48 protein-coding genes and 4 tRNA genes (1 of these 52 running past the window's edge) are annotated in these 57,671 nt (G+C 35.5%); 33 read left to right on the forward strand and 19 right to left on the reverse strand.

Annotated elements, in window-relative coordinates; genetic code table 11:
* Positions 1–192 precede the first annotated feature (192 nt).
* The 7 genes from FLB_RS13575 to FLB_RS13605 all read right to left on the reverse strand — a co-directional run bounded on the left by FLB_RS13575 (position 193) and on the right by FLB_RS13605 (position 8,233).
* Positions 193–1,956, reverse strand: coding sequence for an aromatic amino acid hydroxylase (locus tag FLB_RS13575; protein ID WP_064716499.1), 1,764 nt, complete (start codon positions 1,954–1,956; stop codon positions 193–195).
* 633 nt (positions 1,957–2,589) lie between these two features.
* Positions 2,590–2,985, reverse strand: a complete 396-nt coding sequence (locus FLB_RS13580; protein WP_064716500.1) for a group III truncated hemoglobin — start codon at positions 2,983–2,985, stop codon at positions 2,590–2,592.
* A 67-nt stretch (positions 2,986–3,052) separates the two neighbouring features.
* Positions 3,053–4,297, reverse strand: a complete 1,245-nt coding sequence (gene ilvA / locus FLB_RS13585) for a threonine ammonia-lyase IlvA (RefSeq protein WP_064716586.1) — start codon at positions 4,295–4,297, stop codon at positions 3,053–3,055.
* A gap of 10 nt (positions 4,298–4,307) precedes the next feature.
* Positions 4,308–4,736, reverse strand: a complete 429-nt coding sequence (locus FLB_RS13590; RefSeq protein ID WP_064716501.1) for a hypothetical protein — start codon at positions 4,734–4,736, stop codon at positions 4,308–4,310.
* Positions 4,737–5,043: 307 nt separating this feature from the next.
* The gene (locus FLB_RS13595) at positions 5,044–5,580 is read right to left on the reverse strand and encodes a DUF4136 domain-containing protein (protein ID WP_064716502.1); all 537 of its coding nucleotides are present in this window, start codon (positions 5,578–5,580) and stop codon (positions 5,044–5,046) included.
* A 27-nt stretch (positions 5,581–5,607) separates the two neighbouring features.
* Entirely contained in the window at positions 5,608–7,593 is a 1,986-nt protein-coding gene (locus tag FLB_RS13600; RefSeq protein WP_064716503.1) for a urocanate hydratase, read from the reverse strand.
* A gap of 454 nt (positions 7,594–8,047) precedes the next feature.
* On the reverse strand, positions 8,048–8,233 hold the full coding sequence (locus FLB_RS13605) for a DUF5522 domain-containing protein (protein WP_064716504.1): 186 nt from the start codon (positions 8,231–8,233) through the stop codon (positions 8,048–8,050).
* A gap of 554 nt (positions 8,234–8,787) precedes the next feature.
* On the opposite strand from FLB_RS13605, the gene FLB_RS13615 reads away from it, so the two are divergent.
* The 3 genes from FLB_RS13615 (at position 8,788) to hemL (ending at position 11,860) form a co-directional block, all read left to right on the forward strand.
* Positions 8,788–9,678, forward strand: coding sequence for a 1-aminocyclopropane-1-carboxylate deaminase/D-cysteine desulfhydrase (locus FLB_RS13615; RefSeq protein WP_064716506.1), 891 nt, complete (start codon positions 8,788–8,790; stop codon positions 9,676–9,678).
* The gene (locus FLB_RS13620) at positions 9,675–10,484 is read left to right on the forward strand and encodes a glucosaminidase domain-containing protein (protein WP_064716507.1); all 810 of its coding nucleotides are present in this window, start codon (positions 9,675–9,677) and stop codon (positions 10,482–10,484) included. The genes FLB_RS13615 and FLB_RS13620 overlap by 4 nt, the downstream gene beginning before the upstream one ends.
* An 89-nt stretch (positions 10,485–10,573) precedes the next feature.
* Positions 10,574–11,860, forward strand: coding sequence for a glutamate-1-semialdehyde 2,1-aminomutase (gene hemL, locus FLB_RS13625; RefSeq protein ID WP_064716508.1), 1,287 nt, complete (start codon positions 10,574–10,576; stop codon positions 11,858–11,860).
* Between the two features lie 58 nt (positions 11,861–11,918).
* Here hemL and FLB_RS13630 read toward each other — a convergent pair whose 3' ends face one another.
* The 7 genes from FLB_RS13630 to FLB_RS13655 form a co-directional block, all read right to left on the reverse strand.
* Positions 11,919–12,365 (reverse strand): hypothetical protein, encoded by a 447-nt coding sequence (locus FLB_RS13630; protein WP_064716509.1) that lies wholly within the window; start codon positions 12,363–12,365, stop codon positions 11,919–11,921.
* Between the two features lie 71 nt (positions 12,366–12,436).
* A complete protein-coding gene (gene nadB, locus FLB_RS13635) occupies positions 12,437–13,972 on the reverse strand; it encodes an L-aspartate oxidase (RefSeq protein WP_064716510.1) in 1,536 nt (511 codons plus the stop codon).
* Complete coding sequence (gene nadA, locus FLB_RS13640; RefSeq protein WP_064716511.1) at positions 13,972–14,901, reverse strand: quinolinate synthase NadA; 930 nt, start codon at positions 14,899–14,901, stop codon at positions 13,972–13,974. The genes nadB and nadA overlap by 1 nt, the downstream gene beginning before the upstream one ends.
* A gap of 328 nt (positions 14,902–15,229) precedes the next feature.
* Complete coding sequence (locus tag FLB_RS13645; protein ID WP_064716512.1) at positions 15,230–15,751, reverse strand: outer membrane beta-barrel protein; 522 nt, start codon at positions 15,749–15,751, stop codon at positions 15,230–15,232.
* Positions 15,752–15,950: 199 nt separating this feature from the next.
* The gene (locus FLB_RS13650; RefSeq protein ID WP_064716587.1) at positions 15,951–16,640 is read right to left on the reverse strand and encodes an anaerobic ribonucleoside-triphosphate reductase activating protein; all 690 of its coding nucleotides are present in this window, start codon (positions 16,638–16,640) and stop codon (positions 15,951–15,953) included.
* The gene (gene nrdD, locus FLB_RS14285) at positions 16,624–16,782 is read right to left on the reverse strand and encodes an anaerobic ribonucleoside-triphosphate reductase (RefSeq protein ID WP_157490620.1); all 159 of its coding nucleotides are present in this window, start codon (positions 16,780–16,782) and stop codon (positions 16,624–16,626) included. The genes FLB_RS13650 and nrdD overlap by 17 nt, the downstream gene beginning before the upstream one ends.
* 135 nt (positions 16,783–16,917) lie before the next feature.
* The gene (locus tag FLB_RS13655) at positions 16,918–19,017 is read right to left on the reverse strand and encodes a ribonucleoside triphosphate reductase (protein ID WP_064716513.1); all 2,100 of its coding nucleotides are present in this window, start codon (positions 19,015–19,017) and stop codon (positions 16,918–16,920) included.
* A 382-nt stretch (positions 19,018–19,399) separates the two neighbouring features.
* Here FLB_RS13655 and FLB_RS13660 point away from each other — a divergent pair, with 382 nt between their 5' ends.
* Positions 19,400–20,323, forward strand: a complete 924-nt coding sequence (locus FLB_RS13660) for a glycerophosphodiester phosphodiesterase family protein (RefSeq protein ID WP_197488969.1) — start codon at positions 19,400–19,402, stop codon at positions 20,321–20,323.
* A 68-nt stretch (positions 20,324–20,391) separates the two neighbouring features.
* Here FLB_RS13660 and lysS read toward each other — a convergent pair whose 3' ends face one another.
* The 3 genes from lysS to FLB_RS13675 all read right to left on the reverse strand — a co-directional run bounded on the left by lysS (position 20,392) and on the right by FLB_RS13675 (position 24,510).
* Positions 20,392–22,095, reverse strand: a complete 1,704-nt coding sequence (lysS, locus tag FLB_RS13665) for a lysine--tRNA ligase (RefSeq protein ID WP_064716515.1) — start codon at positions 22,093–22,095, stop codon at positions 20,392–20,394.
* Between the two features lie 157 nt (positions 22,096–22,252).
* A complete protein-coding gene (locus tag FLB_RS13670; protein WP_231891086.1) occupies positions 22,253–23,260 on the reverse strand; it encodes a hypothetical protein in 1,008 nt (335 codons plus the stop codon).
* Between the two features lie 14 nt (positions 23,261–23,274).
* Positions 23,275–24,510 carry a hypothetical protein gene (locus tag FLB_RS13675; protein ID WP_064716517.1) on the reverse strand — a complete coding sequence of 412 codons (1,236 nt, stop codon included), beginning with the start codon at positions 24,508–24,510 and terminating at the stop codon, positions 23,275–23,277.
* 184 nt (positions 24,511–24,694) lie between these two features.
* Between FLB_RS13675 and FLB_RS13680 the strand changes: the two genes are divergently transcribed.
* From FLB_RS13680 to lipB, 3 genes are all read left to right on the forward strand, one after another.
* Positions 24,695–25,432 carry a hypothetical protein gene (locus FLB_RS13680; RefSeq protein ID WP_064716518.1) on the forward strand — a complete coding sequence of 246 codons (738 nt, stop codon included), beginning with the start codon at positions 24,695–24,697 and terminating at the stop codon, positions 25,430–25,432.
* A 144-nt stretch (positions 25,433–25,576) separates the two neighbouring features.
* A complete protein-coding gene (locus FLB_RS13685; protein ID WP_064716588.1) occupies positions 25,577–26,323 on the forward strand; it encodes a hypothetical protein in 747 nt (248 codons plus the stop codon).
* A 10-nt stretch (positions 26,324–26,333) separates the two neighbouring features.
* Entirely contained in the window at positions 26,334–27,041 is a 708-nt protein-coding gene (gene lipB / locus FLB_RS13690) for a lipoyl(octanoyl) transferase LipB (RefSeq protein WP_064716519.1), read from the forward strand.
* 29 nt (positions 27,042–27,070) lie between these two features.
* Here lipB and FLB_RS13695 read toward each other — a convergent pair whose 3' ends face one another.
* Positions 27,071–27,730: a ribonuclease HII gene (locus tag FLB_RS13695; RefSeq protein ID WP_064716520.1), complete on the reverse strand. Its 660-nt coding sequence runs from the start codon at positions 27,728–27,730 to the stop codon at positions 27,071–27,073.
* A 198-nt stretch (positions 27,731–27,928) separates the two neighbouring features.
* Here FLB_RS13695 and FLB_RS13700 point away from each other — a divergent pair, with 198 nt between their 5' ends.
* The 8 genes from FLB_RS13700 (at position 27,929) to FLB_RS13735 (ending at position 40,337) form a co-directional block, all read left to right on the forward strand.
* Entirely contained in the window at positions 27,929–31,039 is a 3,111-nt protein-coding gene (locus tag FLB_RS13700; protein ID WP_197488970.1) for a SusC/RagA family TonB-linked outer membrane protein, read from the forward strand.
* Positions 31,040–31,049: 10 nt separating this feature from the next.
* Entirely contained in the window at positions 31,050–32,666 is a 1,617-nt protein-coding gene (locus tag FLB_RS13705; RefSeq protein ID WP_064716521.1) for a RagB/SusD family nutrient uptake outer membrane protein, read from the forward strand.
* A gap of 69 nt (positions 32,667–32,735) precedes the next feature.
* The gene (locus tag FLB_RS13710; RefSeq protein WP_064716522.1) at positions 32,736–34,592 is read left to right on the forward strand and encodes a S8 family serine peptidase; all 1,857 of its coding nucleotides are present in this window, start codon (positions 32,736–32,738) and stop codon (positions 34,590–34,592) included.
* 161 nt (positions 34,593–34,753) lie between these two features.
* A complete protein-coding gene (locus tag FLB_RS13715) occupies positions 34,754–36,700 on the forward strand; it encodes a putative porin (RefSeq protein ID WP_064716523.1) in 1,947 nt (648 codons plus the stop codon).
* An 11-nt stretch (positions 36,701–36,711) separates the two neighbouring features.
* Positions 36,712–38,073: a pyridoxal-phosphate dependent enzyme gene (locus tag FLB_RS13720; RefSeq protein WP_064716524.1), complete on the forward strand. Its 1,362-nt coding sequence runs from the start codon at positions 36,712–36,714 to the stop codon at positions 38,071–38,073.
* A gap of 1 nt (position 38,074) precedes the next feature.
* A complete protein-coding gene (locus tag FLB_RS13725; RefSeq protein WP_064716525.1) occupies positions 38,075–38,560 on the forward strand; it encodes a 3'-5' exonuclease in 486 nt (161 codons plus the stop codon).
* 63 nt (positions 38,561–38,623) lie between these two features.
* Positions 38,624–39,892 (forward strand): DUF2851 family protein, encoded by a 1,269-nt coding sequence (locus FLB_RS13730; protein ID WP_064716526.1) that lies wholly within the window; start codon positions 38,624–38,626, stop codon positions 39,890–39,892.
* A 217-nt stretch (positions 39,893–40,109) separates the two neighbouring features.
* Positions 40,110–40,337 carry a hypothetical protein gene (locus FLB_RS13735; RefSeq protein ID WP_064716527.1) on the forward strand — a complete coding sequence of 76 codons (228 nt, stop codon included), beginning with the start codon at positions 40,110–40,112 and terminating at the stop codon, positions 40,335–40,337.
* A 54-nt stretch (positions 40,338–40,391) separates the two neighbouring features.
* Here FLB_RS13735 and FLB_RS13740 read toward each other — a convergent pair whose 3' ends face one another.
* On the reverse strand, positions 40,392–41,897 hold the full coding sequence (locus FLB_RS13740) for an APC family permease (protein ID WP_064716528.1): 1,506 nt from the start codon (positions 41,895–41,897) through the stop codon (positions 40,392–40,394).
* A 252-nt stretch (positions 41,898–42,149) separates the two neighbouring features.
* Between FLB_RS13740 and FLB_RS13745 the strand changes: the two genes are divergently transcribed.
* The 18 genes from FLB_RS13745 to rpoC all read left to right on the forward strand — a co-directional run.
* Positions 42,150–43,001 carry a ComEA family DNA-binding protein gene (locus FLB_RS13745; RefSeq protein WP_231891087.1) on the forward strand — a complete coding sequence of 284 codons (852 nt, stop codon included), beginning with the start codon at positions 42,150–42,152 and terminating at the stop codon, positions 42,999–43,001.
* 23 nt (positions 43,002–43,024) lie between these two features.
* Positions 43,025–44,194: an acyl-CoA dehydrogenase family protein gene (locus tag FLB_RS13750; protein ID WP_064716530.1), complete on the forward strand. Its 1,170-nt coding sequence runs from the start codon at positions 43,025–43,027 to the stop codon at positions 44,192–44,194.
* A 73-nt stretch (positions 44,195–44,267) separates the two neighbouring features.
* Positions 44,268–44,465, forward strand: a complete 198-nt coding sequence (rpsU, locus tag FLB_RS13755; RefSeq protein WP_064716531.1) for a 30S ribosomal protein S21 — start codon at positions 44,268–44,270, stop codon at positions 44,463–44,465.
* 74 nt (positions 44,466–44,539) lie between these two features.
* Positions 44,540–45,436, forward strand: coding sequence for a tyrosine-type recombinase/integrase (locus FLB_RS13760; protein ID WP_064716532.1), 897 nt, complete (start codon positions 44,540–44,542; stop codon positions 45,434–45,436).
* A 38-nt stretch (positions 45,437–45,474) separates the two neighbouring features.
* A complete protein-coding gene (hpf, locus tag FLB_RS13765) occupies positions 45,475–45,777 on the forward strand; it encodes a ribosome hibernation-promoting factor, HPF/YfiA family (protein WP_064716533.1) in 303 nt (100 codons plus the stop codon).
* A 91-nt stretch (positions 45,778–45,868) separates the two neighbouring features.
* Positions 45,869–45,942: transfer RNA gene (locus FLB_RS13770), tRNA-Thr, on the forward strand.
* Positions 45,943–45,993: 51 nt separating this feature from the next.
* A tRNA-Tyr gene (locus FLB_RS13775) sits at positions 45,994–46,074 on the forward strand.
* Positions 46,075–46,138: 64 nt separating this feature from the next.
* Positions 46,139–46,210 (forward strand) — tRNA-Thr (locus FLB_RS13780).
* A 54-nt stretch (positions 46,211–46,264) separates the two neighbouring features.
* Positions 46,265–47,449: an elongation factor Tu gene (tuf, locus tag FLB_RS13785; RefSeq protein ID WP_064716534.1), complete on the forward strand. Its 1,185-nt coding sequence runs from the start codon at positions 46,265–46,267 to the stop codon at positions 47,447–47,449.
* A 61-nt stretch (positions 47,450–47,510) separates the two neighbouring features.
* Positions 47,511–47,581, forward strand: a tRNA-Trp gene (locus FLB_RS13790).
* Between the two features lie 24 nt (positions 47,582–47,605).
* A complete protein-coding gene (secE, locus tag FLB_RS13795; RefSeq protein ID WP_024982058.1) occupies positions 47,606–47,803 on the forward strand; it encodes a preprotein translocase subunit SecE in 198 nt (65 codons plus the stop codon).
* 10 nt (positions 47,804–47,813) lie between these two features.
* Positions 47,814–48,365, forward strand: a complete 552-nt coding sequence (gene nusG, locus FLB_RS13800) for a transcription termination/antitermination protein NusG (protein ID WP_064716535.1) — start codon at positions 47,814–47,816, stop codon at positions 48,363–48,365.
* Positions 48,366–48,429: 64 nt separating this feature from the next.
* Positions 48,430–48,867, forward strand: a complete 438-nt coding sequence (gene rplK / locus FLB_RS13805; RefSeq protein WP_064716536.1) for a 50S ribosomal protein L11 — start codon at positions 48,430–48,432, stop codon at positions 48,865–48,867.
* A 13-nt stretch (positions 48,868–48,880) separates the two neighbouring features.
* A complete protein-coding gene (gene rplA, locus FLB_RS13810; protein ID WP_064716537.1) occupies positions 48,881–49,570 on the forward strand; it encodes a 50S ribosomal protein L1 in 690 nt (229 codons plus the stop codon).
* 22 nt (positions 49,571–49,592) lie between these two features.
* Positions 49,593–50,093 carry a 50S ribosomal protein L10 gene (gene rplJ / locus FLB_RS13815; protein WP_064716538.1) on the forward strand — a complete coding sequence of 167 codons (501 nt, stop codon included), beginning with the start codon at positions 49,593–49,595 and terminating at the stop codon, positions 50,091–50,093.
* Positions 50,094–50,180: 87 nt separating this feature from the next.
* Positions 50,181–50,552 (forward strand): 50S ribosomal protein L7/L12, encoded by a 372-nt coding sequence (rplL, locus tag FLB_RS13820; protein WP_064716539.1) that lies wholly within the window; start codon positions 50,181–50,183, stop codon positions 50,550–50,552.
* 263 nt (positions 50,553–50,815) lie between these two features.
* Positions 50,816–54,628, forward strand: coding sequence for a DNA-directed RNA polymerase subunit beta (gene rpoB, locus FLB_RS13825; protein WP_064716540.1), 3,813 nt, complete (start codon positions 50,816–50,818; stop codon positions 54,626–54,628).
* Positions 54,629–54,916: 288 nt separating this feature from the next.
* Positions 54,917–57,671, forward strand: the 5' portion of a protein-coding gene (gene rpoC, locus FLB_RS13830; protein WP_064716541.1) for a DNA-directed RNA polymerase subunit beta'. 1,556 nt of this gene lie beyond the right edge of the window; 2,755 of the gene's 4,311 nt are visible here — the first part of the coding sequence; the start codon lies at positions 54,917–54,919; its stop codon lies off the right edge, out of view.

Consider the following 57,671-nt stretch of genomic DNA (forward strand, 5'->3'; position numbering starts at 1 on the left):
TTTCATAAATAAGAAAAGTTTATTGAAACGAATTTCAATAAACTTTTGTAAACATTATATTTTATAATGCTTTGCAGCATTTTTACCAACTATTTTTGACTATTAAACCATATTAAAAATTTGCGAATTTGCGGTTATTTTTTTCTGTTAGATTGGTAAGTTGTGGATTTACGCAATCTGCTGTTGTAAATTTTAGTGAACAGTTTCCTCTTTTTCAAAAATCAATTCCAAGCCATTCGAAATTAATTGAGCAACCTCAGGACGCTGTTTTTTAAGATTTTCTAAATGAGAAAGAATTTCCGAAAGTAATTGCGTTTCGTTTCTTGCTTCTAGAATTTCTGCCAATTCTACACAAAGCAACCAATCATTAGCATGTTCTTCTTTTAATTTTTCAAAAATGGGAGCCAATGAGGTCGTCGTGTCTTTTGTCTCACGGATATTTCGAACGGTATGATACAATACTTCTAAGGCATCTCGTTCCTCTGAGGTTGAAGCTTTGATGGTTTTGCTACTTGGTACGTGAGCAATTAAATCAAAACTATTCACATCTGCAGGGCCAGAAAAAGCAGAAACTAATTTCTTGCCTACAGCCATATCATAAGTTCCCCATTCTGGTTGAAAAAGAACTGTTTCGCCGTGAGTAACCGTACAGTTTTTGAAAGAAATTAAGATGATTTCACCGTGTAGATTTCGTTTCCCAGTTATGATTTCGCCTACTACTTTGATGTTACCTTCAAACTCCAAAGTAGCGGTTTCTCCTTCGTAAATGTCGTAGGCTTTTAAGTCACGTGGACTCATATCTTCAATAGCGAGGTTGATGCCTTTGAGTTTCCCGATGGGGCTTCCAAAACCTTCTAAGTGCGCAGCAGTTCCGTGTCCTACTAATTCTTTTTCGCGATTGGCCAAAGCTGTTTTTCCAGTCGTTTGTAAGTAAATCGGTTTGCCTTCGTGTTCTATTACGTTGGTAAAAACACCCGATATTTGTAAACCAGTACTCAATTCAACTGTACCCAAAGCTTTGGAATCGATGAGTTTTTTAATACCAGATAAACCGCCCGTTCTCAAAGCCATCGTATTGGCAAATTCTTCTAGGATTAAGCTCAAATAAGCAAAATCAGGAGTTACGTAGAGTTGAGGTTGTACTTTGGTAATATCAAAACTTTGTTGTGCTGCGCTAAATGTGTACGGTATTTTTTTGACGTTATTGGTCATACACCAAGCGCTTTCTCCAATAGAGGAAAGCAAACCAGCACCGTAAATTTTTGGGTTTTCAAGTGTGCCAATTAAACCGTACTCCACGGTCCACCAATGTAAGTTTCGGATTTGAGCCATTTCGGAGAGTTCGCCCATATTGTTTTGCAAATCTTCTACTGCTTTTTCGGCAGCTTCTATTTCGCTTTGTGGCGTTCCCTCGGCTTCTTTTAAAATCGAAAGTAAACGAATGGCTTCATACATTTCGTAATCTTTGTGCGAAGAGATGGCTTTGCAACCAATTTCACCAAAACGTCGCAAGTATTCCGCATATTCTGGATTGGCAATAATAGGAGCGTGTCCCGCACCTTCGTGAATGATATCTGGAGCAGGAGTGTATTCGATATGTTCTAATTGACGGATATCTGAAGCAATTACCAGCACATTATAGGCTTGGAATTCCATAAAAGCGTTAGGTGGAATAAAACCATCTACGGCAACCGCTGCCCATCCAATTTCGGACAGTATGCGATTCATACCGTACATACTCGGAATGGAGTCGATTTCTATGCCTGTTTTCTTTAACCCTTCAAGGTAGGAACTGTGGGCGACCTTGGATAGGTAATCCACGTTTTTGCGCATCACATAGCGCCAAACGGCTTGGTTAATGGGTGTGTAGTCTTCGTAATCTTGTGGTTTGATAAACTGTTTCAAATGTTTCGGTAATCGCTCGATTAGGGGATTACTTTCTATTTTTGCATTCATATCGAAATCGGTATAGTTTTTTGTAAAAATACAATTTCGAATGATTATTTGCAGTTTTTTATTCGGGATTTTTAGTAAACCAAGTGTTTTTATAGGATTTTAACAATGGTTTAAATTTTCAAAATAGCCCCAATGAAAGTCCTTTAGCCGCGACAGGAGTGGAAATCCTTTGGTGCCGGGGTTCGGTACCAAAGATTGCAGCGGATGGCGGGAACCCATACTGGCTGATAATGCCTTTTGTTTCGCTCCTGATTGTTAGGCTAATTTTATTAGACACAGATGACACAGATTTTCACAGATTAAAAAACTGATTTTGTAACTATTTAGCTTGTTTTGCTTTCAATTGGCTCCAGCCTGATTGTAAGGCTAATTTTCTTAGACACAGATAACACAGATTAAAAACCGTGTGTCTTGTAACTATTCAGCTCGTTTTGCTTTCAATTGGCTCCAGCTTTAGCTGGAGTAATGGGGGATGGATTTGGGTTGGCTTTAGCCAAATAAATCAGCTGATTTTGGCTAAAGCCTTTAAAATATTCAAATTTCACTCCTCCAGCTAAAGCAGGAGGCAATTGAAGTCCAAAAAAACAACTGAAAAATTACCTGATTTTGTATGCTTTTGTCTAGGAAACAGTACTATTTTAATTGCTCTTTTTCGGCTTTCCTAAAATACTCAATCTTATAGTTGAACATTTCTGCCATATTTTTGGCTCTTAGTTTGGCTTCATCGGCAAGAGGGCCAGCAAACAATTCATCCACAGTGGTGGTGAAAATCGCCATCCAGCGGTCGAAATGGGATTTGTCTACGGGCAATTGTTTGTGTGGTGGAAACGGACTTCCCGAATAGGTGTGGACTTCGAGCAAAATGGTTTGCCAAAAGCGGTACATTTTCTCAAGATGTTCTGGCCAGCGTTCGCCTATTTTTTCGTTGAAAACGGGACCAATTGTCTCGTCTTGACGCACATTGCTATAAAACGTATCGACCATTTTTTTGATGTCGTTTAGGTCTTGTATGTCTTGAGTAGGAGTCATAACTGTTTAAAAATTTGGTTTCAAAGGTACTTTTTTACTGGAAAAGAAGGTTGTTTTTTAGTTTCTTTTAACCAATGAGTTGGGTGAAAAGATCTTGTCTGTTGTTGAGGTATTGGTATTCGAAACCTGTTTTTTTCATGTTATCTTTGATAGCCACAATGTCGTTTGGATTTTTTACTTCTAGCCCTACTACCACAGAGCCTACTTCTCGGCTATTTTTTTTGGCAAATTGGAAATAGGTGATGTCATCGTCAGGACCTAAAATGGTATTGACAAATTCCTTGAGCGCGCCAGGACGTTGCGGAAATTGTATCATAAAATAATGCATTAATCCTTCATAAAGTAAAGAGCGCTCCTTGATTTCGGCGGTGCGTTCGATGTCGTTGTTGCTGCCGCTTACGATACAAACTACGGTTTTTCCTTTGATTTGTTCTTTATAAAAATCCAATGCAGCAATGGTCAAAGCACCTGCAGGTTCTACGACCATAGCTTCTTCATTGTACAAACGCAAGATAGTGGTGCATACTTTTCCTTCGGGAACAAGGACGATATCGTCTAGGTTTTTTTGACAAATGGCAAAGGTTTGGTCGCCTACTTGTTTTACGGCGGCTCCATCTACAAATTTGTCTATGGTTTCTAAGGGTGTGTTGATTTGATTGGCAATCGATGTTTTCATTGAAGGAGCACCTTGTGGTTCAACGCCAATAATTTTGGTATTTGGACTCAAGTTTTTGAAAACAGTGGATAGGCCAGAAGCTAAACCTCCTCCGCCAATGGGAACAAAAATATAATCAATCGGTTGTTGGTAATAATCTAGTATTTCAAGTCCTACGGTACCTTGACCTGCAATGACTTTTTTATCATCAAAAGGGTGGATGAACGCTTTTTGGTTGTCCTTGGCGTCGGCAACTGCTTTGGCATAGGCATCGTCGAAGGTATCGCCAGTTAATACAATTTCGACCCATTTTTTGCCAAAAAGTTGTACTTGTTTGACTTTTTGATTGGGTGTGGTTTTGGGCATATAGATTTTGCCTTGTATTTGTAAAAGATGGCAAGAATATGCCACACCTTGTGCGTGATTGCCAGCGCTGGCGCACACAATGCCGTTTGTTTTTTCACTTTCGGTTAAGGATTTTATTTTGTTGTATGCGCCTCTGATTTTATAAGAGCGCACGACTTGAAGATCTTCTCTTTTAAGTAAAATAGTGGCATCAAATTCTTCCGAAAGATTGAGGTTTTCTGTTAGAGGAGTAGCGGGAACTACGTTGGCTAATTCTTGTTGCGCTTGTTGTATGGATTGAAATAAGTTCATTTTATTTTTTTTAATTGAATTGTAATGTTGATTTTTTGAGGGTGTTTTGTAGCGCGTAAAAGTGCTCATTGATAATTTTACCACAACAAATCCAATACTCCTTTTCTTGAAATAGAAAAGAGACAGGAAAATGCGTGATTTGATCTTTGTGAAGGATTGGAATTTTGAAAAGTTTTATTTGATGCGTTTCTAGCTCTTCTTGATTTTGGGAATAACAGCTAAAAACCTCGATAATTCGTTCCAAAAGGGCAACCATATTGTTGGTGTTGCTTGGGTGATCCCAATAGCCAATCCTGATTTTGTACAATAAAGTCTGTTCACAACTGTCCACACAAAAATGGTCAATTTTTATTTTTTTTCGAGTGAATATAAGAACAATTTTACTGATTAGCGTTGCTTCTTTTTCGCAAAATAGCGTAAGGGTTATTTTTTCTTTCATAGAAATGTAATTTTTTAGTCAAAAAAAAACCTTTCTCAAGTGACGAGAAAGGCTTCATGGTTATGCATAACATCCTAACTCGTCAACAAAGACGAATAATAATGATGTTAATAATAATGCTAGTGTTTTGTGTCATATCTAAAAAAAAACCTCCCAATTGGGAGGTTCTATATTGATATTGTTAATACTATACAGCGCCTCACATTCTCATCGAATGATAATTGAAATGCTGCTAATAATTGTGTTATTGTTTTTCATATAAAAATGTGCTGCCGCAAATATAAACAAATAAGTTATTCACCACGATTTATTTTTTCACAGGAGGATATTGTGCTAAAATTTTCCCCACAAATTCAGCAACCACTTCGTCTTTTTTGTCCGTGTTTTTAGTTAAGGTTCCAATACCTTCACCTTGCCAAATCATTTCTTTCTTTTTGGCGTCGATAAGGTCGATATACAAGGTGCCTTCGGTAGAAGTAGAAACGGTGGTTTGGTTACCGCCCATCATCCAAGGATTCCAACCCCAACCCCAGCCGTAACCCCAACCTGCGTTGAATTGGTTTACGTTGACTTGCTCTCTCGATTTAGTGAATATATTGATTAACAAGTCAGGTGTTTCGCTTTTGGTAAATCCTTTGGCAGCCATTTGTTGATCGATTGCTCTCAAGATACGTTTTTTGTCCAGATCCGAAATCTCTACTTTGTCAATGCCTGGTTTGTAAAAAGCATAGGTTTTGAAGGTGCTATAATCTACTGTTTTGTCGTAGTCTGAATGTACGCTAATACTACTACAAGAGCTTAAGAATACTACAGCTAATAAGGCGAAAATTTTAATTAGTTTCATGAGTTTATCTTTTAGGTTAACAAAATATTAAAGTAAATCATCGTTTACTTGATTCGGAAGCGTCACTTTTAGTAAAGGTTCTACTTCCATAGCGCGTTTGATGGCAAAAATCGCTCCTTCGTTACGCGCCCAGCTTCTGCGAGAAATTCCGTTGTTGACATCCCAAAAAAGCATTGAAGCCAAACGTTTAGAAGCTTCTTTGGAACCATCAAGAACCATACCAAAGCCACCGTTGATAACTTCTCCCCAGCCCACACCGCCGCCGTTGTGAATGGAAACCCAAGTAGCGCCACGGAAACTATCGCCAATCACATTATGAATGGCCATATCAGCGGTAAATCTTGAACCGTCATAAATATTTGAAGTTTCTCGATACGGCGAATCAGTTCCTGAAACATCGTGGTGGTCACGACCTAAAACCACATACCCTATTTCGCCTTTGGCAATGGCTTGGTTAAATGCTTCGGCAATTTTAGTACGACCTTCAGCATCTGCGTATAAAATTCGCGCTTGTGAACCTACCACTAATTTATTTTCTTGAGCACCTTTTATCCATTGAATGTTATCCTGCATTTGTTGCTGAATTTCTACAGGGGAAGTTTCAATCATTTTTTCTAAAACCGCACAAGCTATAGCATCTGTTTTGGCCAAGTCTTCTGGTTTTCCGGAAGTACAAACCCAACGGAAAGGACCAAAACCATAATCAAAACACATCGGTCCCATAATATCTTGAACGTACGAAGGGTATTTGAATTCTCTACCAAGCGTTGGATTTTCGGCCATCACATCGGCTCCCGCTCTTGAGGCTTCTAGCAAAAAGGCGTTGCCGTAATCAAAGAAATACGTGCCTTTTGCGGTATGTTTGTTGATAGCTGCTGCGTGACGACGCAACGTTTCTTGCACTTTTTCTTTAAAAAGTTCCGGTTGGTTGGCCATCATTTCATTGGCTTCTTCAAACGAAATGCCCGCAGGATAATATCCGCCAGCCCACGGATTATGCAAAGAAGTTTGGTCGGAACCCAAATCAATATGCATATTTTCTTGGTCAAAACGTTCCCAAACGTCTACAATATTGCCTAAATACGCAATAGAAACGGTTTCGTTATTGGTTTTTGCTAAGGCGACACGTTGCACTAAAGCGTCTAAATCTTCAATCACTTCATTAATCCAACCTTGGCTGTGACGAATGTGGGTGATTTTCGGATTCACTTCGGCACAAACCGTGATACAACCCGCAATATTTCCCGCTTTGGGTTGCGCGCCGCTCATGCCGCCCAATCCAGACGTTACAAAAAGACCTCCTGTTGGACTCTTTTTTATTTTTCTAAAACCATTCAAAACCGTGATGGTCGTGCCGTGCACAATGCCTTGTGGACCAATGTACATATAACTTCCAGCCGTCATTTGTCCGTATTGCGAAACGCCCAAGGCATTCATTTTTTCCCAATCGTCTGGTGCCGAATAATTCGGAATCACCATCCCGTTGGTTACTACGACTCTCGGCGCCTCTTTATGCGACGGAAACAATCCCATCGGGTGCCCAGAATACATCGTCAACGTTTGCTCATCGGTCATTTCCGACAAGTATTGCATCGTCAAAAGGTATTGTGCCCAATTTTGAAACACCGCACCATTTCCGCCATACGTAATCAACTCGTGCGGATGCTGTGCCACGGCATAATCCAAATTGTTTTGTATCATCAGCATAATGGCTTTCGCTTGCTCGCTTTTCCCGGGATATTCATCAATCGGACGTGCGTACATTTTGTAATCAGGACGAAAACGGTACATATAAATACGCCCGTATTGCTCTAATTCTTCCGAGAATTCAGGTATTAATTCCGCATGATGTTTCGGGTCAAAATAACGCAACGCATTGCGCAGCGCCAACTTTTTTTCCTCCGCCGTTAAAATTTCTTTACGTTTCGGCGCGTGATTTATGGCCGCCTCATACGGCTTAGTTTGTGGTAATATATCAGGAATTCCTTGTTGGATTTGTTCTTTAAATGTCATCTTTTTTTTGTTTTTACAATCGAAAATAAAATAATAGCGATACTTTTTAGTAAGATTTGGGCGAGACCACAATACCCCAAGTGGCCTATGCAGCGTTGTCGTGAGTCGGCCACTTGCGGCATTGCGGTCGGGCTATCCACGCTACTTCGGTAGCCAGTTCCTATCCCTCTCGCAGTCCGTAGACCAAGGACTTTTGGCTTCCAAAACCTCTTGGGCAGTATATCATCACCCCCTAGTTAGTTCAAAACCGACTAAGGATACCTAATATCCGACCGGTGGTAGGACTTGTATATTTTGATTCTGTATTGTAAAGAAACGATATCCATTTCTAAGAGTTTTTTTATATTTTGAGTTCAATCATTTCATCGAGACTTGTGAACTTTGATTAATCGGCTATAGCTACAATCTGTTTTGTATTTTATTCAATCTGAACACTAAAACTGACCACTGACTACTAATTTTCTGCTTTCTTAAACCCTCCCGTCTTCTTATCAAAACCATAGGGACAATGACGGCAACCGCTTTTGCAACAATACCCTCTTTTTAGGTGGTGCTTTTCAGTAAAACATTTATAGCCTTCGGGAGTAAAGTAAAAATCTTCACCTTCGATTAGTTTATTTTCATTACTTTGCTCTAACATAAGCGACTTTTTTTTTGGAAGGTTCGTGCAAATAGAACGAATAGTATTTTTCCTTAAATAAAAGGGTATAACAGTTGCAAATCTATAAATTTTAAAGCGAAATGATTCTTATTGTTGCTAAATATTTAATTCCAAAAGGATATAGCGGTTTGGCTGCTTTTCCGTTTGTGTTCGTTAAAAAAGCAGGATATAAAGAGAATCTTATTTTTCTCAATCACGAAAAAATCCATTTGCGACAACAACTCGAATTACTGATAGTCCCTTTTTTTATATGGTACAGCCTAGAGTTTTTTCTTCGATGGTGTCAATACAAAGATAGCAATTTGGCGTATCGAAACCTGAGTTTTGAACGCGAAGCTTATGCGAACGAATCCAATTTGGAGTATCTAAAGACTAGAAAATATTTTAGTTTTTTAAACTATTTGCACACAAAAAAAAATTAAAAGCCTATTTAACCGCAAGGTTCGCAAAGAAAGCGCAATGACCGCAAAGCTTAGTGAACTTTGCGTAAATCTTTGCGAACCTTGCGGTTAATTTTATAAAAGCTATACACTTTGAATCAAAAAATAACATACGAATTACCAAATGGAATTACTCTTGAAATAAAAAGAGAAGATTTACTTCATCCTTTTGTCTCAGGCAATAAATTCCGAAAACTAAAATACAATGTACTCCAAGCCAAAGCTGAAAATCAGTCGGTTTTACTCACTTTTGGGGGCGCTTTTTCCAATCATATTGCTGCTGTGGCGTATGCTGGAAAAGAACAAGGTTTTGAAACCATTGGTATAATTCGAGGGGATGAATTACGCGATAAAATTTCGGAAAATCCTACTTTGTCTTTTGCCCAAGAATGCGGAATGCGTTTTGAATTTGTCACCCGTGAAGCTTATCGTCATAAAACCGACGCTGCATTTATCGCACAACTGCAAGCGCAATTCGGGTCTTTTTATCTAGTTCCCGAAGGAGGCACGAACGATTTGGCCGTCAAAGGTTGTGAAGAAATTCTAACCGAGCTTGATGCCGATTTTGATTTTATTTGTAGCGCTGTGGGAACAGGAGGAACCATTTCGGGACTTATTAATAGTGCTTTGCCACATCAAAAAATTTTGGGTTTTCCAGCGTTAAAAGGGGATTTTTTACAAAATGAAATTCGTAAATTTGTCACCAATAAAAATTGGGAGTTAATCACCGACTATCATTTTGGAGGATATGGTAAAGTAACCGATGAATTGATCGATTGGATCAATTCTTTTTTTCTCCAAACCCAAATTCCGATAGATCCAATTTATACAGGAAAAATGGTTTTTGGCGTTATGGATTTAATACAACGCAACTATTTTCCTCCGAAATCCAAAATCCTGATGATTCACACCGGTGGACTCCAAGGAATTGCGGGAATGAACGCCAAATTAAGAAACAATAATAAACCGATTTTAGTACAATGATAAAACAAATTTTCTGCCTAGTAGTATTGCTGTTTTTGGTAAGCTGTAACAGTACTAAATCGCCAACACAAAATCATAAAAAAAACTCTAGTAGTACTAAAAAAACAATCGTTTATTCCAAGAACTCATCAGCTAATGGGGTTGCCACTAAAAGATTAGAGGTGGTCAATCAGTACATCGAACAATACAAAGGTATTGCGATGAGCAATATGAAAAATTTTGGCATTCCTGCGAGTATTATTTTGGCACAAGGAATTTTAGAATCAGGTGCTGGGAAAAGCAGTTTGGCGGTCAATTCCAATAATCATTTTGGTATCAAATGTCATAATGATTGGGAAGGAGAATTTGTACACCATGATGATGATTCAGAAAAAGAATGCTTCCGAAAATATAATGATCCAGCGGGTTCGTATAAAGATCATGCTAAATTTTTGACAACCAAAAAACGATATGCCTCTCTTTTTTCATTGGCAAAGGGAGATTATGTGGCTTGGGCAATGGGATTGCGAGCCGCTGGATATGCCACCGATCCGTTGTATCCTGAAAAATTAATTGCTTACATTGAACGCTATGATTTGCATCAGTACGATAGTCAGGTTTTGGGCAAAAGTGTGGTGAATGCTCCCGTTTCGAATCGAGTAGACAACCAAGTGGTAAACGGTGATTGCACGTTGTATGAAGTCCAAAAAGGCGACACATTGTATTCCATTTCCAAAAAATTCAATGTTTTGGTCGAAGATTTACAACGCAAAAATAACTTAACAGACAACGCGATTTCGATTGGACAAAAATTGATTGTGAAGTAGGTTTTCGGTTTTCAGTTTTCGGTTTTCAGTTATCAGTTGTTGGAAGCAATAAAAAAACAGTAATAATAATCTTAAAAGTCTAGAATAATATGATATATCAAAGAAGCAGTCAGCTTTTTGCTGAAGCGGAAAAAGTAATTCCAGGAGGCGTAAATTCACCAGTACGAGCTTTTAAAGCCGTTGGTGGCACTCCGATTTTTGTAAAAAGTGCGAAAGGAGCTTATTTGTATGACGAAGATGGTAACCGATTAATTGATTACATTAATTCTTGGGGACCCATGATTTTGGGACACGCCTACGAACCCGTTGTGGAGGCACTAACGGAGCGTGCCAAATTAGGAACTTCTTTTGGAATGCCTACAGAGTTGGAAACCAAAATTGCTGCTTTGGCGGTTGATATGGTTCCGAATATCGATAAAATTCGTTTTGTGAATTCGGGGACAGAAGCTTGTATGAGTGCCATCCGTTTGGCGCGTGGCTTTACCAAAAGAGATAAAATCATCAAGTTTTCAGGTTGCTATCACGGTCATTCCGATTCGTTTTTGATTGCAGCGGGTAGTGGATTAAGTACTTTTGGTGTTCCAAATAGTCCTGGTGTAACCGAAGGAACTGCAAAAGATACGTTGCTGGCTCGTTACAATGATTTAGAAAATGTTAGCGCTCTCATTGCTGCTAATCCTAATGAAATTGCTGCAATTATCGTAGAACCCGTTGCAGGAAATATGGGATGTGTACCACCACTCAACGGATTCTTAGAAGGTTTACGAGAGTTGTGCTCTGCTAACGGGATTTTATTGATTTTTGATGAGGTAATGACAGGCTTTCGATTAGCAGCAGGTGGTGTTCAAGAATTATACGGCATTCAAGCGGATATCGTTTGTTTTGGAAAAGTAATTGGTGGCGGATTGCCAGTAGGGGCTTTTGCTGCTCGTGAAGAAATTATGAATTACTTGGCGCCACTAGGTCCCGTGTATCAAGCAGGAACATTATCTGGTAATCCGTTAGCGATGGCGGCTGGATTGGCGATGTTAGAGTCATTAAACAACGACAGAGCAGTGTTTCAAAGATTGGAAGAGAAAACCGCTTATTTAGAAGCAGGAATTCGTAAAGTGCTTACTGCAAATGGTGTGGTTTTTACCATCAATAGGGTAGGCTCCATGATTTCGGTTCATTTCGATGCGGAACCCGTAGTTGACTTTCAATCGGCTGCTAAAGGCGATAATGCAACCTTTAAAAAATTCTTCCACGGTTTGTTGCAAGAAGGAATTTATATTGCACCATCAGCTTATGAAACTTGGTTTATTACTGATGCGTTGACTTATGAAGATTTGGATGAAACTATTCATGCAATAGATAAAGTATCGAAGTCTTTTTAGTAGAAATATAGTATAACAAAAAAGGGAGTTTCTTGCTGTGTAGAAACTCCCTTTTTTTTTAATAATCACCTTTATGTCTTCGTCTTTGTTCTCTTTTTTCGAGCATTTTTTCTTTTCTAATTTCACGTTCTTTTTCCCATTTGGTATATTGCTCAGGAGTTAAAATCGCTTTCATTTTCGCATCCATTGCTTCTTTTTCGGCTTTCATTTTTTCAGCCATTTCTTTTCTTTCTTTGGCAGAGGCAAGCAATTGCTCTTCTTTTTTCGCATCTCTTTTGGCTTTAAAATCAGCAGCTTTTTTTCCTTGTTCGGCCATTAACTTTTTAACTTCTTCTTGTTGTTTGGCATTCAAATTTAAATCAGTTGTCATTTTTTTCAAATGCTTTTCCTGACGTTGTTCTGGAGTCATTTTTTCCATTTCGTCACGATTGGGTCTTTCTCTTCTTTCTTGAGCAACGCTACTTAAGCTTACTACCAAAAAGGCAGCCATAATTAATTTTTTCATCTTACTTTCGTTTTTTTGATTTATACTGATAAGATGATTTTTAAAGAAAAAGGTTTAATGTTAACAAAAAATTAGCATCTTAACTTGTTGATTTTGAAAAAGCCACCACGGTTTTCTTCTCGTAACATAGAATGCTGAACAATGAGAATTCCTATGGTAATTAGATTTTTTAATTCATAAAAAGCGGTATTGCCCTGATAATTTTGTTCGAGTTCTAGAAGCTCTTTTAACCAATGATTTAATTGTTTTTTTGCCTCTTTTAAATCTTTATTGTTGCGTATTATTCCAGCATGGGTTCGCATCAAAAGTTGCAATTCACTTTTTATTTGACTCAAAATAGAGTGGGTAATCAAGGGCAAGCGATCTTTGTAGGTTTTGGAGTAAACAGCTGTTTTGATTGTTGTTAAGTGAGGGTTTTCAGAAAGATATTCATAAATCGCATTGGAATAAACTAGCGCTTCCAATAGTGAGTTAGAAGCTAATCTATTGGCGCCATGTAAACCCGTTCTAGAGCATTCACCGCAAGCAAAAAGACGCTCTACGGATGTTTTACCATTGGCATCAACTACAATTCCCCCACAAAGATAATGTTGAGCAGGCACTACAGGAATCCAATCTTTGGAGATGTCGAGACCAATGCTTCTGCAATGTTTATAAATCATAGGGAAATGAATGATAAACTTTTCCAAATCCAAATGTGTACAATCTAGGAAAACACAAACTTCGCCTGATTTTTTTAATTCAAAATCGATACTTTGCGAAATAATATCTCTCGAAGCTAATTCTTTTCTTTCGTCATAATCTTCCATAAAACGACGGCCGTTTTTGGTGCGTAGATAGGCACCAAAACCTCGAACCGCCTCGGAAATTAAGAATTGTGTTCCAGATGCATTATGAAATAAGGCGGTGGGATGAAATTGAATAAATTCCATTTCTTTTATGTTGGCATTAATTCTATAAGCCATTGCGATTCCGTCGCCTGTGGCAATAATTGGATTCGTGGTATGTCCATATACATTTCCAATACCACCAGTGGCCAGCAACGTATAGTCAGCAAAACAAGGAAAAATAGTTTTGTCTTTTTGATTCAAAACTTGAACGCCCAAACAACAATTATCTTTTGCAATCAAATCGATAGCAAAATGATGGTCGAGCACCGTGATGTTCTTTTTTAAATAGACTTGTTGCAAAATAGCGCGTTCAATTTCAAAGCCTGTTTGGTCTTTATGGTGTACGACTCGACTTTGTGAATGGCCACCTTCTTTTCCTAAGTCGAAATTGCCTTGTGCATTTTTGTCAAATTGTGCGCCCCAATGGATTAATTCTTGTAGCCGTTTTGGTCCCTCGGTAATAACTTTTCGCACTACCGATTCATCGCATAAACCATCGCCACAAATTAGGGTATCCTGAATGTGTTTTTCGTACGAATCTACTATTTTGTTGGTTACAATAGCGATGCCTCCTTGCGCATATTTTGTGTTTGATTCTTCAGCATTGGCTTTCGTAACGATTGTGATTTTTTTATCCGGAAATCGAGTGGCTATTTTTAGGGCAAAAGTTAATCCTGCCACACCAGAACCGATAATTAAGTAGTTGGTTTGTGTCATTAGTTGGAGAGTTCAAGCATACGTTCTATAGGTACTAAAGCTTGTTTTCTAATGGCTTCAGGAACGATAATTTCGGGGGTTTCTTGGAGCAGACAATCATACACTTTTTGAAGGGTATTTACTTTCATATAAGCACATTCGCTACAAGCACAAGTGTTATCTTCTTTTGAAGGTGCAGGAATCAAGATTTTATTGGGTACTTCCTGTTGCATTTTGTGTAAAATGCTAGCTTCGGTAGCAACTATAAATTTTTCACAAGAACTGTTTTTGACATAGTTGATCATGCCAGCGGTGGAGCCAATATAATGCGCGGTTTTTAAAATATGAGTTTCTGATTCTGGATGTGCGATGATTTCAGCATCGGGGTTTTGTTGGTATAAATCGATGAGTTTTTCTAATGAAAAAGCTTCGTGTACTATGCAAGATCCGTCCCAAAGCAATAATTCTCTACCAGTTTCATTACTGATATATCTTCCCAAGTTTTTGTCTGGCGCAAAAATAATCGGTGTTTCTTTTGGAACTGATTCGACAATTTTTAGTGCGTTGGCAGAAGTACATACAATGTCGCTCAAGGCCTTTATTTCCGCTGAACAATTCACATAAGTAATTACCAAGTGATTTGGATGGGCTTCTTTGAATGTTTTGAAAGCATCGGCAGGACAAGAATCTGCCAAAGAACAGCCAGCATTGAGATCTGGTAAAATGACTTTTTTGGATGGATTTAAAATTTTGGCGGTTTCGGCCATGAAATGGACACCAGCAAAAAGAATAATCGAAGCTTCAACTTTCGTGGCTTCTTGCGACAAACCTAAACTATCTCCTACATAATCTGCAATATCTTGAATGTCGGTGTCTTGATAATAATGCGCCAAAATAACTGCATTTTTTTCTTTTTTGAGGGCTAAAATTTTTGCTTTTAAATCTTCCATTTTTTTTCCTTTTTATTAAATAATTATTTTTTAAAGGGGCTGTAAAAGTATCGTTACCTTATTTAATTCGCAATGATAATTATCAGGTTTAGAAGCGGTTCGTTTTTTTGACTCAAATTAATGTAGTGATTTTAGTTGTGTTTTTTGTCTTTTGAGTGGAGCTGTTTTTAATAAATTTTTAGTTTATATGATTGGTTTGAAAACTGGTTTTTGATGCTGTATGTGTTTTTGTACCGTATGAATGAGTGATAGAAGCATTGGATATGCTATAAAAAAAAATACCTCCAAGAATTTTGGAGGTATAATTTTTTGTGTAGTGGTACTGCTTTTACAGATGCAAAGCAAATCCAATATTGAATTGAAAACTGTCGTCAAAATATTGATTGTATAGAGCCTTGTTATATCGAACACCGGGCTCTATACTTATATTCTTTCCAATAAAAATAGCGTATCCCGCTTGTAAACCTATTGATTTTGGGTTAGCATCTGTGTCTCCAATTCCAATCCCATTATAAGAGAGTTCAATTGGGATCATTTTTTTTAAGTAATATTTTACGCCAATTTTATACGCTATCGGATCATTGGAATTGCTATCACTTGTTTTTCCAAAACCTAACCCAAGTTTGAGCGCTAAATTATCTTTAATGAAATAACCTCCTTCAAGTCCAACATTGTAAGATGTTTTACCGTCTTTAGATGAAAAATAGAAAGAAGTATTTCCTACGTTATCACCAAAACCAGTATTGGCTTCAATTAGCCATTTTTTCTTAGAAAGTTGGCCCTCTTTTGCTTGTCCAATTGCAAAGTTTGTGACAAATACGGCAACTAGTGCCAATGTAATTTTTTTCATAAAATGTGTTTTTTATTTTTTCAAACTTAGGGATAAATAAAATACTACAAAAAGAGTTTATGAAAGAATTAACTTAACTTTATTTGATTCTTTTTCTTTAATCTAAGAATGTAAATACATAATTATAACTCTTTTAAGAAAGCGTAATGGTAGAAAGTAATAATTTAGATAATGTACTATTATACATAGCATTCTTTACTTAATTCCGAATCACTATTTTGATGTTGGCTGTGGAAAGGGTTTCCGGATCTAATTCGCGGTGGGAAAAGCCCATTTTTTCGATTGTAGGCGCTTCGTTGACAAAATATTGAATAAAGTACTTGCCTTGATAGCCCTTTTGTTCTAAAAATTGAATCATTTTTTGAAGGTCCGATGCTGAGATTAAATCAGAGTGAATGGTAGTGCGAACTTCAAAGGGCACGGAATGTTTGAGAAGCAATTCGAGGGATTGTTCGAAAGGGGCAAACAAATCAGATTGGGTTATTGTTTCGAAAGTTTGAGGCATGGCTTTGAAATCCAAGGCCACGTAATCGATCGTTTGTTGCTCGAGTAAGGTTTGGAGTACTTTCGGCTTGGAACCGTTGGTGTCAATTTTTACCAAAAAGCCCATTTTTTTGACGGTTGCGATAAATTCGATACAGTTTTTGTGTAAAAGGCATTCGCCACCGCTAAAAACTACTGCGTCGAGTAGGTTTTTTCGAGTTTGGATAAAATCTAGAGCGTGCTGAAAGGTGAATTTTCCTTTTCCCAACACTATTTCGGGATTGTAGCAATATTGGCACCGCATGTTGCAGCCTGCAAACCAAAGGATGCAGGCTGACTGATGCGGATAATCCAATAGTGTAAATGGAGTTATGCTGTAAAGGGGTGTACTAGCACTTACATTCATTGAAATGGGTGCGTTGTTTGTGTTCTCCTTTTTTACCAATGTTAAAGCTTTCTACGGGACGATGGTAGCCCATAACTCGGGTGTAGACTAAACATTTGGTTCTACGTTCTGGATGTTGTTCTAGAATGGGATGTGTTTTCATTATTTTAGGGTTTGAGATTGTTTAAAGTTGTTTAAGGTTGTTTAAGGTTGTTTAAGGTTGTTTAAAGTTGTTTAAGGTTGTTTAAAGTTGTTTGGTAGTTGATAAACAACTTTAAACCTTTAAACTTTTAAACCCTTAAACTATTAATTCTTTTTCTTTAATTAAGGCTTCGTCACATTTTGGGCAATATTCGTGTTCGCCATTCAAGTAACCGTGTACGGGGCAAACGCTGAATACGGGGGTTACGGTGATGTAGGGCAATTTGAAATTGGAAATTACTTTTTTAACGAATTGTTTACAGGCTTCGGAGGAGCTGATTTTTTCGCTCATGTAAAGGTGTAATACAGTTCCGCCGGTGTATTTGCATTGTAGGCCGTCTTGTAAATAAAGCGCTTCGAAGGGATCTTCGGTATGGTCGGCTGGGATTTGTGAACTATTGGTGTAATAAAAATTTTCACCTTCTCCAGCTTGGATGATATCGGCAAAGCGTTTTTTGTCTTCTTTGGCAAAACGATAGGTGGTTCCTTCGGCGGGTGTGGCTTCTAGATTATACAAGTTTCCGGTGCTTTCTTGGAATTCTTTCATTCGGTTACGGATGTGTTCCAAGATTTCGCCAGCAAATTCGATTCCGGTTGGCGTGGTGATTGTATCGGTATTATTGCTGAAATTGAGGATCATTTCGTTCATTCCGTTTACGCCAATGGTAGAGAAATGGTTGCGGAAATGTGTCAAATAACGTTTGGTGTATGGGAACAAGCCACGGTCGTACATTTCTTGAATGAAGACTCTTTTCTTTTCTAAGGTGGATTTGGAAATGAATAAAAGGTTGTCCAACTGTTCGATTAAACCAGCTTTGTTGCCTTTGTATAAATAACCTAAACGGGCCATGTTGATGGTGACTACTCCGATACTTCCGGTCATTTCGGCGCTACCAAAAAGTCCGTTTCCACGTTTTAACAGCTCGCGTAAATCGAGTTGTAAACGACAACACATGCTACGAACGGCGTTGGGTTTGTAGGCATTTGGGTTTTCTTCTTTGTTTCCGTTTTCGTCAAGAACATATTGACTTCCGATGAAGTTTTGGAAATAAGAGGATCCAATTTTGGCGGTATTTTCGAAAAGTAATTCGGTGTTTTCTCCGTCCCAATCAAATTCTTCGGTGATGTTTACCGTTGGAATCGGGAAGGTAAACGGCTGTCCGTTGGCATCGCCTTCGGTCATTACGGTATAATAGGCTTTGTTGATGAGGTTCATTTCGGTTTGGAAATGTTCGTAACGCAATTCGTTGACTGCGTTCACGCCTCTTGCTTTGGCACGTTCTAAAAGATCTGTACTGGTTTCATTTTCGAAAAAGTGATGGTCTTTTTTGGTTGGGATTTGTGTTTTCAAATCTTCGGGTACGACCCAGTCCAAGGTGATGTTGGTAAACGGAGATTGACCCCAACGAGCCGGTACATTTAAGTTGTAAACAAAGCTTCGAACAGCCTTGAGCACTTCGTCAAACGATAAATTGTCTTTGAAAACATAAGGAGCTAAATAGGTGTCGAAGGAGCTGAAGGCTTGTGCGCCAGCCCATTCGCTTTGCAAAATTCCTAAAAAGTTAGCCATTTGCCCTAAGGCTTCTCTAAAATGAGCGGGTGGTCTACTTTCTACACGTCCGCGAACACCGTTGAATCCTTCGTTTAAAAGCACTCTCAAACTCCAACCTGCGCAATAGCCGGTCAAGCAATCGAGATCGTGAATGTGAATGTCTCCGTTTCTATGCGCGTAACCTTCTTGTTTGGTGTAGACTTTATCCAGCCAATAATTGGCAATGATTTTTCCAGCTACATTGTTTACTAAACCAGCATTGGAATAGGAAGTATTCGCATTGGCATTGATGCGCCAATCCGTTTGGTGAATATATTCTTCAATAGTTTGTGTACTATCTACATAAGTGGTGTCTTCATTGATTCCTTCTGCATGCTCCCGTTGCAATTTACGCGTGTGTCTGAAAAGCATAAAAGAGCGCATGACATCAAAATGTTTGTTTTCAAAAAGTATTTTTTCGATGCAATCTTGGATTTCTTCTACAGACCAAGTTGTCATCGAATCTAATTCTTCCATCACTTTTACAAAGACTTCTTCATCTACTGATTGATGGACACTTTTAAAACTTTTTTCAAGTGCATCCTTGATTTTGAATGCTGCAAAAGGTTTGTATTCGCCATTCCGTTTGATTACGTATTTTTCCATGATTCTGAAAGTTTAAGTTTGTAAAATGTTGTTAAAAAAAATAGATGGTTTCTTGCTTAAAAATATAAATGACACATAAAAATCCCAAGTCGGTTTGTTGTAAACGACTTGAAATCAGTGTTATAATTTTGTTTTGGATTTGTTTTTGTATAGTGCAATTTTACCGCTAATGGCTGTTCTTGGGGCTGATATTTGTCATGTTTTGCCTTTTTTTATTCCCATTGAAAAAGGAATTGGAAGTGTTGAATTTGTTCGGTTTGCTGGTTTATTGGCTATGCGTTGTTAATAACTTATTGTCCATTTAAATCTTAAAATTTTTAAAAAGAAAGAGTCATTGGATTTCATTTCAATATTTTTGAAAGCTAAAATTTATAATATGAAAATGAAACGTTTATTTTTACTAGGTCTTTTTTTGGCTTTGTTGTCGCTACAGGCTCAAACTACAGAGCACAGGATTGCCTTTAAGTCAGTCAACGAATTACAAAAATTCCTAACATATTCCCAAAAGGCGTATCCACTAGTAAGTGCGCATCGCGGTGGTCCTATGGAAGGTTTTCCAGAAAATTGTACGGCAACCTTTCAACACGCTATTCAGTTTAATCCTTCGATAATCGAAACGGATATCGCCTTGAGTAAAGATTCGGTTTTGGTGATGATGCATGACGATAAATTGGATCGAACTACTACTGGAACGGGATTAATTGGTAGCTATACTTATGACGAATTGCAAGGGTTTAATTTAAAAGATACGAAAGGGAATGCTACGTCTTATAAAATTGAAACTTTAGATCAAGTATTGCAATGGGGAAAAGGGAAGGTTATATTTAACTTGGATATCAAAAAAGGGGTGCCGATGCAAATGATTGTTGACGCAGTACGTCGCAACAAAGCAGAAGCCTATTCGGTTATTATTACGTACAATGCCAATCAAGCCGCTGAGGTAGCTCGTTTGGCTCCCGATTTGATGCTATCTGTTTCTGCAAGAGGCAAAGAGGACGTAGAGCGTATGGAAGCGTTGGGGGTAAAAGCCGATAAAATGATCGCTTTTGTGGGAACTTCGGAGCCGAAACCTGAAGTGTACAGTTATTTACACAGTCGAAAAATTACATGTATCGTTGGGACTATGGGGAATATTGATAAAAGTGCTGTAACCAATGGCGATGCATTGTATTATAAATTAGTGGCTAATGGTGCTACTATATTGTCCTCAGATCGAGTAAAGGAAGCTGGAGTACAGTTGCAAAAATATGCCAAAGACAATAAGTTGCGATCGAAGCATATTAAAGAAGTAGTAGTAAAAAAGTAATTTTAACAGAAATTAAAAACCCGATAATAGGTCATATTATCGGGTTTGTTTTTATGATTAAGAAACGATTACTCCTTCAATCGACAAGCTTTAACATCACCATCAACCACAACTTCGGTCATTCCAAGTGCGGAAAGGTTTTTCATCGCTTTGTCCCATTTTTTGCCACTCAATTCGGATTTGATTTTTAGTAAACTAAATTCCATTTGATTGTCATTGGCTTGTAAAATGGCAACAATTACTTTTTCGTCAGCTTCTAATTCTACGGTTACTTTTTTCTTTTCTGGTCGCATTTGTGGGAACAAAAGCACTTCCTGAATAGAGGCATTATTGGTCAAGAACATCATCAAACGGTCCATTCCAATCCCTAATCCAGAGGTTGGTGGCATTCCGTATTCTAATGCTCTCAAGAAATCTTCGTCAATAGTTCCGTTGGCTTCGTCATCTCCTTTTTCAGCCAAACGCATTTGGTCTTCAAAACGTTCTCTTTGGTCAATTGGGTCGTTTAATTCTGAGTAGGCATTGGCGATTTCTTTTCCGCAAACCATCAATTCGAAACGCTCTGTTAATTCAGGATTATCGCGGTGTTCTTTACACAATGGCGACATTTCTTTTGGATAATCAGTGATGAAAGTTGGCTGAATATAATTTCCTTCGCATTTTGCGCCAAAAATTTCATCAATCAATTTTCCTTTACCCATCGTTTCATCCACTTCAATGCCCATTCCTTTGGCAGCTTCAAACAATTCAGCTTCGCTTTTTCCAGAAATATCAAAACCTGTAAAATGTTTGATCGCATCGGTCATGGTTACACGAGCATAAGGCGCTTTGAAATTGATAGTGTGTTCGCCAAAAGTCACTTCGCTTGTTCCGTTTACAGCCGTTGCACAATATTCTAATAATTGCTCTGTAAATTCCATCATCCAGTTGTAGTCTTTGTAGGCTACATAAATTTCCATAGCTGTAAATTCAGGATTATGGGTTCTGTCCATTCCTTCGTTACGGAAATTTTTTGAAAATTCGTACACACCATCAAAACCACCAACGATTAGTCTTTTCAAATACAATTCATTGGCAATTCGCATATACAATGGAATGTCTAAGGAGTTGTGATGCGTTATAAAAGGTCTCGCTGCTGCACCACCAGGAATCGATTGCAAAACAGGTGTTTCTACTTCTAAATACCCAGCTTCGTTAAAGAAGGTTCGCATTGCTGTGAACAATTTCGTTCTTTTGATGAACGTTTCTTTTACGTGTTGGTTTACGGTCAAATCTACATAACGCATTCTGTAACGCAACTCGGCATCGTTGAACGCATCGTGAATTTTTCCGTCTTCGTCGATTTTTGGTAATGGTAAAGGACGCAAGGTTTTGCTCAAAAAGGTAAATTTATCCACACGAATACATTGTGCTCCTACTTTAGTAGTAAACAATTCTCCTTCAATACCAATAAAATCTCCTAAATCGGTTAATTTTTTAAAAACTTGATTGTATAACGTTTTGTCTTCTTCTGGGCATAAAACATCGCGATTTACGTACAATTGTATACGTCCTTCGCTATCTTGTAATTCAGCAAAACAAGCTTTTCCTTGGTCTCTAACGCTCATTAAACGTCCTGCAACAATAACTTTCTTGCCTTCTTCAAAACTTTCTTTTATTTGTTTTGAAGTATGATTTACTGGAAAAAGTTGTGCAGGGTAAGGGTTAATTCCTAAATTACGTAGGCTTTGTAGTTTTTCTCTTCGGATAATTTCTTGTTCTGATAAGGCCATTATGTTCTGAATTTTAAGTCTGCAAAGATAAGAAAAGAATGCAGACTTCAGATTTTAGATTTTAGATTTTTTGGAACAGCTATTTGACTTTTTGTTATTCAAAACGAATAATTTTGGAGACAAAAAATCCTAGTGATTTTCTGACAATCAATATGTTTTATTTTTGTTCCGCAATAGTTACTTTGTTTAACTTTAAAACTCTTATTGCTTGATTAGCGTTGTCTGCTACAAATATTCGGTCCTTTAATACCGCGCCATTAGTAATGGATTTAAATGTATTTTCCCCCATAATATCTGAATTATTGATAATTGGTGTATAATTTTGATCCAAAAAAACGTTTTTCGGATACAAGCGAATATAATTAGTTCCCTTTATGTTTTCAGTTGTCATAGCCCATTCATCGCTAAAAACCACAGACGACGGAAGGTTGTCAGTTAGTGTTTTTGTATTAGGTAAAATAGGAACTGTTAACGAGCTGGTTGCGTTTTTTTCAATGTCTTTTAGATTGTAATGCAAAAATCCGTTGGCGTTTTGACCAGCGACTATTAAATTTCCATTAGCGATATCCATCGAATAGATTTCTGTGCCACCTTTGAGGGTGTTTAATTTAGCGATTGGCGCTAAGTTCCAATTGCTTGTTTCGGAAATTTGTGCTGTTTGGAATACTTTGACGCTGTTGTTCTTTTCTTTGACAAAAAGGAAACCATCTTTTGCTTTTAGTCCAAATACATGAACAAAAGTTTGCCACCATTGTCCATTTCCAATGGTATTGATGCCAGATAATTTATTTTCGTCTAAAACAAAAATTCTTGAGTCTATACTACCAAGGTAAATGCGGCCATTGTCAATAGAAATGGAGGATAATTTTGTGAACGGAATTGTGGTAGTTCCTTTTGTATAACTTTTGAGAGTTGAAAGATAGGATAAAGTTGTGGCATCAAATATTTCAAGAACATCACCGTTGCAGATGTATAATTTGTTGTTGGCGATAGTGATGGCGTTGGCTTCTAAAGTGCCTTTTCCTCCAATAATTTGATTGGGTTTAATGGTATTTTCGCTAGTTAAGTAATAATATTGATAATTGGTAGGTTCGTAAACCGCATCAGAATCTTTACTGCAAGATGCAAAAACAAATAAGATGGCTATAAATAATTTTTTTTTCATTGGGATGCGTGATTTTAGTTCCATTTTCCTTCTCCTTTGTATTTAAGTAAGAAAGGGTTGTTAGGGCTGATTTTGAAAACGGGTTTTTTGTAATCTTTTTTGTTTAAATAGGTCGTTTTTGTCCACCCTTTTAGAATGTCAGGATCGATAAACGGAAGGTCGTTTAGATAAATCAAATATTTATAAAAGTGAGTGAGCATTTCTTGTTGTCCACCACCTTCACCACTATTGGCTAAATTGCTACTATGGCTAAATCCAATATGATGAGAATATTCATGTGACCAAACCGACATTTCACCTACCCAATGTCCGATGATATAACCTGATTCCCATTGTGAGGCCAACGCTCCGCCTCCCCAAGCACTTCCGCCACCAACCATTGCTAGGTAAACTGTCCTAGAATCTAAGTAGTTCCAGTAAATTTTTTCTATTTCTTCTTTAGTGTAATAGTCATAAACGCCATTACTATCATCAGCGTTGCCATGCCAATTTAAAGCGCCATTGATAGCGGTACCAGCTAAAGCAGCTTGATCTTGTTTGTATTTGTCAAAATTGGTAAAGGTTTGGTAATATAAAGGATGACTTAAGGCATAGGAATAATTTATGATCATTGTGATGGCTTCTTTCGCTAGAACAGGATTCATAGGAAGGAATTTTCCATATTCATTGATGTGAAAGCCATCGTGAAATTGAACTAAATGATTGGATTTTATTTTTTTGAATTTGGCAAATAAAGGATCTGTTGAAGTGATAGAAAATTCAATGGAACCCGATGAAAATCCTTCTATTTTGTCTATGGTTACTGTTTTTCCATTTTCTAACAGATAATCATTTTTGCCAACCACCAAAGGAATTTGATGTACTGAACGATGAAACGCAGGAATTTTACTAAAATGAAAGAGTACGAATTTTTTTTCGTAATTGGGAAGCTTAGCATAGATGTTCACGTCTGTCAAAGCAACAGGTGAATACAATGAAACTTGTACAGAATCTTTTCCTTTTTGAATCACTTGTAATGGTTCGTTAACTCGAAACCAACGATCCTTTTTATTATACATCAGCGCTGGGTCTTCATTGTCTTCAAAAAGGGTCATGGGTTTATTGCCAGCAGGTAACTGTGTTGCATCAATACTTGACAAATAATTGGGTTGGTACGTTTTGTAGTTTACTTCGGTTTCGCAATTGGTAAATAATGACAAAACAACCAATAGTAAGAAGTATTGCATTACATTTTTTAAAATTGGATTCATAGGTTAGGTTTAAGAATTATGGGTTTACAAATTTATTTTTTCTTTTATTATTTCTTCCAACTGAAGTGTTTTTAATTAATAAAAATTATGCTTATTAGGCTTGTTAATTTATGATGAATTTGTGGTTTGAGAGTGAAATTAATTATATGGTATTTCGTTATATTTGGAACTTATTTTTTGAGATATGAAGCAAGTCAATTTTTTTTTGGTGTGTTTATTGGGATTATTTTTTTTTAGTTGTCAAGTAACAGAAACTATACATGTAAATGAAGATGGTAGTGGTGATATTGCTGTCGAAATGCTTCGGATAGAGCAAAGTTATCAGCAAATAGCTGGAGAGGAATATAATAAAAACGAGGTTTTTGAGGATACTACTTACGTTTTCGATGATTATATAAAAAAACATAATGAAACCTTCTCAAAGTTAACGCCTGAGGATAAAGCTGTTTTTAATAAGTATAAAGGGGTACAAGTACATATTAAAAAGAATTCTTATGAGAAGGATTTTAGAACCTTGTTTACCCAAAAATTTGAAAAAGCGTCTCAAATTGCTGATTTGTATAAAACACAAGAATACGTTAGCGATATTGTTCATAATTATGCGTTAAGTGCTGAGGAGCATTATTATAAGGTTGATTTTCAATCAATAGGGAATGAATTCAAAAGGGTAGTAACCATCATTGACGAAGCCAAGCTAAAGACAGAACAGGAGAAAATGGCTAAAATTAAGGCAAATTTGTCTGAAAAAAAATTGCATCAAAAACTAACACTTCACTACCATTTTTCAAAAAAAATAAAATCGGTTTCAGTGCCTAATGCCAAAATTAGTGCTGATCAAAAATCAGTTGAAATAACTTTTGATTTAATTGAAAGTTTGACCGATCCTGTGAGTACTTCTGTTCTGATAAAATTCGAGGAGTAATTGTAGTAGGGGCCAAGAAAGAATTTTTTCTACTGAAAGTATCTCTTGGCTTTTGTTATCTTTGGCAAAAAAAAGTGTATACTTTTGAAATATATAGTATAAAGTATATTGGCTTTTAAAATTGAACTAATAAAAAAAGTAAAGATGAAATCATTATATCAGTTTTTAGTTTTAAGTTTGGTACTGTTGGCAACGAGTTGTACCGTTACGGAGAACATATATGTTAATGCAGATGGTTCTGGGAAATTCAATGTTGATTTAGATGGCTCAAGCTTGATGGCCATGATGCCGAAAGATTCTCTTAAAGCCGAAAAGAATGTTGATTCTACTTTTGCTTTCAAACAAATTTTAGCGGATAATAAGGATACCATTGCCAAATTGCCGATCGACCAGCAACAATTGTTGAAGAAACTAGAAAATTTCAACATGCGTATGCAAATGAATCAAGAGCAAAAAAAGTTTTTATTTTCGTTACAGACTAATTTTAAAAACGTTTCAGAATTACAAGATGCTATGACGGCCATCAATGCGATGAGTTTACTTCAAAATAAAGCTAATAAGGCAACTGAATTTGGGTCAGCTATTCCATCTGAAGGTTTAGCAAACAACAATTCTACCTTATCGTATGCTTTTAAAGGAAATAAATTTACACGAACTGCGATTTTGAAGAACACAAAAAAAGAAACGCTAAATGAAGAAGCGGCCGAAATGAACAAAATGATTTTTGCTTCATCTAATTATATAATTAAGTATCATTTTGCCAAACCTGTAAAGAAAGTTTCGAATAGTTCAGCCTTATTTAGTGAAGACAGAAAAACAGTTACCTTACAATATCCCTTTTCAGAATATATGGAAAATCCAGAAAAATTAAATTTGGAGGTTGAATTTTAGTAAAGACAGAATGAATAGAACTATCCAGCTTCAAGATTTAGGGGGTAAAGATTATAAAGCAACTTGGGAATACCAAGAAGAATTGTTTAAAGGAATAGTGGATTTAAAAATTCAAAATCGTAGAGAAAATACTTTTCTTGCTACACCTAACTATTTTCTTTTTGTTGAGCATCCACATGTATATACGTTAGGGAAAAGTGGCGATTTGAGCAATTTGCTTTTAAATGAAACCCAATTGTCAGCAAAAGGAGCAACTTTTTATAAAATCAATCGCGGTGGTGATATCACCTATCATGGCCCAGGACAAATTGTAGGCTATCCCATTTTGGATTTGGAAAATTTTTTCTCGGATATTCATAAATACTTGCGTTTTCTCGAAGAAGCGATCATTTTAACACTACAAGAGTATGGTTTAGACTGTGGTAGGAGTGAGGGAGAAACCGGTGTTTGGTTAGGTGTTGGAACTCCTTTTGCAAGAAAAATTTGTGCCATGGGGGTTCGTGCTTCACGATGGGTCACCATGCATGGATTTGCCTTAAATGTAAATGTGGATTTAGGTTATTTTGATAATATTATTCCATGCGGGATTCGAGGTAAGGCAGTTACCTCTTTGAATGTAGAACTTGGAGTAGAAGCTGTAGATGAGAAAGAAGTTAAAGAAAAAATCCTAAAGCACTTCGCTACATTATTCGAATGTGAGTTTTCGGAACAGCACTAAATAAAAAGAAAGAATCGTCATTCTGAAGTTTATAAATCCAAGCTGAGTTGTTCAGGTAATAATCGAAAGCTCATACGATGGTATTTTGTAACCCCATATTTTTGAATGGCTGCTCGATGCTCTTGCGTTGGGTAACCTTTGTTTTTTTTCCAATTGTACATAGGGTACTCTTCGTGAATGCGATTCATGTACTCATCTCTGTAAGTTTTAGCTAAAACTGATGCGGCAGCTATACTCAAATATTTGCCATCTCCTTTTATAATACTAGCATTTGGAAGAGTCTTTAAAAAATGAATTTCTTCTTCGGTAAAAATTTTAACTCCTTTTTTTATAATGCCTTTTTTTGGTATGAAAGGAGCATTGCCATCAATTATGACAGCTGATGGTTTTGGGTTTAATTTTACTACACATTCTTGCATTGCTTTTATAGAAGCATTTAAAATGTTGATTTCATCAATCTCAAATGGCTCAATATGAGTAACGGTATAGCTTAAGGCTTCATTTTCAATGATTTTCCTAAGTTTTTCCCGTGTTTTCTCTGTTAATTGTTTGCTATCATTAAGTAAAGAATTGTTAAAATGAAAGGGAAGCATTACAGAGGAAGCAGTTACAGGACCCGCTAAACAGCCCCTGCCAGCTTCATCACAACCACATTCTAAATTTTCCGTTAAAAAAAAAGGTTTTAGCATTAAATTGTTTTTGGCAAAAATATTGATTTATTCGTTATTATTTTTTGTATACCAACTTTTTTGTTGAGAATTATTTAAAATTTTCACATTTAGCTATTGTTTTATGAACATTTGTTAATGTATTTATTTTGTTATTTGTTTGGTATATTAAGAATTTATTATGATTTTTGTTGCATAACTAATTCAAACAATAATAATATGAGATCAAAATTCAAATGGATTTTTTCTTTGCTATTGGCGATGTCAATGCAATTTGTCTTCGCGCAAGAGAAGACTGTTTCAGGTACTGTTACAGACGAAACAGGAGCTGTACCAGGAGTTAATGTGGTTATTGCAGGTTCTAAAAAAGGAACGCAGACAGGTTTTGATGGTAAGTACACTATTAAAGCAAAACAAGGGGATGTTTTAGTGTTTTCTTTTATTGGGTTAGAAAATGTTAGAATGACGGTAGGTGCATCCAGTACTTTGAACGTCGTCATGAAAGAACAAGCTGCTCAAAAGTTAGCAGAAGTTGTTGTGGAGGGATATGGAAAAACTTCTACTAAAGCGAAAGCAATTGGTTCCACACAAACTGTTTCTGCAAAAACAATTGAAGGGAGGCCAAATGTAAACGTACTTCAGTCATTACAAGGGCAATTAGCAGGAGCAAATATTGCTTTAGCTTCTGGCCAACCAGGAACAAACAAGATTGATGTAATTATTAGAGGAGTGGGTTCCCTTAATGCAAGTACTGAACCTTTATATGTTATTGATGGCGTGCCTTTGACTCAATCTTTTTTTAGAAATTTAAATCAAAATGATATTGAAACTGTTTCAGTATTAAAAGATGCGTCTGCAACATCTGTTTATGGTAATAGAGGGGCTAATGGTGTTATTGTTATTACAACAAAAAGAGGTGAATTTAATCAAGATTTATCATTTTCATTATCTTCTTCCTATGGTGTTTCTGAATTTAGAGGAGATAAATACAATGTAGTAGATGCAAACACGCATTTAAAATTGCAGAATTTAAGAAAAGATGGCCCTGGTTTTACTGGTTCAGGACCTGGTTTTACTTTAGATCCGAATAATATTGATGCTTATAAAGTGAATACAAATTGGAAAGATATTTTCTTTACACAAGGAAAAACATCAAGTCAGGATTTAAGTATCACGTCGGGTAGTGCAAATGTTAAGAATTTTACATCGATTGGTTATTTTCAACAAGATGGAATTATACCAACCTCCGATTTTAAAAGATTTACTTTAAGATCAAATCTTTCTGGAAAATCATCTAATAGTAGAATTACTTATGGTTTGAATTTAACAGCGGTTTACTCTAAAAGAAATCAATTAGAGCAAGAAACTAGAGCAGGAATTAATAATAACGTGCTACAAAATCCATTAACGGGATACCTAAATTCTGCACGTTATTTTAGCCCAAGTACTTATGTAGACGGTCAAAAGTTGTTTAATGATTTTGGTTCGCCAAGCTTAAACATTATTCCATTTATGTTAATGGATTTATACGGTAAAAATAATGCACCTAGCTTTTTTGATGAATATAAAACCATTATTTCTGGGAATTTTGGATATAAAATCACAGATAATTTGACATATAGAGTAACAGCAGGTGCTGACTATACCGAAGATAAGAGAACCTTTGCTATAGGTCCAAATGCATATCTTTCGATTGTTAGAGCTGTAGGTGCTGGTCAACCCTTTCATGGTTTAGAAACACAAAGAAGTAATAGAGAATTTATGTTTAATGCAACAAATCAGTTAAACTATAAAAAAGTTTTTGGAGAAAAGCATACGTTAGACGCTTCTGTTTATTCAGAGTATATGAAAGCGCACAGAAGAAGTTTTGGTTATCAACAGACGGGTTTAAATCCTTTACTTTGGTACCCTGGTGCGGGTACAGGTTATATTCCTTATAATAATATAACAATGCCATTGTCATATGCTCCATCGGTATTCGGTTCAATAATTGATGCTGGTCTATTTTCATATTTTGGTACAGTTGATTATGATTATGATTCTAAATATGGTTTCGCTGGAACCATTCGTAGAGATGCTAGTTATAGATTTACAGATGATAATAAATGGGGTACTTTTTGGTCGGTAGCTGGTAGATGGAATATCTCTAAAGAAGATTTTTTGGCAGGAAACGAGTTTGTTAAAGACTTGAAATTACGTGCTTCATACGGAACAACGGGTAATCAGAATATTATATCAAGGGACGTAGATTCTGATGTTTCTACTATTTTTCTTGCTTCTCAAGCTGTTAGAAGTTTGAATAATATACAACAAGGATATGGTAATACAACTTCTTTTGGTGTTGCAACGTTTGGTAACCCAGATTTGAAATGGGAAACTACTACTCAAGCAAATATTGGTTTGGATTTTGACTTTATGGGAAGACTTTCAGGCTCGTTAGATTTCTATAAGAAGGTTACTACTGATTTATTTACTTCAATACCAATTTCTTCGGCGAATGGGGTAACAGCTATTAGTGGGAATAATGGTTCTTTATCTAACAAAGGAATTGAATTAAGTTTAAGATATGATATAATTAAATCGCAAGATCTAAAATTGTCTATTAATGCTAATGGTTCTTACAATGATAATCAAATCGATGATTTAGGAGTTTTAGATCCAGGTACCGGAATACAAAGAATTGGTTCAAATTTAGCCAATGTGGTTGGTCAACAATCTAATCAGTACAATTTGGTTCCTTATTTAGGGGTTAATCCAGTAAATGGTAACTTATTGTTTTTAGACAAAGATGGTAACGAAACAGAAAATCCTACTGATGCGGATAGAAGATTGACTAATAAAACATATATTCCAGTTTATCAAGGAGGTTTTGGTTTAGATGCTTCATATAAAGGATTCTTTGTAAATGCTGCTTTTGCTTTTGCTGCAAAGATCTATAGATTTGATGATGATTATGCGGGTTTAATGGATATTAGAAGTATTAATCCATTTCCAGTTTCAAGAGATATCTTGAATGCTTGGACCCCTACAAATACTAATTCTTCGGTTCCTTCATTAGATAATACCAATTACGATGCAGGTGATATTTCAGATAGATTTTTATTTGATGCTTCATATGTTAGATTGAGAAATTTAAGTATTGGCTATAATGTACCGGCTAAGTTTTTAGAAAAAACTTTTATTAAAAGTCTGAGAATTAGACTTCAAGGAGAAAATATTTGGACTATCACTAAATGGAAAGGTTTTGATCCTGAAAGTTTTAGATCAAATGTAACTGGTTATTTCCCAACCCCAAGATTGTACACTTTTGGTGTTGATGTTAATTTTTAAATAAATAAAAATGAAAAAACGAATATTACTTTTTAGTCTTTTTGCAGTCTTACTTTCATGTAATGATGCAACAGAAATTATTCAAAAGGGAGAATTGAACGATGCTGCATTGTTTGTATCGGTTGATAATATGCAGAATTTCCTTAATGAAACTTATGATAGAGTCTCAACTCAAACAGACATTCAGGTTGCTTCATTGCTTACAGACGAAGTTGCTATAGGTAATTCTTTGACTACAAATGACACGCAACGTTTCTTTATAGTAACAACTAATGGTCCTGCTGCGGCTTTGTGGAATACGCATTATAATGCTATAAATTACACTAATCGTTTAATAGCAGGTGCCAAGCTTTATACACCATCAGCTTCAGAATTACCTCGTTACAATTCTATTATTGCTCAAGCCAGAGCGTTGAGAGCTTTTTGTCATTTTCAATTGATGGTATATTTCTCAACAGATTTGAGTAGCGATGCTGCACTTGGAGTTATGTTAGTAGATAAAGTGCCTACGCCAAATGAAGACATACCAAGAGCTACTAACGGTGATTTGTTTAAGTTCATTAATGAAGATTTAGCTTTTGCAGAAGCTAATTTAATTGCTCCAACTGGGGCAGGTGCGTATAAATTGGTGACTAAAAATTTCATCACTGCTTTCAAGGCCAGAATGAGTTTGTATAGAAAAAAATATACTGAAGCTTCTGCTTTTGCAGATGATTTACTTGCGAATTCTGGAAGAGTTTTGTCTACAAGTACAGTAACTATTCCTAATTTTCCGGCGACTTCATCGGTAATTCCTAGTCTAGCGGGTTCTACAACTATTAATGTTGATCCAGGAGCAGCTAATCCAGTTCAGAGAGCGCTTTTTCAAATGGACCAATGGGTTGCAGCTTCTAGTCCTGTATACAGAAGAATGTGGGTTGATGCTGAGCAAGGAGAAATTTTGTTCGCTATAGACAGGCCTAACAATAGAAATAATTTTAGTAGTGTTTATAATACTAACGGTTCTTATTTAACAGGAGCGCCATTGTATGATATGGGGAGAAGTTTATTTGATTTATATGCTACTAGTTTAGGTGGCGGAGCTGAGGATTTTAGAAGATGGTGTTTTGTAGATAGATCAGCTACGATATCAGCTACGCCCAATACTGCTACCCGTACAAATGAAGTTATTGTTATTGATAAATATCCTGGTAAAGCTGGTTCGCATACTTCAAATGACTTAAAAGTATTTCGTTTGTCTGAAATTTACTTCATTAAGGCTGAGTGTTTGGTAAGAGCAAATAATCTTGCAGGTGCAGCTAATTTAATACGTCAAGTACGTCAAGCTAGAAGCTATACTGGAGGAACCGTGCCAACTCCTACATACGCTAATGCTGCTGCAGCTTTTGCAGATATTTTACTTGAAAGAAGAAAAGAGTTGTCTTTTGAAGGACATCGATATATCGATTTAAAGCGTTTAGGAGCTGATGCTAATGTTTCAGGTACCGATAGAAGTAGTCAAGATGCTATTAATTCATCAGCTACTAATCCTGTTAATATTACTATTAGTGACTATAGATTCACTTTGCCTATTCCGCAATCTGAAATCAATATTAATCCTTTGATTCAAAACGCAGGATATAATTAAAATTAATTTTTAGTAATTATAGACCTTCTACATTTTTCTTTTGTAGAAGGTCTATTTATTTTTATTGGTATGAAAAATTTTTTAGTTGTACTACTAATTACAAATTTTTGTTTTTCGCAGACTAAGAATGAAAGAAAAGTAATAATGTCATCTTATGATCTTATTGAGATAAATAAACTTAAAAAAAAATTTGAAAGTAATTTTCTTTTACAAAAGAAATTAATTAATGATTTTAAATTTAAAAATAAGTTTGCAGAATCGGATAATTTTTCGTTGCAAAGAATTTATGATGGTTTTCCTGTTTTTTATACTGTTCATAATGATGAATCTGCATTGACAATTAGAGCAAACGAATTGTATAATGGTGGAATTTTAGGTTTGAATTTATCTGGAAGTAAAATTTTAGTTGGTGTATGGGATGGAGGTAAAGTTCGCTCTACCCATAGAGAGTTTTCAGAAAGTAGAATTTTTTTAGGAGATAATCACGATGTTTTAAGTAATCATGCTACACATGTTACAGGAACAATAATTAGTGCAGGAGTAGAGCCTCGTTCTAGAGGTATTGCTTATAAAGCTTCTGCAAAAACATATTATTGGGATTCAGATTTGGTTGAAATGACAAGCTTTGGGGCTGATGGTTATCTTGTTTCTAATCATTCTTATGGCTATACGATAACTAGTTTCCCTAATTGGAGATTTGGATCTTATGATCAAAGTTCTTTGGATTTTGATTTGATTTCAGAATTGTTGCCTTATTATCAAATTGTTGTTTCAGCTGGTAATTCAAGAAATGCATCTCATCCTCAAGTTTCATTAAAGCAAGGTTATGATATGTTAACTGGTATAGCTTTATCTAAAAATTGTTTAACGGTTGCGGCAGTCAATCATGTTTCTAAGTATGAAGGAGCTGGTAGTGTAATTATGTCTAGCTTTAGTAATTATGGCCCACCTGATGACGGGAGAGTTAAACCTGATATAGCTTCTAAAGGAGTTAATGTTTATTCTACTGTCTCTAGTTCTGATGATGCTTATGATGGTTCTTATAGTGGTACTTCTATGGCAGCTCCTGCTATAACAGGTTTGATTTCTCTGCTTCAAGAACATCATTATAAGTTGTATGGAAAGTATATGAAGGCCGCTACTATTAGAGGGTTAATTTGCCATACAGCTGATGAAGCGGGGTCTAATGATGGTCCAGATTATGAATTTGGCTGGGGCTTAGCGAATGCTGGTAATTCAGCTAAACTAATTTCAAATAAAGATGCTAGTTCTGTTATTCAAGAAGTACTGTTATTTGATAAAGAAGTTTTTCAAAAGGAAATTCAAATTAGCAAAGTACAAGATTTGTCAGTTTCATTATCTTGGACTGATCCAGCAGGTTCAGTGAATAAGTCTGGAATAGAGGATAATAGAGTGTCAAAATTAGTAAATGATTTGGATATTGTTGTTGTAAGAGATGGACAAACTTTTTATCCTTGGAAACTTGATCCTTTGGAACCAACAAAAGCAGCAACTAATAATTCGGATAATCTTGTCGATAATGTAGAAAAAATTTTAATCAAAAATGCTCTACCAGGAGTTTATCAGATTAAAGTAAGTCATAAGGGAACCTTGCTAAAGGGAGATCAAGAATTCTCATTAATCGCTGATGCAGCTAATGGATTAACGTTGTCAAGTAATGATTTTGCTGTTGAAAAATCTATTCAAATCTTCCCAAATCCAGCACAAGATTTTGTTTCGTTTTCTTTGCCTTCAGAATTTAATCTTAAATCTATTAAAGTTTATGATGTTTTAGGTAAGGAGGTTTTGTCTACTGATGAATTTAGCAATAATCAATTGAGAATTGGTAGTCTTAACAAAGGGGTTTATTTAATAACTTTTGTTAGTGATGCTACTACTGTAACTTCAAAGTTTATTAAAGAGTAACCTTAAATTTAGAATATATCGAAAAGGATTAAGAACCTAATGGTTTTTAATCCTTTTTTTATGTTTTAAATCTTTATGATTTTGTTTGTGCAAAAAGTGATTATATCATTTATCTTTGCTGACTAAATTTGATTTCAAATTTCTAACATTTTATATTTTCGATGCGTATATATTTTTATATCCCTTTTTTGTTTGTTTCCTATATGGCTTTCTCCCAAGCACCAAAAAAAATAAACTCTCAAAGAGAAAGTTCTAAATCTACCGACACAACCAAAACCAAAGTCGCCACAATCGATTTGTATAGAATTATTTCTTTGGATCGTGATACCACTTATATTGATACCTCCTTGACAATCAGAAAAGAGTATTCGCACAACTACTTGCGAAAAGATAATTTCGGTCTTTTGGCTTTTCCGAATGAGGGGCAAACTTATAATACGCTTAACTATGGTTTGGTCAAAAATGATATTTTTCCAGAGATGGGGTTCAAAGCAAAGCACTTCAGTTTTATGGAAGCCAATCAAATTCGATATGCGTCTGTGGCTACTCCTGTAACTGAACTCTATTTTAAAACTACTATTCAACAAGGACAATCTTTAGATTCTTACTTCGCTGTTAATGTGAATGAAAATCTTAACTTTTCTATTGCTTATCGTGGGTTGCGATCCTTAGGAAGGTATATCAACCAATTATCAAGTTCAGGGAATTTCAGATTCACTACCAGTTATCATACTAAGGATTTCAGATATATCGCCAACGGACATTTTACCTATCAAGATATTCTAAATGGTGAAAATGGAGGGATTACAACCGTTTCAGATTTCGAAGGGGAGGATCCAAATTATGATAATCGAGCGCGTTTAGAGGTTTTTTTAACCGATGCAAAATCATTTTTGAAAGGTAGACGTTTGTTTTTAGATCACGAATTTAGAATCAATAAGAAAAAGGGAGCGAATAATTTATTGCTGAACCATCAATTCAATTACGAAAATAAATTCTTTGAATACAATCAAGCTACAGTAGCATCAACAGTAGGAAACTCTTCTGTTATGAGATTTGGAGATTCTTATTCTTCGAGCAATATCAACGACCAAACGCATTTTAATAAAATGTATAATCGAGTTGGCGCAGTTTATGAGAATACAACACTAGGCAGGTTTAATTTTTTTGTAGATGATTTTAGAAGTAACTATTATTACAACCAAATTTTAATTGTAGGTTCAGACGTAGTTCCTAGTTTGATAAGTGAAAAGATTAATAGTTTTGGTGCTCAATACAATTACACAAAAGGGAAATGGAACGGAAAATTTTTGTATTCCCGATCTATTACAAATCAATCATTGTCTAATCTTGAAGCTAAAATGGTTTTTGACTTAGACGAGGATAATCAGTTTTCTTTTGAATACCTAAACAAAAATAAATTAGCCAATAATAACTATAATTTGTATCAATCAAGTTTTGTGAACTACAATTGGTCGAACGATTTTAAGAATGAAAAAACAAATAGCATTTTAGCTAATGCTACGACTCAATGGGTGAATTTTTCTGCTCAATACACCATTTTAAAAGATTTTTTATTTTTTGAAGATATAACGACTGCTGCTCAAAAATTAGAGAGACAACAGATTGTTGCGCCTAATCAGTATGATAAAACAATTAATTATTTATCGATAAAAGCAAGTAGGGAATTCAATTTTGGAAAATTTGGTTTTGATAACACCTTTTTATATCAAAAAGTAACTCAATCTGATGCAATTTTGAACGTACCTGATTTTACGCTGAGAAGTGCCTTTTATTTTTCAGATTCTTATTTCAAAAATAAAGCCTTGTACTTGCAAACCGGAATTGTGTTGAACTATTTTACATCTTACTTTGCTAATGACTACAATCCAGTTGTCGGAGAATTTTTTGTGCAAAACGACAAGAAAATCGGTAACTTTCCGTTGTTTGATTTTTTTGTTAATGCTAAAATTCAACGAACACGCATCTATTTAAAAGCAGAGCATTTTAACTCACTTTTTTCTTCTAATAATTACTTCTCAGCTCCCAATACACCTTATAGAGATTTTACGGTGCGTTTTGGTTTGGTTTGGAATTTCTTTAATTAATTTTTTCACAAATGAAGTTTTCACAAAACATATTAGGCACTATTGGTAATACGCCATTAGTGAAATTGAACAAGATTGTTAATGGAGTTGATGCTTTGGTTTTGGCCAAAGTAGAAACTTTCAACCCAGGAAATTCTGTAAAAGACAGAATGGCCATAAAAATGATTGAAGATGCCGAAGTTGATGGTCGTTTGCAACCTGGAGGAACAATCATTGAAGGGACATCTGGAAATACGGGGATGGGATTAGCCTTAGTAGCGATTGTAAAAGGCTACAAGCTAATCTGTGTAATCTCCGACAAACAGTCCAAAGAGAAGATGGATATTCTTCGTGCGGTTGGTGCCAAAGTGGTGGTATGTCCAACAGATGTTGAGCCAACAGATCCACGTTCTTATTATTCCGTTTCTAAACGTTTGGCCGAAGAAACGCCTAATTCTTGGTATGTAAACCAATATGATAACCCATCGAATGCTGTAGCGCATTATGAACAAACAGGTCCAGAAATTTGGGAACAAACCGATGGAAAAATTACGCATTTTGTGGTTGGAGTTGGAACCGGTGGAACTATTTCTGGCGTTGCAAAATATTTGAAAGAGAAAAATCCAAATATCAAAATATGGGGTATTGATACCTATGGTTCCGTTTTTAAAAAATACCACGAAACGGGTATTTTTGATGAAAACGAAATCTACTCTTATATCACCGAAGGAATTGGAGAAGACATTTTGCCTAAAAATGTTGACTTTTCTCTAATTGATGGTTTTACAAAAGTAACCGATAAAGATGCGGCAGTGTATACAAGAAAAATTGCACTTGAAGAAGGAATTTTTGTTGGGAATTCTGCAGGAGCTGCTATTAAGGGATTATTGCAACTTAAAGAACACTTTAAACCAGAAGATGTTGTTGTAGTATTGTTTCATGATTCAGGAAGTAGGTACGTTGGCAAAATGTTCAATGATGATTGGATGCGCGAAAGAGGATTTTTGGAAGATGAAATTACAAAAGCGGAGGATGTAATTAAAGATCATATAGATAAACCCTTAGTTATTGCAAGAACAGAAGAACTAGTGTCTCACGCAATTGAGCGTATGCGTAAATACAAAATCTCTCAAATTCCTGTGGTTGATGTTACTGGATTTGTTGGGTCTGTAGATGAGTCGTTGTTGTTTCAAAGTTATATTACTGATAAAAATACGGCCGATCGTCCTTTGAGAGAAATTATGGGAGCTCCATTTCCAATTGTACCAATGGGCACTCCTATCGAGGAAGTGTCAAAATTATTCACTCGTGAAAATGCGGCTGTTTTGATTGATTTGGGTAATGGAAATCATCATATTATTACTAAATACGATATTATCGGATCAATAAAATAAAATGAGCACCTTCACTGCAATAGATTTTGAAACGGCAACGGCCTATCATCCCTGTTCGGTTGGGATTGTTACAGTCGAGGGGGGAATCATTGTAGATGAGTTTGTTACTTTAATCCAACCGCCAAATAATTTTTATAATCCATTCAACATTCAAGTGCACGGGATTTATCCCAGAGATACCGCAAATGCTAAAACGTTTGTAGAGGTTTTTCCAGAGATTGCAAAGCGTCTTAAAAATAGAGTAGTTGTAGCTCATAACGAAAGTTTTGACCGAAATGTGTTGTCCAAAACGATGGCTTTGCACGGTTTAAATTATGAGGATTTAAATATTGGCTCCCGATGGGAATGCACCGTAAAAATTTATAAAGCCAAAGGATTTAAACCTGCAAAATTGAGCGACTGTTGCAGAATAATGAATATTGCATTAGATCATCATGAAGCATTATCCGATGCTAGAGCTTGTGCTAAATTGTATCTATTGAAATAATTTTCTTTCATTTAGGTTTTTTTTAATACATTAGTAGTCAATTCATTTGAATCGTCTACCAATATGAAAGAAGATTTTTTGCATTATGTTTGGCAATACCAAAAGTTAACATCACTTGAGTTACAAACAGTCAAAGGAGAAACTATTTCAATACTACATCCAGGGTATTATTTAGAATCTGCTGGGCCTGATTTTTTCAATGCTCAAGTCATAATTGGTGATCAAAAATGGGCAGGCAATATCGAAATCCATGTCAAATCTTCCGATTGGTATTTGCATAATCATGAACGTGATGCGGCTTATAATAATGTTATTTTGCATGTAGTTTGGGAACACGATTCGGATGTGTTTGGTTCTAATAATGTCGAAATTCCAGTAGTGGAGCTTCGAAATTATGTTGATAAAGAGCTTTTGCTTTTATATAAGAATTTAATAGCTCAAAAATCTTGGATTTATTGCGAAAACCAAATCCAAGAAGTCAATTCATTTGTGGTTTCCAATTGGCAAGAACGTTTATTTTTTGAACGTTTAGAACGAAAATCTCAGTATGTTTTTGATAATTTAGTTGTTACCCAAAATGATTGGGAATCAGTTTTATTCCTCTTGTTAGCTAAGAATTTCGGTCTCAATACAAATGGGGTTTCTTTTTTTAAAATTGCGCAATCCATACCTTTTTCGGTGATTCGAAAAGAAGCCTCGGATTTGCAAAATCTAGAAGCACTATTTTTCGGAATGGCAGGTTTGTTAGATTACGATAAAGAAGATACCTATTTTAAGGACTTACAATTTCGATTCTATTACTTACTTCAAAAGTATGCTATTGAGAAAGTCAATACAGAGCCACTTCAATTTTTCAAGCATAGACCTGATAATTTTCCAACTATTCGGTTGTCTCAATTAGCGAATTTATACCATCAAGAGAAAAATCTTTTTTCCAAAATCACCAACGAATTTTCGTTACCCTTACTTTATGAACGCTTTGCTGTAACTACTTCAGATTATTGGCAAACCCATTATCAATTCGATAAAATCAGCCCTAAAAAGAGTAAGAAACTCACTAAATCCTTTATTGATTTATTGTTAATCAATACCATAATTCCAATTCAATTTGCGTATGCAAAAAATCAGGGAAAAGAAATAACAGAGGAATTAATCGCTTTGATGCAATCTCTAGATTCAGAAAAGAATGCAATTTTAGACAAGTTTAAATCAATTGGAATTTCCACCAAAAATGCTTTTGAAGCTCAAACATTACTTCAATTAAAATCAGAATATTGTAATAAAAGTAGATGTCTCGATTGTGCTATTGGTTCAGAATTACTTAAGCAATAGTCTTTTTTGGAGCATAAACAATCAGAATTCTTGGATTCATTGTTCCCGCTGTACGTTATATCTTTGCCTTTTTAAAGGAAAAAGGCAAAGGATGCCACTCCCATCGGGGCTAGTAGTTGGCAATTGGTTTTTTTGCAATCATTTGGTATCCTCTTCTAAATAGTAAAGATAAAAATGTAATTTTGTTTAACCATTTCATTAATTCAATTGCAAAACAATGTCAGCAATAATCAAACTTAAATTTTTCTTTGAAAAACACGGCTTTCATGTCTCATCACGATTAGCCGATAAATTAGGAATGCGTGTTACAAATGTTCGTTTGTTCTTTATTTACTTGTCATTTGTTACAGCGGGTTTATGGTTTGCAGTGTATTTAACTTTAGCCTTTTGGATTCGTTTGAAAGATTTAGTCCGCGCAAAAAGATCTTCCGTATTCGATTTATAAAAAAAGAAGCCGTTTCAAAACTGAAACGGCTTCTTTTTTAATTTTAAAATAGTGTTATTCATTTTCTTTTTCGAGATGGTTCAGTTTTGCTCTTTTCTTAGAATAAGCAAAATATACAATTATTCCTAAAGTTCCCCAACAAAGAAAAGCAATCCATGTGTCATGTCTTACTTGTGTCATTAAGAATAAATTAAATGAAACTCCTAATGTTCCTACTAAATAAACAGCAGGTGTTTTATAATGTCTTTCTAACTCAGGTTTTTTATACCTTAAAATCATTACTGCTACACACACCATTCCAAAAGCTAACAAAGTTCCCATACTGCACATTTCACTAACTTTTTCTATTGGCGTAAGAGCTGCAACAATTGAAATAATTGTTCCAACTAAAAAAGTACTTTTATAAGGTGTTTTAAAATTTGAATGCAATTGGCTAAAAAACGCAGGAAGTAAGCCGTCTTTTGACATACCTAAAAATATACGAGTTTGTCCAAGCATCATAACAAGCATTACAGAAGTTAACCCTGCTGTCGCTGCAATAGTAATAATAAATACCGCCCAGGTTAACCCATTTTCACTAAAAGCAGAAGCAACAGGTGCGGCTTTATCTAGTTGGCTATAATGAACCATTCCTGTTAGTACTAATGAAACAAGTATGTAAAGAATTGTACAAATGATTAAAGATGCAATAATAGCAAATGGCACATCTTTTTTCGGGTTAATTGCTTCTCCAGCTTGAGTTGATACTGCATCAAAACCAATGTATGCAAAGAAAACGATTGTTGCAGCAGTTAATACTCCTCCAAATCCAAAGTTCATTTTTCCAGTTGCATTTCCTAAAGCATCCAATGCTGGAACTTCTGTTGGGATAAAGGGATGCCAGTTGTCTGTGTTAATGTAAAAAGCTCCACATATAATAACGAAAAGTACTACGGCAATTTTTACAATTACAATAATATTATTTGTACTTGCTGCTTCTTTTATACCTTTGATTAGAATAGCTGTAACTACCCAAGTAATAATAAATGCGGGCAAATTAAAGGCAAATGAAGGTAAGTCTATAATTTCATTTGGGAAAGCTTTGTTGTGTTCTAGAATTTTTTCTGTTGCTGTATGTAAGTCATTGCAAAGCCAAATAGGAAATTCAATGCCAAATAAATGTAATAGTTTTACAAAATACCCACTCCATGCTACTGCTACAGTTGTAGCTCCCATCATGTATTCTAAAATCAAATTCCAACCAATAAACCAAGCAAAAATTTCACCAATAGTTCCGTAAGCATATGCATATGCAGATCCTTCAACTGGTAAAACAGAGGCAAATTCTGCATAGCAAAGGGATGCAAATAAACAGCCTATACCAGCTATGACAAATGATAAAGCCAATGCAGGACCTGCGTAATCATGTGCCGCTATTCCAGTTAGAGTAAAAATTCCACCGCCTATAATGGCTCCAATACCTAATGAGGTTAATCCCCATCTTGTAAGTACTCTTTTTAAATCACTTTTTTTCATATCCGCTTCAAAAGCTGATATTGGTTTAACTCTCCAAATTGACATGGTAATTTTTTGTTTTAGTTATTAAGTTCCAAATGTATTGTTTTTTATAAAAAGTAAAAAAAAATATCTCTTTTAAGGTTGCTTTTTTTCATGTTTCGGCACAAAAAAATGATAATATTTAAGATTATGAATTAGTTGTACAACAGTATAGTTTTAAATTACAGGTATTTTTCTTGTTAAGATGCTCTATTTTTTTATATTTTTAACTACAATAATAATTGCTTCATAATGTTTAAAAGATTTTCGTTTTATTTGAAATTTACCAACAGTCAACGAAAAGGGCTTTTGGTTTTGTTTGGATCCATAATTATCTTACAAATGTTCTATTGGTTTATAGAAGATAGTGCAAAAAACAGTATCCCATTAGCTGGCAAAGACTGGCTCTCTCTTCAGAAAAAGATGGATGAATTAAAAACAGAAAAGAAGAAAAAGTTTGCTTTTTATCCGTTCAATCCTAATTTTATTACGGATTATAAAGGGTATAAATTAGGAATGTCTGTAGAAGAAATTGATCGACTTCATGCATTCCGAAAAACAAATCGCTATGTAAATTCTGCCGAAGAGTTTCAGAATGTAACTGGGGTTTCGGATACGCTTTTAAATAAAATAGCTCCTTTTTTTAAATTCCCTGATTGGGTAAATGCAAAAAGCAGAAACGAAACAAAATCCAATGTTTTTTTGAACAAAAGAGAAAAGAAGAAGGTTGTTAAGTTGGATATTAATTTTGCGACTAAAGAAGATTTAATTAAAGTTTATGGTGTTGGTGAGGTCATCGCGAATCGAATAATTGCTCAAAGAAATAGTCTAAAAGGTTTTGTGGCTATGGAACAGTTAAATGAGGTTTGGGGGTTGTCTCCAGAAGTAATCGAAAACATTAATACTCAATTTTATGTTTCAAAATTACCCCAACTTGAATTAATAGACATTAATAATGCTTCTCTAAAAGAATTGTCTCAGTTTTTTTATTTCAAATATACATTGGCTAAACAAATCTTAATTTATAGAAGCATGAATGGTGATTTTAAAAATATTGAGGATTTATCAAAAATTAAGGGTTTTCCTGTTGATAAGGCAAAAATAATTGCGTTATATTTGAAGTTCTAAAAATAAAATAAAAAATGCATTTTATGAATTCAGCATATTTTTCAGAAGAACATGATTTGTTTAGGGCAAGTTTAAAAGATTTTTTGCAGAAAGAAGTGGTGCCACATATTGAAAAATGGGAAAAAACAGGAACCATCGACCGTTTTATATGGAAAAAATTTGGAGAAATGGGCTTTTTTGGTATTGCTTATCCAGAAGCTTATGGTGGACTGAATTTGGATTTATTTTATACTGTGATTTTATTAGAAGAACTTCAGAAAATCAAATCGTCTGGTTTTGCAGCTGCTATATGGGCTCACGCTTATTTAGCAATGACACATCTAAATGCTGAGGGTGATGAAAGAATAAAGAAAGAGTATTTAGCTCCAAGTATAGCTGGTGAAAAAATAGGTGCATTGTGTATTTCTGAACCCTTTGGAGGGAGCGATGTTGCAGGTATGCGTACTACGGCGATTAAAAGTGGGGACAAATACATTATTAATGGTTCTAAGACATTTATTACTAATGGTGTTTATGCTGATTACTATGTGGTTGCTGCAAAAACTAATCCTGAAATTGGTAACAAAGGAATCAGTATTTTTCTTATGGATACTTCGTCAAAGGGGGTTTCAGCTACGAAATTAGATAAACTGGGCTGGAGGGCTTCAGATACTGCTGAAATCGCATTTGACAATGTAGAAGTGCCATTAGATAACCTGATGGGGGAAGAAAACAAAGGTTTTGCTTATATCATGCAGCATTTTGCTTTAGAACGTTTGATTATGGCAATTAATGCTCATTCAAGAGCAGAATTTGCGATTGACTATACGATTGATTATATGTCTCATCGTGAGGCATTTGGAACAACAATAAATAAGTTTCAGGCTTTAAGACATAAATTAGTAGAGCATGCTACCGATGTTGAGCATTGTAAAGTGTTCAATTACTTTGCAGTTTCTCGATTGAATGCAGGAGAATACGTAGTGAAAGAGGCAACCATGGCTAAATTACAGTCTACAAAAGTGGCAGATGAAACCATTTATAGCTGCTTGCAAATGTTAGGTGGGTATGGGTATATGGAAGAATATCCTTTGGCACGCTTGTTTAGAGATAGCAGATTGGGACCTATAGGTGGTGGTACATCTGAAATTTTGAAAGAGATTTTGTCAAAAATAATCATTGATAAACAAAATTATAAACCCGCTGTGAAATAATTATCATTTTTTGATTGCTAATTAATAAAACTTTACTACTTTTGCGCACTTAACGAAAGGGGGTGATAAAATTATGTTAATTATACCAATTAAAGACGGAGAAAATATCGATAGAGCATTAAAGCGCTATAAAAGAAAATTTGATAAAACTGGAACTGTTCGTCAATTAAGAGCGCGTACTGCTTTTATTAAGCCATCAGTTATCAATAGAATGAAGTTTCAAAAAGCAGCTTACATTCAAAATATGAAAGATAGTTTAGAGAACATCTAATTTCTATTTTTAAAATTTATTACCGTTAGTGATTAAAGTTTTATAACTTTGATCCTAACGGTTTTTTTTGTTTTATGACTTCTATCAAAAATGCTTTTAGGGATTATCTTGTTTTGGAGAAAAACTATTCTTTGCATACTCAAAAAGCGTATTGTGATGACGTGAACTCTTTTGAAGCATTTTTGCAGGAAGCCTCTTTTGAGGTGGTTTTGGAGAAAGTGGAGTATTTTCAAATTAGGAGTTGGGTGGTTTTTTTAGTCGATACGGGACTGTCTAATGTTTCGGTAAATAGAAAAATAGCTTCCTTAAAAGCATTTTATAAATTTTTGCTAAAAACCAAACAAATTTCAGTTAATCCTTTAGTTAGGCATCGTGCTTTAAGAGTTCCTAAAAACATACAAATTCCGTTTTCGGAAAAAGAGATGAATAGTCTTGGGGATCCCTTTTATGAGTATTTAGAGTTTGATGAGCTGAGGAATAAATTGATGGTTGAGATGTTTTATGCGACGGGAATGCGTAGGTCGGAACTTATTGATTTAAAGTTTAAAGATGTTAGTGTTAGTGGGGCTACGGTAAAAGTACTTGGGAAAAGAAACAAAGAAAGAGTTTTGCCATTATTGTCTTCTTTGGTGGGTTTGGTTGAATTGTATGTTGATAAAAGGTCTAAATTAGAGATTGTTGAAGATTTTGACTTTTTTTTCTTAAGCTCAAAAGGGTTAAAATTAAGTCAATCTTTTGTCTATAGAACAATTAATTCGTACTTTAGTACTGTTTCGGAAAAGGTCAAAAAAAGTCCTCATATATTAAGGCATACTTTTGCAACTCATATGCTTAATAACGGAGCGGATTTAAATTCAATTAAGGAATTGTTAGGGCATTCAAGTCTAGCTTCTACTCAAGTCTATACTAATAATAGTTTGGCAGGGTTGAAAAAAGTATATAAAGAAGCGCATCCTCGAAACCGTAAATAATTCCTAACTTATGTTTAACCATAAAAAAAATAATGATTATGAAGGTAAATGTTCATGCAGTTAACTTTGCTGTTGACAGAAAGCTCGTAGATTTTGTCCAAGTTAGAATGGATAAGTTGGAAAAGTATTATGACAAAGTGGTTTCTTCGGATGTTTTTATGAAGGTTGAAAAGACTAGCGATAAAGAAAATAAAATTGTAGAGGTCAAGATTAATGTTCCTGGGGATGATTTTTTGGTAAAAAAACAATGCAAAACTTTTGAAGAAGCTGTTGATTTGTCGGCTGAATCCTTGGAGCGTTTATTGGTTAAAAGAAAAGAAAAAATAAGATCTCATATTTAATTCAATTTTTTTTCAAAAAATGTTTTGATTAAGAGATAAAATCTATACATTTGCAGTCCGTTAGAAATAGCGGACTTTTTTATTGATAATTGCCAGCGTAGCTCAGTCGGCTAGAGCAGCTGATTTGTAATCAGCAGGTCGTGGGTTCGAGTCCCTCCGCCGGCTCTTTTTAAATTCAAGCGTTGATTTGAATACGTTCTTAAGGTTATGGTTAAAGGGGAGATACTCAAGCGGCCAACGAGGGCAGACTGTAAATCTGCTGTGAAAACTTCGCAGGTTCGAATCCTGCTCTCCCCACAAAATTAGGATAAAGATTAAAGATAGTGAGTATTGCGCTCAAAACTTCTTAATCAAGGATTCTGCCGACTTAGCTCAGGGGTAGAGTGCTTCCTTGGTAAGGAAGAGGTCACGGGTTCAATTCCCGTAGTTGGCTCAAGTAAGTAGGAAATTGAAATAAATATATAACTAAGATTAAAAATTAAGTAAAATGGCAAAGGAAAATTTTACCCGTAACAAGCCCCATTTGAACATTGGTACAATTGGGCACGTGGATCACGGAAAAACTACATTAACTGCGGCAATTACAAAAGTATTGTCTGATGCAGGTTACTGTCAAGCAAAATCATTTGATCAAATTGATAATGCTCCAGAAGAAAAAGAAAGAGGTATTACAATTAATACTTCTCACGTAGAGTATGAAACTGCTAACCGTCACTACGCACACGTTGACTGTCCAGGTCACGCGGATTACGTTAAGAACATGGTTACTGGTGCTGCTCAAATGGACGGTGCTATTCTTGTTGTTGCTGCTACTGATGGACCAATGCCACAAACTCGTGAGCACATCCTTTTAGGGCGTCAGGTTGGTATTCCAAGAATCGTTGTATTCATGAACAAAGTGGATATGGTTGATGATGCTGAGTTGTTAGAGTTAGTTGAAATGGAAATCAGAGACTTATTATCTTTCTACGAGTATGATGGAGATAACGGTCCAGTTATTCAGGGTTCTGCTTTAGGTGGATTGAATAATGATGCTGCTTGGGTTCCTAAAATTCTTGAATTGATGGAAGCTGTAGATGCTTGGATCGAAGAGCCAGAAAGAGATGTTGCAAAACCTTTCTTGATGCCGGTTGAAGATGTATTCTCAATTACTGGTCGTGGAACTGTAGCTACAGGTCGTATCGAAACTGGTGTTGCTAATACAGGAGATCCAGTTGAAATCATTGGTATGGGAGCTGAGAAATTAACTTCTACAATCACTGGAGTTGAGATGTTCCGTAAAATCCTTGATAGAGGAGAAGCAGGAGATAATGTTGGTATCTTGTTAAGAGGTATTCAAAAAGAAGATATCAAAAGAGGAATGGTAATCTGTAAGCCAGGTTCTGTTAAGCCTCACGATCACTTCAAAGCTGAGGTGTATATCTTGAAAAAAGAAGAAGGTGGACGTCATACACCATTCCACAATAACTACCGTCCACAATTCTACGTTCGTACAACTGACGTAACTGGAATTATTTCTTTGCCAGCAGGTGTAGAGATGGTAATGCCTGGAGATAACTTAACTATTGAAGTTAAATTATTGAGCGAAATTGCATTAAACGTAGGTTTACGTTTTGCTATCCGTGAAGGTGGTAGAACTGTTGGTGCAGGTCAGGTGACTGAAATCCTATAGTTTTTAGACTATAATAAATATTTCAAAAGCCAGTAACGCTTTTATGTTGCTGGCTTTTAATACGGGCGTAGTTCAAGGGTAGAATAGCGGTCTCCAAAACCGTTGATGGGGGTTCGAATCCCTCCGCCCGTGCAATATAAAACACAGAGTATAAATATGGCAAAAGTTGTTAATTACATTTCAGAAGCATTTGAAGAATTAAAATCAAATGTTACTTGGCCAGCTTGGGCCGAGGTTCAACGTCTAACAATTGTTGTTGCTGTTTTTTCAGTACTATTCGCTTTGGCGACATGGGGAGTAGATGAAATGTTTGCAAAAGCATTAGAAGGATTTTTTAACTGGTTGAAAGCATAAATTTCTTGGGATGACTGAAAATAATTTAAAAAAGTGGTATGTCGTTCGTGCGGTAAGCGGGCAAGAAAATAAAGTAAAAGCATATATCGATACTGAAATCGCTAGATTAGGGATGGAGGATTATGTATCTCAAGTATTGGTGCCTACTGAAAAAGTAGTAACTGTTAAAGAGGGGAAAAAAATTGCAAAAGATAAAGTTTATTTTCCTGGATATGTAATGATAGAAGCTAACTTGGTTGGTGAGATACCTCATATTATTAAGTCTATTACAAGTGTTATTGGTTTTCTTGGTGAAACAAAAGGTGGAGAACCTGTTCCTTTGAGAATGGCTGAAGTAAACCGTATGCTAGGAAAAGTAGATGAGTTAACAGTAAATACAGATACTCGTTCTATTCCATTTAATGTGGGAGAAACAATTAAGGTTATTGATGGACCTTTTAATGGTTTTAATGGGACTGTTGAAAAAATCAATGAAGAAAAGCGTAAACTTGAAGTTATGGTTAAAATTTTCGGAAGAAAAACACCATTAGAATTAAGTTTTATGCAAGTTGAAAAAGTATAATTTTGTTACACTATAATAATCACACAATCGCTTCCAATGATTGTCGTGTTAAATTTTTTAAAAAATGGCTAAAGAAATTAGTAAGGTAGTTAAACTACAAGTTAAGGGAGGTGCTGCGAATCCGTCGCCACCGGTTGGACCTGCTTTAGGAGCTGCTGGGGTTAACATCATGGAGTTCTGTAAGCAATTTAATGCTAGAACACAAGATAAACCTGGCAAAATATGCCCAGTACAAATTACTGTGTATAAAGACAAATCATTCGATTTTGTTGTTAAGACTCCTCCTGCAGCAGTTCAGTTAATGGAAGCTGCAAAGCTAAAATCTGGTTCAGGTGAGCCTAATCGTAAAAAAGTAGCTAGCGTTACTTGGGAACAAATTAGAGCTATTGCTGAAGACAAAATGCCAGACTTAAATGCATTCACTATCGAGTCTGCTATGAGTATGGTTGCTGGAACAGCTAGATCTATGGGTATAACTGTATCAGGAGATTCTCCTTTTTAATTAAGAGAAAAACATGGCAAAATTGACAAAAAAGCAAAAAGAGGCTGCTTCAAAAATTGAAAAGAACAAATTATACTCTTTAAAAGATGCTGCTGCATTAATTAAAGAGGTTGCTTCTGCAAAATTTGATGAGTCTGTTGATATCGCAGTTCGTTTGGGTGTAGATCCAAGAAAAGCGAATCAAATGGTGAGAGGTGTAGTAACATTACCTCATGGAACTGGTAAAGATGTAAAAGTATTAGCATTAGTTACTCCAGATAAAGAAGCAGAAGCTACTGCAGCTGGAGCGGATTATGTAGGACTAGACGACTATTTACAAAAAATAAAAGATGGTTGGACAGATGTTGATGTGATCATCACTATGCCTGCTGTAATGGGGAAATTGGGTCCGTTAGGTCGTATTTTGGGACCTAGAGGTTTAATGCCAAACCCTAAAACAGGAACTGTAACTATGGATGTTGCAAAAGCTGTTGCAGAGGTAAAAGCTGGTAAAATTGACTTTAAAGTTGATAAAACTGGTATTGTACATGCAGGAATTGGTAAAGTTTCTTTTGGAGCGGAGCAAATTTATGACAATGCACACGAAATTATTCAAACATTAATCAAACTTAAACCAACTGCTGCTAAAGGTACCTATATAAAAGGAATTCACCTTACAAGCACAATGAGTCCAGCTATTGCTTTGGACCCAAAAGCAGTATAATTGGTAGTTAATAATTTTTAGTATGACTAGAGAAGAAAAATCAATCGCGATTGAAGATTTAACTGCACAGTTAGCTGGTACAAACATTGTATACGTATCTGATATTTCTGGGTTAGACGCAGAAACAACTTCAAACTTGAGAAGAGCTTGTTTTAAAGCAGGTATTAAATTAGAGGTAGTTAAAAACACATTGCTTGCAAAAGCTATGGAGGCATCTGATAATGATTATGGTGATTTACCTTCAGTATTGACAGGTAATAGTGCTATTTTTATTGCAGATGTAGCAAATGCACCTGGAAAAATCATTAAAGATTTTAGAAAAAAATCAGCAAAACCTGTATTAAAAGGTGCTTATATCAATTCTGAAATTTACATTGGAGACGATCAATTAGATGCATTAGCAACTATTAAATCTAAAGAAGAGCTTATCGGCGAAATCATTGGATTATTGCAGTCACCAGCACAAAGAGTTATTTCTGCTTTACAAAATCAATTCGCTAATAGCGAAGAGACTGAAGCTTAATAACCAAACAAGGTTATTCCTTGTTGCTTAAGTAGCGCACAATAAATAAATTATATTTTTACAAATCATTTTAAAACGATAGAAAAAATGGCAGATTTGAAACAATTCGCAGAGCAATTAGTTAATTTAACTGTAAAAGAAGTTAACGAATTAGCAACAATATTAAAAGATGAGTACGGAATCGAACCAGCTGCTGCAGCTGTAGTAGTTGCTGCTGGTGGTGGTGAAGGTGCTGCTGAAGAAGCTCAAACAGAATTTACAGTTGTATTGAAAGAAGCTGGTGCTTCTAAATTGGCTGTTGTGAAATTAGTAAAAGAACTTACAGGTTTAGGTTTGAAAGAAGCTAAAGATGTAGTAGATAGCGCTCCTAGCACCGTTAAAGAAGGTGTTTCTAAAGAAGAGGCTGAAGGTCTTAAAAAATCTTTAGAAGAAGCTGGAGCTGTAGTTGAGCTTAAATAGTTAAACTCAGTTTTGAGAACTAGGTTTAGGTCTTGGATTAAGTTCCAAAGACCTAAACCCTTTTTCGTATAATAAAAATATGCGTTTTATTATTAAATAGTTTAAAGTACAGAAGTGTTTTTAAATCAATACGATGAAAGAAAATTTAAAAAGAGGTTGCTCTTATTTTATTTTTAAAGAGGTATTGATTAAAAAAGAAAGTATAGTTTAAACAGTGTTTTACACAAAAAATTACTTTTTTTTAATCAAAATTTTGTCCATAGATGTTAACAAATCAGACTGAAAGATTGAATTTTGCCTCGACAAAAAATATTCCTGACTATCCGGATTTTCTAGATGTTCAGGTAAAGTCGTTTAAAGATTTTTTTCAATTAGAAACAAAATCTGACGAAAGAGGCAACGAAGGTTTATATAATACCTTCATGGAAAACTTTCCAATTACAGATACAAGAAACAACTTTGTATTGGAATTCCTAGATTATTTCGTAGATCCACCACGTTATACCATTCAAGAATGTATAGAAAGAGGGCTTACCTATAGTGTGCCTTTAAAAGCTAGACTAAAACTTTACTGTACAGACCCAGAACACGAAGATTTTGAAACTATTGTTCAAGATGTTTATCTTGGAACAATTCCTTACATGACGCCTAGTGGTACATTTGTTATCAATGGAGCAGAACGTGTTGTTGTATCACAATTGCACCGTTCTCCTGGTGTTTTCTTTGGACAATCTTTCCATGCAAATGGAACTAAATTATATTCTGCAAGAGTTATTCCTTTTAAAGGATCTTGGATTGAATTTTCTACCGATATTAATAGTGTAATGTATGCTTACATCGATAGAAAGAAAAAATTACCTGTTACTACTTTATTCCGTGCAATTGGTTTCGAAAGAGACAAGGATATCCTTGAAATCTTTGACCTTGCTGAAGAAATTAAAGTTTCTAAAACAGGATTAAAGAAATATATTGGAAGAAAATTAGCTGCCCGTGTATTGAATACATGGCATGAGGATTTCGTAGATGAAGATACTGGTGAAGTGGTATCTATCGAACGTAACGAAATTATTTTAGATAGAGATACAATTATCGACAAAGATAATGTAGAAGAAATTATTGATTCGAATGTTAAATCTATTTTGTTACACAAAGAAGATAACAATCAAGTTGATTATTCTATCATTCATAATACGTTACAAAAAGATCCAACAAACTCTGAAAAAGAAGCTGTTGAGCATATCTACAGACAATTGCGTAACGCAGAACCGCCTGATGAAGAAACTGCTCGTGGCATTATAGATAAATTATTTTTCTCTGACCAACGTTATAACTTAGGTGAAGTAGGTCGTTATAGAATTAATAAAAAATTAGGTTTAGATACTCCAATGGAAAAGCAAGTGCTTACCAAGGAAGATATCATTACTATCGTGAAATATTTGATTGAATTAATCAACTCTAAAGCAGAGATTGATGATATTGATCACTTATCAAACCGTCGTGTTAGAACCGTTGGTGAACAATTGTCACAACAATTCGGTGTTGGTTTAGCGCGTATGGCTAGAACCATTAGAGAGCGTATGAACGTTAGAGATAACGAGGTGTTTACACCAATCGATTTGATTAATGCTAAAACATTATCATCGGTTATCAACTCTTTCTTTGGAACGAATCAGTTGTCTCAATTTATGGATCAAACGAATCCATTAGCTGAGATTACGCACAAAAGAAGATTATCTGCCCTAGGGCCAGGTGGACTTTCGAGAGAAAGAGCTGGTTTCGAGGTTCGTGACGTTCACTATACGCACTATGGACGTTTATGTCCTATTGAAACTCCTGAGGGACCAAACATTGGTTTGATCTCCTCTTTGGGTGTTTATGCTAAAGTAAACGGAATGGGATTCATCGAGACTCCTTACCGTAAAGTTTCAAATGGTGTAGTTGATTTAAACTCAACTCCTGTTTACTTAAGCGCAGAAGAAGAAGAAGGTATGATGATTTCTCAAGCAAACATTGAAATGGATGCGACAGGAAAAATTACAGCTGATAACGTAATTGCAAGACAAGAAGGCGATTTTCCTGTAATTGAGCCTAGTCAAGTTGATTACGCAGACGTTGCTCCAAATCAAATTGCATCTATTTCAGCATCGTTGATTCCTTTCTTGGAACATGATGATGCGAACCGTGCATTGATGGGATCTAACATGATGCGTCAAGCGGTACCTTTGATTCGTCCAGAGGCTCCTATTGTAGGAACTGGTTTAGAGCGTCAAGTAGCTTCAGATTCAAGAGTGTTAATTAATGCTGAAGGAGATGGAGTAGTAGAATATGTTGACGCTAATATCATTACTATCAAGTACGACCGTTCTGAAGAAGAAAGAATGGTGAGTTTTGAGGCTGATGAAAAAACATACAACTTAATTAAATTTAGAAAAACCAACCAAGGAACAAGTATTAACTTAAAACCTATCGTAAGAAAAGGGGACAGAGTTACTCTTGGTCAAGTTTTATCTGAAGGATATGCGACTCAAAATGGAGAATTAGCATTAGGAAGAAACCTTAAAGTAGCATTTATGCCATGGAAAGGGTATAACTTCGAGGATGCGATTGTGATTTCTGAGAAAGTAGTTCGTGATGATATCTTTACTTCTATTCATATTGATGATTATTCTTTAGAAGTTAGAGATACTAAATTAGGTAACGAAGAGTTGACTAACGATATTCCTAACGTTTCTGAAGAAGCTACCAAAGATTTGGATGAAAATGGTATGATCAGAATTGGAGCCGAGGTAAAACCTGGTGATATTTTGATTGGAAAAATTACTCCAAAAGGAGAATCAGACCCAACTCCAGAAGAAAAATTACTTCGTGCTATCTTTGGTGACAAGGCTGGTGATGTAAAAGATGCTTCATTAAAAGCTTCTCCGTCATTACACGGTGTAGTTTTAGACAAAAAATTATTTGCAAGAGCAGTAAAAGATAAACGTAAACGTACTCAGGATAAAGATGCTTTAGGCGCTTTAGAAATGGAGTTTGAAGTTAAATTTGTTGAGTTAAAAGACAGATTGATTGAAAAACTTTTCTTAATCGTTAATGGAAAAACGTCTCAAGGTGTAATGAACGATTTGGGTGAAGAAGTATTACCAAAAGGTAAAAAATACACTCAAAAAATGCTTTATGCTGTTGAAGATTTTGCTCACTTAAGTAAAGGTCAATGGGTTGCAGATGATGTAACTAATAAAATGGTGAATGATTTAATTCATAACTATAAAATTAAATTGAACGATTTACAAGGAGCATTACGTAGAGAGAAATTCACGATTACTGTTGGTGATGAATTACCATCTGGAATTTTGAAATTAGCTAAAGTTTATATTGCTAAGAAACGTAAATTGAAAGTTGGGGATAAAATGGCGGGACGTCACGGTAACAAAGGTATTGTGGCTCGTATTGTTCGTCATGAAGATATGCCTTTCTTAGAAGATGGAACGCCTGTTGATATTGTGTTGAATCCTCTTGGGGTACCTTCACGTATGAACATCGGTCAGATTTATGAAACTGTTTTAGGATGGGCTGGTATGAATTTGGGTAGAAAATTTGCTACTCCAATTTTTGATGGTGCTTCACTAGATCAAATCAATGCTTTGACAGATGAAGCGGGTGTGCCACGTTTTGGACATACGCATCTTTATGATGGTGGTACTGGAGAACGTTTTCATCAAGCAGCTACAGTTGGTGTGATTTATATGTTGAAATTAGGTCACATGGTAGATGATAAGATGCACGCACGTTCTATTGGACCCTACTCATTGATTACGCAACAACCACTTGGAGGTAAAGCGCAATTTGGAGGTCAACGTTTTGGAGAGATGGAGGTTTGGGCACTTGAGGCTTATGGAGCATCAAGTACATTACGTGAAATCTTAACTGTAAAATCGGATGATGTTATTGGTAGAGCTAAAACTTACGAAGCAATCGTTAAGGGAGAATCTATGCCAGAACCAGGATTACCTGAATCATTCAACGTATTGATGCACGAATTGAAAGGTCTTGGTCTTGATATTCGTTTAGAAGAATAAAAATAGTATTCAGTGTTCAGTTTTTAGTAATCAGTAACAAACTGAACACTAAATTCTGAATACTGAACGCTTTTTGAAATTAGTTTTCAGGATTTATACCCGTAACCCGTTCCGATTTTTTATGTCATTCTTAAGAATCACATAATTAGCACTTCAGAGAGAAGTTTAGAGAAGTAATTCGAGGTAATAGAGTTTAATGAATGATGAAGATTTAGTACCTACTATTTTGTCATTAATTCATAAATCTAAAATCAATTTTTAATTGCAAATAAATCAATAGTAAAAACTATGATGAACAATAGAAACAACAATAAAGATAAGAATCCTGTAAAAAGATTCAATAAAATTTCGATAGGATTAGCTTCTCCTGAATCTATTTTGAAAGAGTCAAGAGGTGAGGTGTTAAAGCCAGAAACTATCAACTACAGAACACATAAGCCTGAGCGTGATGGACTTTTCTGTGAAAGAATTTTTGGTCCTGTTAAGGATTTTGAGTGTGCTTGTGGTAAATATAAAAGAATTCGTTACAAAGGAATTATCTGCGACCGTTGTGGTGTAGAAGTTACTGAAAAGAAAGTAAGAAGAGATAGAGTTGGACATATCAATTTGGTAGTGCCTATTGCTCATATCTGGTACTTCCGTTCTTTACCAAATAAAATTGGGTATATTTTAGGTTTACCATCTAAGAAATTAGATATGATTATTTACTACGAAAGATATGTGGTAATTCAAGCTGGTATTGCTAAAAATGCTGAAGGAGAATCTTTACAAAGATTAGATTTCTTAACCGAAGAAGAGTATTTGAATATTCTGGATAGTCTTCCAGCGGATAATCAATATTTAGATGATTTTGATCCAAATAAATTTGTTGCCAAAATGGGTGCAGAATGTATTATGGATTTATTAGCGCGTATTGATTTAGATGAATTATCTTATAGTTTGCGCCATAGTGCTAATAATGAAACGTCTAAGCAACGTAAAACTGAGGCTTTAAAACGTCTTCAAGTGGTGGAATCTTTCCGTGAGTCTAATTTGAATCGTGAGAATCGTCCGGAATGGATGATTATGAAAGTGGTTCCAGTTATTCCACCAGAATTACGTCCATTGGTACCGTTAGATGGTGGTCGTTTTGCAACTTCAGATTTAAATGACTTATATCGTCGTGTTATTATACGTAACAACCGTTTGAAAAGATTAATGGAGATTAAAGCTCCTGAGGTAATCTTGAGAAACGAAAAACGTATGTTGCAAGAATCGGTAGACTCTTTGTTTGATAACACAAGAAAAGCTTCTGCTGTTAAAACAGAATCAAACCGTCCGTTAAAATCTTTATCTGACTCGTTAAAAGGAAAACAAGGTCGTTTCCGTCAAAACTTATTAGGTAAACGTGTGGATTATTCTGCTCGTTCTGTAATTGTTGTAGGACCAGAGTTAAAATTATTCGAATGCGGATTGCCAAAAGATATGGCAGCTGAATTGTTCAAACCTTTTGTCATTCGTAAATTGATTGAAAGAGGAATTGTAAAAACAGTTAAGTCGGCTAAGAAGATTATTGATAAAAAAGAGCCTGTAGTTTGGGATATTCTTGAGAATGTAATCAAAGGACATCCTGTATTACTAAACCGTGCTCCTACTTTGCACCGTTTAGGTATTCAAGCTTTTCAACCAAAATTAATCGAAGGAAAAGCGATCCAATTGCACCCATTAGTATGTACGGCGTTTAACGCGGATTTTGATGGGGATCAGATGGCAGTTCACTTGCCATTAGGACCAGAAGCAATTTTGGAAGCGCAATTATTGATGTTAGCTTCTCACAATATCTTGAACCCTGCAAATGGTGCTCCAATTACGGTACCATCTCAGGACATGGTTTTGGGTCTTTATTATATGACCAAAGAACGTTTAACTACGCCTGAATTAACCATATTAGGTGAAGGTTTAACTTTCTATTCTGCTGAAGAGGTGAATATTGCCTTGAATGAAGGAAGATTAGAGTTGAATGCAAGAGTAAAAATTAGAGCAAAAGATTTTGATGAGAATGGTGAGTTAGTTTACAAAATCATTCAAACAACTGCTGGACGTGTATTATTTAATGAAGTAGTACCGGAAGCAGCGGGATATATCAATGACGTTTTGACTAAGAAAAACTTAAGAGATATTATCGGTCACGTATTAAGTTCGACTGATGTGCCTACTACAGCGGCTTTCTTAGACAATATGAAAAACATGGGGTATAAATTCGCTTTCAAAGGAGGTTTATCTTTCTCTTTAGGTGATATTAGAATTCCTGAACAAAAAACAAAATTAATCGCTGATGCAAGAGAGCAAGTAGAAGGAATTTCTGCTAACTACAACATGGGTCTTATCACTAATAACGAGCGTTACAACCAAGTTATTGATGTTTGGACTTCTGCCAATGCTCAATTGACAGAATTAGCGATGAAAAACATTAGAGAAGACCAACAAGGATTCAACTCGGTGTATATGATGCTTGATTCTGGGGCGAGGGGTTCTAAAGAACAAATTCGTCAGTTAACTGGTATGCGTGGTTTGATGGCTAAGCCAAAAAAATCTACTGCTGGTGGTGGAGAAATTATTGAAAACCCGATTCTTTCTAACTTTAAGGAAGGTCTTTCGATCTTAGAGTACTTTATCTCTACGCACGGTGCTCGTAAAGGTCTTGCAGATACGGCGTTGAAAACGGCTGATGCTGGATACTTAACACGTAGATTGCATGATGTTTCTCAAGACGTAATTGTTAATATTAATGATTGTGGTACTTTGAGAGGGGTTGAAGTTTCTGCTTTGAAGAAAAACGAAGAAATTGTTGAATCTCTAGGAGAAAGAATCTTAGGACGTGTTGCATTGCAAGATGTTATCAATCCTTTGACTACTGATATTTTAGTTCAAGCAGGACAACAAATTACAGAATCTATTGTTAAAGCCATTGAAGCTTCTCCAGTAGAAAAAGTAGAAGTTCGTTCTCCATTAACTTGTGAAGCATTAAAAGGAATTTGCGCAAAATGTTACGGTAGAAACTTAG

Source organism: Flavobacterium succinicans, assembly GCF_001662485.1.
GTDB classification, from domain to species: domain Bacteria; phylum Bacteroidota; class Bacteroidia; order Flavobacteriales; family Flavobacteriaceae; genus Flavobacterium; species Flavobacterium succinicans_A.

Excerpts from the sequence above, each read along its gene's own strand:
- FLB_RS13685 (WP_064716588.1), top strand. The coding sequence starts at position 25,577 with ATGAAATCATTATATCAGTTTTTAGTTTTAAGTTTGGTACTGTTGGCA.
- FLB_RS13750 (WP_064716530.1), top strand. The coding sequence starts at position 43,025 with ATGAATTCAGCATATTTTTCAGAAGAACATGATTTGTTTAGGGCAAGT.
- rplJ (WP_064716538.1), top strand. The coding sequence starts at position 49,593 with ATGACTAGAGAAGAAAAATCAATCGCGATTGAAGATTTAACTGCACAG.
- FLB_RS13620 (WP_064716507.1), top strand. The coding sequence starts at position 9,675 with ATGATAAAACAAATTTTCTGCCTAGTAGTATTGCTGTTTTTGGTAAGC.
- FLB_RS13675 (WP_064716517.1), bottom strand. The coding sequence starts at position 24,510 with ATGAATCCAATTTTAAAAAATGTAATGCAATACTTCTTACTATTGGTT.
- FLB_RS13720 (WP_064716524.1), top strand. The coding sequence starts at position 36,712 with ATGAAGTTTTCACAAAACATATTAGGCACTATTGGTAATACGCCATTA.
- FLB_RS13710 (WP_064716522.1), top strand. The coding sequence starts at position 32,736 with ATGAAAAATTTTTTAGTTGTACTACTAATTACAAATTTTTGTTTTTCG.
- nadA (WP_064716511.1), bottom strand. The coding sequence starts at position 14,901 with ATGGAAGATTTAAAAGCAAAAATTTTAGCCCTCAAAAAAGAAAAAAAT.
- tuf (WP_064716534.1), top strand. The coding sequence starts at position 46,265 with ATGGCAAAGGAAAATTTTACCCGTAACAAGCCCCATTTGAACATTGGT.
- lysS (WP_064716515.1), bottom strand. The coding sequence starts at position 22,095 with ATGGCCTTATCAGAACAAGAAATTATCCGAAGAGAAAAACTACAAAGC.
- FLB_RS13760 (WP_064716532.1), top strand. The coding sequence starts at position 44,540 with ATGACTTCTATCAAAAATGCTTTTAGGGATTATCTTGTTTTGGAGAAA.
- FLB_RS13595 (WP_064716502.1), bottom strand. The coding sequence starts at position 5,580 with ATGAAACTAATTAAAATTTTCGCCTTATTAGCTGTAGTATTCTTAAGC.
- FLB_RS13655 (WP_064716513.1), bottom strand. The coding sequence starts at position 19,017 with ATGGAAAAATACGTAATCAAACGGAATGGCGAATACAAACCTTTTGCA.
- FLB_RS13695 (WP_064716520.1), bottom strand. The coding sequence starts at position 27,730 with ATGCTAAAACCTTTTTTTTTAACGGAAAATTTAGAATGTGGTTGTGAT.
- FLB_RS13575 (WP_064716499.1), bottom strand. The coding sequence starts at position 1,956 with ATGAATGCAAAAATAGAAAGTAATCCCCTAATCGAGCGATTACCGAAA.
- lipB (WP_064716519.1), top strand. The coding sequence starts at position 26,334 with ATGAATAGAACTATCCAGCTTCAAGATTTAGGGGGTAAAGATTATAAA.
- secE (WP_024982058.1), top strand. The coding sequence starts at position 47,606 with ATGGCAAAAGTTGTTAATTACATTTCAGAAGCATTTGAAGAATTAAAA.
- FLB_RS13645 (WP_064716512.1), bottom strand. The coding sequence starts at position 15,751 with ATGAAAAAAATTACATTGGCACTAGTTGCCGTATTTGTCACAAACTTT.
- nadB (WP_064716510.1), bottom strand. The coding sequence starts at position 13,972 with ATGACACAAACCAACTACTTAATTATCGGTTCTGGTGTGGCAGGATTA.
- nusG (WP_064716535.1), top strand. The coding sequence starts at position 47,814 with ATGACTGAAAATAATTTAAAAAAGTGGTATGTCGTTCGTGCGGTAAGC.
- rpoB (WP_064716540.1), top strand. The coding sequence starts at position 50,816 with ATGTTAACAAATCAGACTGAAAGATTGAATTTTGCCTCGACAAAAAAT.
- FLB_RS13650 (WP_064716587.1), bottom strand. The coding sequence starts at position 16,640 with ATGAATGTAAGTGCTAGTACACCCCTTTACAGCATAACTCCATTTACA.
- FLB_RS13725 (WP_064716525.1), top strand. The coding sequence starts at position 38,075 with ATGAGCACCTTCACTGCAATAGATTTTGAAACGGCAACGGCCTATCAT.
- FLB_RS13605 (WP_064716504.1), bottom strand. The coding sequence starts at position 8,233 with ATGTTAGAGCAAAGTAATGAAAATAAACTAATCGAAGGTGAAGATTTT.
- hemL (WP_064716508.1), top strand. The coding sequence starts at position 10,574 with ATGATATATCAAAGAAGCAGTCAGCTTTTTGCTGAAGCGGAAAAAGTA.
- ilvA (WP_064716586.1), bottom strand. The coding sequence starts at position 4,297 with ATGAACTTATTTCAATCCATACAACAAGCGCAACAAGAATTAGCCAAC.
- FLB_RS13580 (WP_064716500.1), bottom strand. The coding sequence starts at position 2,985 with ATGACTCCTACTCAAGACATACAAGACCTAAACGACATCAAAAAAATG.
- rplK (WP_064716536.1), top strand. The coding sequence starts at position 48,430 with ATGGCTAAAGAAATTAGTAAGGTAGTTAAACTACAAGTTAAGGGAGGT.
- FLB_RS13740 (WP_064716528.1), bottom strand. The coding sequence starts at position 41,897 with ATGTCAATTTGGAGAGTTAAACCAATATCAGCTTTTGAAGCGGATATG.
- FLB_RS13670 (WP_231891086.1), bottom strand. The coding sequence starts at position 23,260 with ATGAAAAAAAAATTATTTATAGCCATCTTATTTGTTTTTGCATCTTGC.
- FLB_RS13715 (WP_064716523.1), top strand. The coding sequence starts at position 34,754 with ATGCGTATATATTTTTATATCCCTTTTTTGTTTGTTTCCTATATGGCT.
- rplA (WP_064716537.1), top strand. The coding sequence starts at position 48,881 with ATGGCAAAATTGACAAAAAAGCAAAAAGAGGCTGCTTCAAAAATTGAA.
- FLB_RS13700 (WP_197488970.1), top strand. The coding sequence starts at position 27,929 with ATGAGATCAAAATTCAAATGGATTTTTTCTTTGCTATTGGCGATGTCA.
- FLB_RS13600 (WP_064716503.1), bottom strand. The coding sequence starts at position 7,593 with ATGACATTTAAAGAACAAATCCAACAAGGAATTCCTGATATATTACCA.
- FLB_RS13590 (WP_064716501.1), bottom strand. The coding sequence starts at position 4,736 with ATGAAAGAAAAAATAACCCTTACGCTATTTTGCGAAAAAGAAGCAACG.
- hpf (WP_064716533.1), top strand. The coding sequence starts at position 45,475 with ATGAAGGTAAATGTTCATGCAGTTAACTTTGCTGTTGACAGAAAGCTC.
- rplL (WP_064716539.1), top strand. The coding sequence starts at position 50,181 with ATGGCAGATTTGAAACAATTCGCAGAGCAATTAGTTAATTTAACTGTA.
- FLB_RS13705 (WP_064716521.1), top strand. The coding sequence starts at position 31,050 with ATGAAAAAACGAATATTACTTTTTAGTCTTTTTGCAGTCTTACTTTCA.
- FLB_RS13735 (WP_064716527.1), top strand. The coding sequence starts at position 40,110 with ATGTCAGCAATAATCAAACTTAAATTTTTCTTTGAAAAACACGGCTTT.
- FLB_RS13660 (WP_197488969.1), top strand. The coding sequence starts at position 19,400 with ATGAAACGTTTATTTTTACTAGGTCTTTTTTTGGCTTTGTTGTCGCTA.
- nrdD (WP_157490620.1), bottom strand. The coding sequence starts at position 16,782 with ATGAAAACACATCCCATTCTAGAACAACATCCAGAACGTAGAACCAAA.
- FLB_RS13730 (WP_064716526.1), top strand. The coding sequence starts at position 38,624 with ATGAAAGAAGATTTTTTGCATTATGTTTGGCAATACCAAAAGTTAACA.
- FLB_RS13680 (WP_064716518.1), top strand. The coding sequence starts at position 24,695 with ATGAAGCAAGTCAATTTTTTTTTGGTGTGTTTATTGGGATTATTTTTT.
- FLB_RS13630 (WP_064716509.1), bottom strand. The coding sequence starts at position 12,365 with ATGAAAAAATTAATTATGGCTGCCTTTTTGGTAGTAAGCTTAAGTAGC.
- rpsU (WP_064716531.1), top strand. The coding sequence starts at position 44,268 with ATGTTAATTATACCAATTAAAGACGGAGAAAATATCGATAGAGCATTA.